Annotated in this window: 34 protein-coding genes (1 of these 34 only partly in view); 10 read left to right on the top strand and 24 right to left on the bottom strand. The window is 71.5% G+C overall.

Annotated features, from left to right (window positions below):
* A partial coding sequence (locus ACFYYF_RS36225) for a carboxyl transferase domain-containing protein (RefSeq protein ID WP_388782521.1) occupies positions 1 to 578 on the bottom strand: 578 nt, incomplete at its 3' end.
* Between the two features lie 251 nt (positions 579 to 829).
* Positions 830 to 1,327, bottom strand: a complete 498-nt coding sequence (locus ACFYYF_RS36220) for a hypothetical protein (protein WP_361692592.1) — start codon at positions 1,325 to 1,327, stop codon at positions 830 to 832.
* Positions 1,328 to 1,619: 292 nt separating this feature from the next.
* On the opposite strand from ACFYYF_RS36220, the gene ACFYYF_RS36215 reads away from it, so the two are divergent.
* A complete protein-coding gene (locus ACFYYF_RS36215) occupies positions 1,620 to 2,240 on the top strand; it encodes a YceI family protein (protein ID WP_388782538.1) in 621 nt (206 codons plus the stop codon).
* 154 nt (positions 2,241 to 2,394) lie between these two features.
* On the opposite strand, the gene ACFYYF_RS36210 is transcribed toward ACFYYF_RS36215, so the two are convergent.
* Positions 2,395 to 3,750, bottom strand: a complete 1,356-nt coding sequence (locus ACFYYF_RS36210) for a hypothetical protein (RefSeq protein WP_388782518.1) — start codon at positions 3,748 to 3,750, stop codon at positions 2,395 to 2,397.
* A 142-nt stretch (positions 3,751 to 3,892) separates the two neighbouring features.
* Positions 3,893 to 6,934, bottom strand: coding sequence for a glycoside hydrolase family 3 N-terminal domain-containing protein (locus tag ACFYYF_RS36205; protein ID WP_388782516.1), 3,042 nt, complete (start codon positions 6,932 to 6,934; stop codon positions 3,893 to 3,895).
* Between the two features lie 287 nt (positions 6,935 to 7,221).
* On the opposite strand from ACFYYF_RS36205, the gene ACFYYF_RS36200 reads away from it, so the two are divergent.
* Positions 7,222 to 9,108 carry a ricin-type beta-trefoil lectin domain protein gene (locus tag ACFYYF_RS36200; RefSeq protein WP_388782514.1) on the top strand — a complete coding sequence of 629 codons (1,887 nt, stop codon included), beginning with the start codon at positions 7,222 to 7,224 and terminating at the stop codon, positions 9,106 to 9,108.
* Positions 9,109 to 9,165: 57 nt separating this feature from the next.
* On the opposite strand, the gene cimA is transcribed toward ACFYYF_RS36200, so the two are convergent.
* The 5 genes from cimA to ureA all read right to left on the bottom strand — a co-directional run bounded on the left by cimA (position 9,166) and on the right by ureA (position 15,178).
* Positions 9,166 to 10,770, bottom strand: a complete 1,605-nt coding sequence (cimA, locus tag ACFYYF_RS36195; protein ID WP_388782512.1) for a citramalate synthase — start codon at positions 10,768 to 10,770, stop codon at positions 9,166 to 9,168.
* Positions 10,771 to 11,097: 327 nt separating this feature from the next.
* Positions 11,098 to 11,688 carry a TetR/AcrR family transcriptional regulator gene (locus ACFYYF_RS36190; RefSeq protein ID WP_365491605.1) on the bottom strand — a complete coding sequence of 197 codons (591 nt, stop codon included), beginning with the start codon at positions 11,686 to 11,688 and terminating at the stop codon, positions 11,098 to 11,100.
* A gap of 15 nt (positions 11,689 to 11,703) precedes the next feature.
* Positions 11,704 to 12,741, bottom strand: a complete 1,038-nt coding sequence (locus ACFYYF_RS36185) for an agmatine deiminase family protein (protein WP_361692610.1) — start codon at positions 12,739 to 12,741, stop codon at positions 11,704 to 11,706.
* A 26-nt stretch (positions 12,742 to 12,767) separates the two neighbouring features.
* Positions 12,768 to 14,477, bottom strand: a complete 1,710-nt coding sequence (locus ACFYYF_RS36180; RefSeq protein ID WP_388782507.1) for an urease subunit alpha — start codon at positions 14,475 to 14,477, stop codon at positions 12,768 to 12,770.
* Positions 14,474 to 15,178 (bottom strand): urease subunit gamma, encoded by a 705-nt coding sequence (gene ureA / locus ACFYYF_RS36175; RefSeq protein WP_361692616.1) that lies wholly within the window; start codon positions 15,176 to 15,178, stop codon positions 14,474 to 14,476. The genes ACFYYF_RS36180 and ureA overlap by 4 nt, the downstream gene beginning before the upstream one ends.
* Before the next feature lie 165 nt (positions 15,179 to 15,343).
* Here ureA and ACFYYF_RS36170 point away from each other — a divergent pair, with 165 nt between their 5' ends.
* A complete protein-coding gene (locus ACFYYF_RS36170; protein ID WP_388782504.1) occupies positions 15,344 to 16,777 on the top strand; it encodes a cytosine permease in 1,434 nt (477 codons plus the stop codon).
* Here ACFYYF_RS36170 and ACFYYF_RS36165 read toward each other — a convergent pair.
* From ACFYYF_RS36165 to ACFYYF_RS36150, 4 genes are all read right to left on the bottom strand, one after another.
* Positions 16,724 to 17,956: a KamA family radical SAM protein gene (locus ACFYYF_RS36165; RefSeq protein WP_388782501.1), complete on the bottom strand. Its 1,233-nt coding sequence runs from the start codon at positions 17,954 to 17,956 to the stop codon at positions 16,724 to 16,726. The genes ACFYYF_RS36170 and ACFYYF_RS36165 overlap by 54 nt on opposite strands.
* A 146-nt stretch (positions 17,957 to 18,102) precedes the next feature.
* Entirely contained in the window at positions 18,103 to 19,185 is a 1,083-nt protein-coding gene (locus ACFYYF_RS36160) for a hypothetical protein (RefSeq protein ID WP_388782498.1), read from the bottom strand.
* 156 nt (positions 19,186 to 19,341) lie between these two features.
* A complete protein-coding gene (locus ACFYYF_RS36155) occupies positions 19,342 to 20,430 on the bottom strand; it encodes a branched-chain amino acid aminotransferase (RefSeq protein WP_361692628.1) in 1,089 nt (362 codons plus the stop codon).
* A 286-nt stretch (positions 20,431 to 20,716) separates the two neighbouring features.
* Positions 20,717 to 21,760 carry a 3-isopropylmalate dehydrogenase gene (locus ACFYYF_RS36150; RefSeq protein ID WP_388782496.1) on the bottom strand — a complete coding sequence of 348 codons (1,044 nt, stop codon included), beginning with the start codon at positions 21,758 to 21,760 and terminating at the stop codon, positions 20,717 to 20,719.
* 242 nt (positions 21,761 to 22,002) lie between these two features.
* Here ACFYYF_RS36150 and ACFYYF_RS36145 point away from each other — a divergent pair, with 242 nt between their 5' ends.
* Entirely contained in the window at positions 22,003 to 23,604 is a 1,602-nt protein-coding gene (locus ACFYYF_RS36145; RefSeq protein ID WP_388782494.1) for a purple acid phosphatase family protein, read from the top strand.
* A 100-nt stretch (positions 23,605 to 23,704) separates the two neighbouring features.
* Here ACFYYF_RS36145 and ACFYYF_RS36140 read toward each other — a convergent pair whose 3' ends face one another.
* Positions 23,705 to 23,836, bottom strand: a complete 132-nt coding sequence (locus ACFYYF_RS36140; RefSeq protein WP_103550476.1) for a hypothetical protein — start codon at positions 23,834 to 23,836, stop codon at positions 23,705 to 23,707.
* Between the two features lie 405 nt (positions 23,837 to 24,241).
* Between ACFYYF_RS36140 and ACFYYF_RS36135 the strand changes: the two genes are divergently transcribed.
* Positions 24,242 to 25,147: an alpha/beta fold hydrolase gene (locus ACFYYF_RS36135; protein WP_388782491.1), complete on the top strand. Its 906-nt coding sequence runs from the start codon at positions 24,242 to 24,244 to the stop codon at positions 25,145 to 25,147.
* 51 nt (positions 25,148 to 25,198) lie between these two features.
* On the top strand, positions 25,199 to 25,405 hold the full coding sequence (locus tag ACFYYF_RS36130) for a DUF5988 family protein (protein WP_388782488.1): 207 nt from the start codon (positions 25,199 to 25,201) through the stop codon (positions 25,403 to 25,405).
* A gap of 108 nt (positions 25,406 to 25,513) precedes the next feature.
* Here ACFYYF_RS36130 and pruA read toward each other — a convergent pair whose 3' ends face one another.
* Genes pruA through ACFYYF_RS36115 form a run of 3 tightly spaced genes read right to left on the bottom strand, consistent with a single transcriptional unit; the run spans position 25,514 to position 28,243 of the window.
* The gene (pruA, locus tag ACFYYF_RS36125) at positions 25,514 to 27,145 is read right to left on the bottom strand and encodes an L-glutamate gamma-semialdehyde dehydrogenase (RefSeq protein WP_361692644.1); all 1,632 of its coding nucleotides are present in this window, start codon (positions 27,143 to 27,145) and stop codon (positions 25,514 to 25,516) included.
* Positions 27,146 to 27,184: 39 nt separating this feature from the next.
* Complete coding sequence (locus tag ACFYYF_RS36120) at positions 27,185 to 27,313, bottom strand: hypothetical protein (protein WP_361692647.1); 129 nt, start codon at positions 27,311 to 27,313, stop codon at positions 27,185 to 27,187.
* A gap of 3 nt (positions 27,314 to 27,316) precedes the next feature.
* Positions 27,317 to 28,243: a proline dehydrogenase family protein gene (locus ACFYYF_RS36115; protein WP_355761564.1), complete on the bottom strand. Its 927-nt coding sequence runs from the start codon at positions 28,241 to 28,243 to the stop codon at positions 27,317 to 27,319.
* 164 nt (positions 28,244 to 28,407) lie between these two features.
* Between ACFYYF_RS36115 and ACFYYF_RS36110 the strand changes: the two genes are divergently transcribed.
* A complete protein-coding gene (locus ACFYYF_RS36110; RefSeq protein ID WP_388782484.1) occupies positions 28,408 to 29,706 on the top strand; it encodes a PucR family transcriptional regulator in 1,299 nt (432 codons plus the stop codon).
* Here the strand turns inward: ACFYYF_RS36110 and ACFYYF_RS36105 are convergent.
* A complete protein-coding gene (locus ACFYYF_RS36105; protein WP_388782481.1) occupies positions 29,703 to 31,151 on the bottom strand; it encodes a PLP-dependent aminotransferase family protein in 1,449 nt (482 codons plus the stop codon). The genes ACFYYF_RS36110 and ACFYYF_RS36105 overlap by 4 nt on opposite strands.
* Before the next feature lie 506 nt (positions 31,152 to 31,657).
* On the opposite strand from ACFYYF_RS36105, the gene ACFYYF_RS36100 reads away from it, so the two are divergent.
* Complete coding sequence (locus ACFYYF_RS36100) at positions 31,658 to 32,743, top strand: MFS transporter (RefSeq protein ID WP_388782536.1); 1,086 nt, start codon at positions 31,658 to 31,660, stop codon at positions 32,741 to 32,743.
* Positions 32,744 to 32,753: 10 nt separating this feature from the next.
* Here the strand turns inward: ACFYYF_RS36100 and ACFYYF_RS36095 are convergent, their stop codons facing one another.
* Positions 32,754 to 33,341, bottom strand: a complete 588-nt coding sequence (locus tag ACFYYF_RS36095; protein WP_361692656.1) for a TetR/AcrR family transcriptional regulator — start codon at positions 33,339 to 33,341, stop codon at positions 32,754 to 32,756.
* Between the two features lie 122 nt (positions 33,342 to 33,463).
* Here ACFYYF_RS36095 and ACFYYF_RS36090 point away from each other — a divergent pair, with 122 nt between their 5' ends.
* Entirely contained in the window at positions 33,464 to 35,053 is a 1,590-nt protein-coding gene (locus ACFYYF_RS36090; RefSeq protein ID WP_388782478.1) for an MFS transporter, read from the top strand.
* Between the two features lie 161 nt (positions 35,054 to 35,214).
* On the top strand, positions 35,215 to 38,190 hold the full coding sequence (locus ACFYYF_RS36085; protein ID WP_388782475.1) for an AAA family ATPase: 2,976 nt from the start codon (positions 35,215 to 35,217) through the stop codon (positions 38,188 to 38,190).
* An 81-nt stretch (positions 38,191 to 38,271) separates the two neighbouring features.
* Here ACFYYF_RS36085 and serA read toward each other — a convergent pair whose 3' ends face one another.
* From serA to ACFYYF_RS36060, 5 genes are all read right to left on the bottom strand, one after another.
* Complete coding sequence (gene serA / locus ACFYYF_RS36080) at positions 38,272 to 39,861, bottom strand: phosphoglycerate dehydrogenase (protein WP_388782472.1); 1,590 nt, start codon at positions 39,859 to 39,861, stop codon at positions 38,272 to 38,274.
* Positions 39,862 to 40,165: 304 nt separating this feature from the next.
* Positions 40,166 to 41,167 (bottom strand): ketol-acid reductoisomerase, encoded by a 1,002-nt coding sequence (gene ilvC / locus ACFYYF_RS36075; RefSeq protein ID WP_361692669.1) that lies wholly within the window; start codon positions 41,165 to 41,167, stop codon positions 40,166 to 40,168.
* Between the two features lie 135 nt (positions 41,168 to 41,302).
* Entirely contained in the window at positions 41,303 to 41,830 is a 528-nt protein-coding gene (ilvN, locus tag ACFYYF_RS36070) for an acetolactate synthase small subunit (RefSeq protein WP_037622651.1), read from the bottom strand.
* A 20-nt stretch (positions 41,831 to 41,850) separates the two neighbouring features.
* Positions 41,851 to 43,707 carry an acetolactate synthase large subunit gene (locus ACFYYF_RS36065; protein ID WP_361692672.1) on the bottom strand — a complete coding sequence of 619 codons (1,857 nt, stop codon included), beginning with the start codon at positions 43,705 to 43,707 and terminating at the stop codon, positions 41,851 to 41,853.
* 227 nt (positions 43,708 to 43,934) lie between these two features.
* Positions 43,935 to 46,202: the 3' portion of an EAL domain-containing protein gene (locus ACFYYF_RS36060; RefSeq protein WP_388782468.1), read on the bottom strand. Its footprint extends 1,113 nt past the window's final position; only the last 2,268 of its 3,381 coding nucleotides appear in the window; its start codon lies beyond the right edge, outside the window; its stop codon occupies positions 43,935 to 43,937.

Here is a 46,202-nt window from a genome sequence, read left to right as displayed (position 1 = left end):
GCCGCACCGCCCGCACACGGACCCAGCATCACCGAGATCTGCGGGATGACACCCGAAGCCTTCGTGTTGCGCTGGAAGATGCCGCCGTAACCGGCCAGCGCCGAGACGCCCTCCTGGATACGGGCGCCCGCGCCGTCGTTCAGCGACACCAGCGGCGCACCGGCCGCGATGGCCATGTCCATGACCTTGTGGATCTTCGTGGCGTGGGCCTCACCCAGCGCACCGCCGAAGATCCGGAAATCGTGCGCGTACACGAACACCGTACGGCCCTCGACCGTGCCCCAACCGGTGATCACACCATCCGTGTACGGCTTCTTGGCCTCCAGGCCGAACCCGGTCGCCCGGTGCCGGCGCAACTGCTCGACCTCCTGGAACGAACCCGCGTCCAGCAGCAGCCCGATCCGCTCCCGCGCGGTCAGCTTGCCCTTCGCGTGCTGCGCCTCGGTCGCCTTCTCACTGGGCCCGCGCAGCGCCTCCGCACGGATCGCGTGCAGCTCGGCCACCCGGCCACGCGCGTCCGTCGGTTCGTCTGCGGGGATCGTGGAGCTCGCGGTGTCGGCCTCGTCCAAAACGGTCATGTAGCGACCATACGAAGTCCACCAAGGAAAGAGGCCCGTCGACTCTGCACAGTCTCCGGACCGTTTTCCTGGTGCCCCTGAACAGAACCACCATCACATGCAGGCGATCCGACTGCCCGGAGGGGCCTGGGGTTGTGGGGGTCTCACAAACTGTTCCGCCGACCGCCATCTCACATTCATGAGCCGCATATGCCATCACCGGAGTGACGCGGACCCCCGTTCGGGGGTCCGCGCACCCCGCGGGCGCCGGCTCAGCAGCCGCCGCAGTTGTAGTAGAGGACGTCCCAGTGGTTGCCCTCGTCGGCGTAGATGTTGCCGGCACCCGACTGGTACTGCGGAGCGCCGTCGCCGCGCAGGCCTATGTAGCTGAAGGTGTTCTTGATGTAGGCGGTGACACAGGTGTTCTTGCCGTAGTCGAGCTTGTAGCCGTTCCAGTGCGAGTAGGTGCCGCTCGCGTGGCCGGTCTCGGTGCCGCCGGTGATGTTCAGCGCGCAGCCGCTGGACCCCTTGAGGGTCTGGGCGCCCTGCGCGGTGGCGAGGTTGAGCTGCTCGAAGGAGGTGCAGGTGGAGTTGTTGCGGTCGGAGCAGTTGCCGGAGGAGGACCAGGTGATGCCGGACTGCCGGAACATCGAGGTCGCGGTGGCGTGACTGATCTTGCTGACGGCGAAGGCGTCGGTGGCGGTGCCGACGACGGCGACACCGGGGGCCACGAGAAGGGCGAGGGCCGTCAGCGCGGACCTGAACTTCATCTGGGGGGACCTTTCCTGCGGGAGGACCGTCGGGCGGCCGCACGGGCGTGCGGCCGTGTTTCCTTTGGGGCGGCTGTGCAGGGGGTGCACGCAGATGGTGCCCGAGTTCTACGCGCGTCCGCCAGAGGCGGGACGGACGCGACCCACCGTGACGGCGCGGACACACTCCGGATGCTGTTGAAACTTGAACGGAATAGGTCTACGGTTGCCCGCGTTGGCCTCGTTGAACATTCAACAGATTCACGCCGTGGCTCTCCCCGGAACCACGGCCCGTCCCCCCAAGGAGCACCTCATGGGCATCTTCGGCCGCAAGACCACCGACAGCGCCGCCACCACCGCCACCGCGACGGCCGCCGCCGTCAGCCCGGACCTGGCCGCGCTGACCGGCGACTACACCATCGACCCGTCCCACTCGACGATCGGCTTCGTCGCCCGGCACGCGATGGTGACCAACGTCAAGGGCTCGTTCAAGGACTTCGAGGGCACGCTGCACCTGGACGGCTCCGACCCCTCCGCGTCCGCCGCCTCCCTCGACATCACGATGGACAGCATCGACACCGGGTCCGCCGACCGCGACGGTCACCTCAAGAGCGCCGACTTCTTCAAGACCGACGAGTTCCCGGCGATGACCTTCCGTTCCACCAAGGCGGAGGCCCTCGGCGGTGACGACTACCGGATCACCGGCGATCTGGAGATCCTCGGCACCACCAAGCAGATCAGCATCGACCTGGAGTTCAACGGCGCCGCCAAGGACCCGTTCGGCAACGAGCGCGTGGGCTTCGAGGGCAAGGCCGAGATCCTGCGCTCCGAGTGGGGCCTCACCTGGAACGCGGCCCTGGAGACCGGTGGCGTCCTCGTCTCGGACAAGATCAAGCTGAACTTCGACATCTCGGCGATCCGGAACGCCGGCTGAGGCACCGGCCCGTCCGGCCCACGCCGGCATCGCGAGCGCGCCCGCCCGCTTTCTCCGTACGGAGGAGGCGGGCGCTCTCGTGTCCGTCTCCGGTCGGCCTGCGGTCCGGCCCGCGCGGGGAGTACGAGCCGCCGAGTACGGCAACGGCAGGGCCTCAGAATCCGCCCCCGAAGTCGCCGCCCCCGCCGAAGTCGCCTCCCCCGCCGCCGTCACCGAAGCCGCCGCCGAAGTCGCCGGAGTCGAAGTCGGCACCGGAGACATCGCCTCCGTCGTAACCACCGCCGAAGTCGCCGTACCCGGTGCCGTACGCGGCCCCGTATCCGGGGCTCGCCATCACGCTGCCGAGCACGGTCCCGACGAGCAGGCCGGGCAGCAGGCCGCCGCCGAAGTAGCCGCCCGCCCAGGGCCCGTACGCCGGACCCGCGTCCCAATAGGGGCGGCGGCCGCCGTCCGTCTCGACCTCGCGGACCGCCGGCTCCTCGCCGTCTCCGAGCCGGATCCAGTCCGCCTTGCAGACCGGGACCTCGCGCGGCGCCCCTCCGGCCGGCGTCCAGGTCGCGTCGGCGACGGACGGGCCGTGCCGGGGGTCGAAGAAGCAGGGCGCGCGGCGCTCGGGAACCGGGCGGCCCTCGCGGCGCGCGGCGAGCACGGCCAGAGAGAAGCGGCCCTCCTCCAGTGCCTGGGTCACCGGGCGCACGTCCTCGGGACGCCGGGCCTCGCCCATGTACGACTTCGCCTGTTCGTAGGCGTCCAGCGCGCGTTCGTAGTCCGCGCGCATCGTGTCGTCGGCGCCGGCCTCGGCGGGATGGAAGTCGAGGCGGTCGAGTTCCTCGCCGAAGGCGGTGATGTCCTCGTCCACGACCACGCGGAGGCGTTCGAGCGCGGCCTGCTGTTCCGCCTCCTGCCGGCGCCGGTTGCGCCGTACGACGGTGTACGCGCCCGCGCCGCCGAGGACGGCCACCGCGCCGATCGCGATCAGCGCTCCCGCCGAGACACCTCCGTCGTTCGAGGTGCCGCCCCAGCTCGCGGGAGCCGCGCCGCGGATGTTGGCGAGCGCGCGGTCGGTGAACGCGTTGAGCTGGGTGTTCGCGTCCGACACGCCCTGGACGCTGGTGACGAGGTTCTGCACGGCCGAGCGGGACATCACCGCGGAGTCGGCGCGGGCGTCGAAGCGATCGCCGAGTCTGACCGCGTACAGGCCCGTGATGCCGGTGTCGGTGCGCAGGTTCTGGAAGAGGTTCTGCGTGGGGAAGTCCGCGGGAAGCACGGCGACGAAGACCGGCTTGTCCGCCTTCTTGATCTTGGCGGCGAGGGCGTCCGCCTCCGAGGCGGAGAGCTGGCCGGAGGCGGCCGGGTCCACATAGACGGGGCCCTTGCGCAGGGCCGCCGCGACGGTGGAGACGTCGGTGGCCGCGTGGGCCCCGGGCGCCGGGAGCCACACCACCGCCAGGGCCGCGAGCATCAGCGCGACCAGCAGGCCTGGAAGTCCTCGGGTGTGTGCGGCCCTCATGCCTTGAAGCTACCCGAACCAGAGCAAAACCGGACATCGGGAGGAGGTCTTCCGCGGACATCGGGAGCAAGGTCCTCCGCAGCCGGAACGCGGGCCGGCCGGGGCTGACGGTTCAGCCCCGGCCGGCCCTCCCGTTTCTCCCTCACGCCATGCGGTACGCCTGGGCCAGCTTCGCCACCGCCTCTCCGTAGCGCCCGGTCAGCAGGAGATGGTCGGCGTCCGCGAAGGGCCCCGCGTTCGCCGCGGTGACCGAGGAGCCGATCTTCTGCTGGACGAGCAGGCGGGCCTTCGTCACGGCCGCGCGGGCCGTCCCGTCGGCGCCGCGCCGCTCGGCCGCCGAGGCCACCCGGGCGAGCTCCCGCAGTGCGGCGGAGCCGCCCGCCGGTGCCTTGGTCAGTGTGGTGAGCCCCCAGCCGTAGGGGAACTGCGGGTCGTAGGAGGCGTCACCGACGTTGATCGGGAGCTGGGACTCCGACTTCGGCCAGGTGACCGGGAGCTGCCCGGTGAAGGCACGCCGTCCGTAGAGGACGTCCGCGACCCCGTCCCCCTCGGTGCCCGGCAGCCAGGACGCCACGAGGGCGTCGATGCCGCCGAGCCGGTCGCCGATGAGCTGCGGGCGGCCCGAGACGACCAGCACCGCGCACTTCATGGCCGCGCACACCTTGTCAACGGCCGCCTTGTCGGCCACGGTCAGCTCCAGGTCGTTGCCGTTGCCGACGTCGCCGACGCCCTCCGCGTACGGGGTCTCGCCGACGACGACCACACCGACGTCGTACCCGCCGGTCGGAGCCGAGGCGTCCTTGGAGTAGGTGACGTCACCGCCGGCGTTCCGCATGCCCTGGAGGATCGTCGTGCCCTTGGTGATCGGGCCGGACGAGCCCTGCCAGGTGAGGGTCCAGCCGCCGGTCTGGTTGCCGAGGTCGTCGGCGTTCGAACCGGCGACGTAGACCTTCTGGGACTTCCGCAGCGGCAGGACGCCGCCCGCGTTCTTCAGCAGGACCTGGGACTCGGCCGCCGCCTGCCGTGCCACGGAGCGGTGCGCCGCCGAGCCGATCCGCGAGGCGCCGCTGGCATCCGCGTACGGCTTCTCGAAGAGACCCAGCTCGAACTTCTGGGTGAGGATGCGCGACACGGCGTCGTCGATCCGCCGCTCGGTGACGCGGCCCGCCTTCACCTCGTCCGTGAGCGTCGCCCGGAAGTCCTTGTAGGAGTACGGCACCATCATCATGTCCACGCCCGCGTTGACCGAGGTGCGGACGTGCGAGGCGTAGTCGCCGGGGAGCTGGTCGATGGCGTTCCAGTCGCTGATGACGAAGCCGTCGAAGCCCATCCGGCCCTTGAGCACCCCGTTGATCATGTCGGCGCGGGCGTGCATCTTCACCGGACCCTGGCCGTCACCGACGATGTCCAGCGAGGAGTACGACGGCATGACCGAGCCGACGCCCCGGTCGACCGCGGTCCTGAACGGCGACAGGTGGACCGCCTCCAGCTCCTGCCGGGTGACCTTCGTGACGCCCTGGTCCACGGTGTACGAGCCCGTCGTGGACGTGCCGTACCCCGTGCCGCCGTCGCCGACGAAGTGCTTGGCGGTCGCGAGGACTCTGTCGTCGTCCTTCAGGTCGCTGCCGTCGCGGGCGCCCTGGAGGCCCTGGACGACCGTCTCCATGGACTTCACGAGCGCCGGGTCCTCGCCGAAGGACTCGTAGGAACGGCCCCAGCGTTCGTCGCGGGTCACGCACAGGCAGGGGGCGAAGTCCCAGGGGATGCCGGTGGCGCGGACCTCGGAGGCGGTCACCGCGCCCGTCCGCTCCGCCAGGGCGGGGTCACGAGTGGCGCCGATGCCGATGTTGTGCGGCATGACCGTCGCGCCGGCGAGGTTGTTGTGGCCGTGCACCGCGTCCACGCCGTAGATCAGCGGGATCTGGAACCGGGTCGCCTGCGCCCGGAGCTGGTAGCCGTCGATCATCGACGCCCAGGCCGCGGCGGTGTTGGGGGTCGGGGTGGAGCCGCCGCCGGAGAGCAGGGACCCGAGGTCGTAGGAGGCGATGTCGCCGCCGGTGCCGATCGCGCCGCGCTCGGCCTGGGTCATCTGCCCGGTCTTCTCCTCCAGGGACATCCGGGAGACCAGGTCGGCGACCCGCTTCCGCACGGACAGCTTCGGGTTCAGATACGGCAGCCCGTGGGCGTCGATGACGACCTGCGGGGTCTCGGCGGGGGCCTTGGCTCCGGTCACCGTGAGGGTGAGGGGGACGGTCTCGGCCGCTTCGGCGGACTTGTCGCGCAGGGTCCGTACGGTGACGGTGCGGCTCGTGCCGGACGTCGTGCCCGCCGGGAAGGTGATCTCGCCCTTGACGGGGGCGTAGTCCCGGCCCGGTACGGCGCCGCCGCCCGTGCTCTCGTACGCGACGGTGACGGGCTCGTCGATCGGGGCGGAGCCGGTGGTGACGACGGAGATCCTCACCCGTGCCGTGCCGCCCTCCTTGACCGGGTAGACCGCCGAGTCGGTGGTGACGGAGGCACGCAGGGACTGGTCGGCCCTGCCGTACAGCTCGACGTCGTCCAGGGCGAACTGCCCCGGGGCGCCGACCGGGAGGGTGAGGGCGTAGCCCCACATCTGCGTCAGGCCGAGGACGTGGTCGATACCGCCGACGGGCTGGTAGTCCGTGCGATAGACGAAGTCGGCGAAGGGGATCTCGACCTGTTTCCAGCCGCTGAAGTCATCGGTGAAGGAGGTCGTCCACAGCTCCGAGGCCTCGCCGTTGGTGCCGCCGTCCTTGATCTCGAAGGCGATCTTCTTGGCGGTGTTCCGGCCGTCCCACCAGAAGCGGATGCCCTTGTGCGCGGACCAGTCGTGGGCCGGCTGGTCCGCCGCGAAGTCGTGGGTGAAGCCGCCGTAGCCGCTGATGTCGTAGTCGCCGGTGAGGACCTTGGCGCCCTCGGGCGCGTCGGACCGTTCGGTCAGGGCGAGCTTCGGCGGGTCGTCGCTGTCGCCGCCCCAGGTGAAGATGCCCTCGGCGGGCTGGTTCGCGAAGGGCACCTCGCCCTCGAAGCGGTCGACCGGGACGGGCGCGGGATCATCGGCCGCCGCCGTTCCCGCCGAGGCGAGCGGAAGCAGCCCGGTGATCAGCGCGGCACCGGCCAGCAGAGCGGTTCTACGTACGGAATTCCGATCGAGCCCGGTCAATGGGGTTCCCCTCGACTCTCACGTGGTTCGGACGACGTACTTCCTGACGATGACGTGCCGCTCTGTTCCCTCGCTCTTCTCACGACTTAGATCACGGCGTGAGTTAACTGGTGACCCGGCAACCCGTCAAGACTTCACGTCAGAACCGGTACACACCCAAGTCCCGTCTGGATCAGGGCAGTTGTTCCTTCAAAATCTGAACGCACAACCCCTTGACGCGGCTTCGCAGCCGTCATTTACTCACGCCTCGCACGCCTCCTCCCCCACCTCCAGAAGGGCGGCGCTCCATGAGGAGTTCCACCAGGAGTTCCAGCAGGAGATCCACCCGGGCGGCCCGGCTGATCGTCGCCGGGCTGCTCGCCACCGCCGGATTCACCGCGGCCGCGCCCGCGCACGCCGCGGGCGAACAGGTCACCGCCTATCTCACGACGACGGACGACGACGGCGGACGCCATGTCGTCCGCGGCCTCCAGGCACAGGCGCCCTTCGCCTTCCAGTCCGGCAGCGGCGGCGGCGGCGAGAACATCACCATCGACGAGAACACGCGCTACCAGACCTTCACCGGCGGCGGCGCGTCCTTCACGGACACCGCGGCGTGGCTGATGAACAGCAGCGGCGCGCTCTCGCAGAGCACCCGTGACGCGACGATGCGCAAGCTCTTCTCCCCGACGGACGGGATCGGGCTGTCCTTCCTGCGCAACCCCATGGGCGCCTCCGACCTGGCCCGGTTCGGCTACAGCTACGACGACGTGCCGGCCGGGCAGAGCGATCCGAACCTGACGCAGTTCTCCATCGCGCACGACCTCGCCGACGTGGTCCCGCTGACGAAACAGGCACTCCAGCTCAACCCCTCCCTGACCGTCATGGCCTCGCCGTGGACGGCACCGGCCTGGATGAAGGACAGCGGGTCGCTGAACGGCGGCTGGCTGAAGGCGGAGGACTACGGCGCGTACGCCTCGTACTTCGTGAAGTACCTCCAGGCCTACCGCGACCAGGGCGTCCCGGTCTCTTACGTCACCGCCCAGAACGAGCCGACCTGCTGCTCCGGCTATCCCTCGATGAGCTGGAACGCCTCGGGCCTCGCCTACTTCACCAAGAGCGAGCTGCTGCCCAAGCTCCAGCAGGCCGGGCTGTCCACCAAGGTGCTCGCCCACGACTGGAACTGGGACGTGTACGACTCCTACGCCGCCCAGACCGTCGACGACGCGGCGGTCCGCTCGCACCCGAACTTCGGCGGGATCGCCTGGCACGGGTACGGCGGTGACGTCGCCAAGCAGACGGGCGTGCACAACCAGTACCCGGGTCTCGACGCCTTCGGGACCGAGCACTCCGGCGGCACCTGGATCGCCGACCAGCAGCGCGAGGACATGCTCAACATCGTCGACTACACCCGCAACTGGGCGAAGTCGGTGACCAAGTGGTCCCTCGCCGTGGACCAGAACAAGGGGCCGCACAACGGGGGCTGCGGCACCTGCACCGGGCTGATCACCGTGCACAACGGGGACGGCGCGAGCGGGACCGTCGACTACACGGTCGAGTACTACACGATGGGGCACCTGACGAAGTTCGTCCGGACCGGGGCGCAGCGGATCGCCTCCACGGCGTCGTCGGCCGTCCCGAACGTCGCCTGGCGCAACCCGGACGGCGGCAAGGCGCTGATCGCCTACAACGACGGTTCGGCCGCCAGGACGGTCACGATCAACTGGGGCTCCCAGCACGCCACCTACTCGCTGCCGGGCAAGACCTCGGCGACCTTCACGTGGTCCGGCACCCCCTCGGGCGGCGGCGGCCGCTCGGGCGCGTTCGTCGGTCTGGCCGGCAAGTGCCTCGACGTGGCGGGCGCGTCGAGCGCCAACGGCACGGCGGTGCAGCTCTACGACTGCAACGGCACCGCCGCGCAGACCTGGACCGTGGGGACCGACGGTTCGGTGCGCGCGCTCGGCAAGTGCCTCGACGTCACCTCGGGGTCGGTCTCCGACGGCGCCAAGGTCCAGCTCTACGACTGCAACGGCTCCGGCGCCCAGCAGTGGTCGTACAACGCGTCGACGGGTGACGTGGTCAACGCCGGGGCGAACAAGTGCCTCGACGTGACGGACAACTCGTCGGCGAACGGGGCACGGGCGCAGATCTGGTCGTGCACGGGGGCCGCCAACCAGAAGTGGCAGCTGCGGTAGCGCGGTCCGTGTCCCGTCCCCGCCGGGGACGGGACACGGGCTCCCGCCGGGTGCCCGCTACAGGGCGGGTTCCACCCCGGCCCGCAGCAGACCGTAGGTGTAGGCGTCCTCCAGGGCCTGCCAGGACGCGGCGATGACGTTGTCCGCGACGCCGACCGTGGACCACTCCCCCGTGCCGTCGGAGGTGGAGATGAGGACCCGGGTGGTGGAGGACGTGCCGTGCTTGCCCTCCAGGATGCGGACCTTGTAGTCGACCAGCTCCAGCTTGGCGAGCTGCGGGTAGAGCGTCTCCAGGGCCACGCGCAGGGCGCGGTCCAGGGCGTTGACCGGGCCGTTGCCCTCGGCGGTGGCGACGATGCGCTCGCCCTTGGCGAAGAGCTTGACCGTGGCCTCGTTGGCGTGGCTGCCGTCGGGGCGGTCCTCGACGATGGCCCGCCAGGACTCGACCTCGAAGTAGGAGCGCTTGCGGCCCTCGGCCTCCTCGCGGAGCAGGAGCTCGAAGGACGCGTCGGCGGCCTCGTACGTGTAGCCCTGGAGCTCGCGTTCCTTGACGCGCTCGACGACCCGGCCGATCAGTTCGCGGTCGCCGCCGAGGTCGACACCCAGCTCCTTGCCCTTGAGCTCGATGGAGGCGCGGCCGGCCATGTCGGAGACGAGCATCCGCATGGTGTTGCCGACCTGCTCGGGGTCGATGTGCTGGTACAGGTCCGGGTCGACCTTGATCGCGGAGGCGTGCAGGCCCGCCTTGTGCGCGAAGGCGGAGACACCGACGTAGGGCTGGTGGGTGGAGGGGGTGAGGTTGACGACCTCGGCGATCGCGTGGGAGATCCGCGTCATCTCCCGCAGCGCGCCCTCGGGGAGCACCTTCTTGCCGTACTTGAGCTCCAGGGCCGCCACCACGGGGAACAGGTTGGAGTTGCCGACCCGCTCGCCGTAGCCGTTCGCCGTGCACTGCACGTGCGTGGCGCCCGCGTCGACCGCCGCCAGCGTATTGGCGACCGCGCAGCCCGTGTCGTCCTGGGCGTGGATGCCGAGCCGCGCGCCGGTGTCCGCCAGCACGGTGGAGACCACGGCCTGCACCTGCGCCGGGAGCATCCCGCCGTTGGTGTCGCACAGCACCACCACGTCGGCTCCGGCCTCGTGCGCGGCCCGGACCACGGACTTCGCGTAGGCGGGGTTCGCCCGGTAGCCGTCGAAGAAGTGCTCGCAGTCCACGAACACCCGCCTGCCCTGCGCCACCAGGTGGGAGACGGTGTCGCGGACCATCTCCAGGTTCTCCTCCAGCGTGGTGCGCAGCGCCAGCTCCACGTGTCGGTCGTGGGACTTGGCGACCAGCGTGATCACCGGGGCACCCGAGTCCAGGAGTGCCTTGACCTGGGGGTCCTGCGAGGCCTTGCCGCCGGCCCTGCGGGTCGCTCCGAAGGCCACGAGCTTCGCGTGCCGGAAGTCGATCTCCTGGGCGGCGCGGGCGAAGAACTCGGTGTCGCGGGGGTTGGCGCCGGGCCAGCCGCCCTCGATGAAACCCACCCCGAAGTCGTCCAGGTGCCGCGCGATGGCCAGCTTGTCCGCCACGGTGAGGTTGATGCCCTCGCGCTGCGCGCCGTCGCGCAGCGTCGTGTCGAAGACGTGGAAGGAATCGTCGACTTCGCTGGTTTCCGTCATGGTCTCAAGGCTCCTGTATTGAAACTCGGTCTACCGGAATGACCGGCTCCACCGTCCCCCAATGATCCCTCGCGCTGCGCTCCCGGCTGAAGGTGGGCCAGAAATGCGAAAAACCCCTCGCGGGTGCGAGAGGTCTGCGCGCGGGTCGAGGACGACGGTGTCCGCCCGTACCTGGTCGTACGTGGCGGTCACTGCGGACCGGCGCGCCTGCTGCCAATAATCATGGCGAACGAGAGCACGGGGGCAGTCTGGCACATGCCGCCCCCGCGATCACACGGTGTCTCAGGATACGAACACTGGGCTACATGATCGGTGGACGGCGACCGCTCAGCCCAGCGCTTCGTCCAGGAACTCCCGCACGTGGGACAGGACCTGCTCACGGCTGGTGCCGCGCAGGCCGATCGCCACATGGATGGAGAAGCCGTCCAGCAGCGCGCGCAGCCGGGCGCCGAAGCGGTCCGCGTCGAGGGGGCGGAACTCGCCGCGCGAGACGCCCTCGGCGAGCAGCGCGACCAGATCCCGGTGCCAGGCGCCCTCGATGGCGGCCTGGCGGTCGCGGGCGTCGTCGTCCGCGTTCTGGGAGTGGTTCCAGACCTCCAGCCACAGGGTCCAGTGCGGGTCCCGGTGGCCGTCGGGGACGTACAGGTCGACGTAGGCGTCCAGCCGTTCGCGGGCGGTCCCGCGCGCGGCGAGCAGCCGGCCGCGCTCGGCGCCGAGGCGGCCCTCGCTCCACTCCAGGGTGCGCAGCAGCAGCTCGTCCTTGGAGCGGAAGTAGTAGAGGAGGTGGCCGCTGCTCATGCCGACCTCACGGCCGAGCGCCGCCATGGTGAGTTTCTCCAGACCGCGCTCGGCGATCATCTCCATGGCGGCGGCGAGGACCTCCTCGCGCGGTGGCGCGTTCTTCCGCGCACCGGCCATCCGTGACTCCCGTTGTCAGACCTTCGGCTGCTGCTGGGTGATGCAGTGGATGCCACCACCGCCCGCGAAGATCGTACGTGCGTCCACCAGGGTCACGGTCCGCTCGGGGAAGAGCCGGCGGAAGATGCCCGCGGCGGTCTCGTCGCGCGGGTCGTCGAAGCCGCACAGGACGACGCCGTCGTTGCAGAGGTAGTGGTTGATGTACGAGTAGTCCGCCCAGTGGCCGTCGGCCTCCAGGACGGTGGGGGCGGGGACCTCGACGACCTCTATGGCGCGGCCGCGCGCGTCGGTCTGGGCCCTCAGCAGCCCGATGACCTCCTTGCTGACCTCGTGGTCGGGGTGTGCGGGGTCCTGCTGGGAGTGGGCGACGATCACGCCGGGCCGGGCGAAGGCGGCGACGATGTCGACGTGGCCGAGGGTGCCGAAGCCGAACGGGGGGTAGTCGCCGGTCAGGCCGCGCGGCAGCCAGATGGCCTTCTCGGTGCCGAGCTGGGCGTGGATCTCCGCCTCGACCTGCTCGCGGCTCCAGCCGGGATTGCGCTCGGGGCCGAGCTGCACGGTCTCGGTGAGCAGCACGGTGCCCTCGCCGTCGACGTGGATCGCGCCGCCCTCGTTGACCAGCCGGGAGGCGTACGTCTTCGCGCCGGCCAGTTCGGCGACCTGGGCGCCGATCTTGGAGTCGTGCTCCCAGCGGGCCCAGTCCTGGGCGCCCCAGCCGTTGAACGTCCAGTCCACGGCGGCGAGTTCACCGTTTCCGTTGGTGAGGAAGGTGGGGCCGATGTCGCGCATCCAGGCGTCGTCGAGTTCCCGCTCGACGGTGTCGATGCCGGGACCGAGGAGTTCGGCGGCCGGTCCCGACTGGCCCGGACCGCACACGACGGTGACGGGTTCGAAGCGGCGGACCGTCCGGGCCACCTCCGCCCAGGCGGCACGGGAGGCGGCGAGGTCCTCGGGGTTGTCGAAGGTGGGGTTGGGGCCCGGCCACGCCATCCAGGTGCGCTCGTGCGGGGTCCACTCGGCGGGCATGCGGAAGCCGTCGGCGGCAGCAGACATGGGGTGTTCCTTACGGGCTGTGTGCATCAGAGGAAGTACAGGCGGTTGAGGGAGACCGAGTCGGCGGGCTCGGAGCGCAGCGGCTCGCCGTCGAGGGTGACGAGCCCGGTGCGCCCGTCCACGTCGACCGCTCCGGTACGGGAGTTGAGGCGCAGGTCGGCGGGGCCGATGCCGCGGGTGCCGCGGACCGCCACGCGGCGGCGGCGGGTGGGCATGGTGTCGTTGCCCTGGTCGAGCGCGGCCTGGGCGACGAAGGCCACGGAGATCTCGGCGGGCGTCGCACCGTGCGCCCCGAACTGCGGCCCGAGGACGAGGGGTTCGCAGGTGTCGGTGGCGGCGTTCGGGTCGCCGACGACGCCGTAGGCGGGGAAGCCCGACTTCAGGACGAGCTGCGGTTTGGCGCCGAAGTACTCGGGGCGCCACAGCACGATGTCGGCGAGCTTGCCGGTCTCGATGGAGCCGACCTCGTGGGCGAGGCCGTGCGCGATGGCGGGGTTGATGGTCAGTTTGGCCATGTAGCGCAGGACGCGTTCATTGTCGTGGTCCTCGGGGGCGCCGAACTGGGCCTTCATCTTGCCGGCCATGGCGAAGGTGCGGCGGACGGTCTCGCCGGCGCGGCCCATGCCCTGCGCGTCCGAGGAGGTGATGCCGATGGCGCCCAGGTCGTGCAGGACGTCCTCGGCGCCCATGGTCCCGGCGCGGATGCGGTCACGCGCCATGGCGGCGTCGCCGGGCAGGTCGGTCTTCAGGTCGTGGACGGAGACGATCATGCCGTAGTGCTCGGCGACGGCGTCCCGGCCGAAGGGCAGGGTCGGGTTGGTGGAGGACCCGATGACGTTCGGGACGCCGGCCATCTTCAGGACGTTCGGGACGTGGCCGCCGCCACAGCCCTCGATGTGGAAGGCGTGGATGGTGCGGCCTTCGAGCACCCTGAGGGTGTCCTCGACCGACAGGCACTCGTTCAGCCCGTCGCTGTGCAGGGCCACTTGGACGTCGTGGTCCTCGGCGACCCGCAGGGCCGTGTCCAGGGCGCGGGTGTGCGCGCCCATGTCCTCGTGCACCTTGAAGCCGCTGGCCCCGCCCTCGGCCAGCGCCTCGACGAGGGGGGCGTCGTGGGAGGACGAACCCCGGCCCAGGAAGCCGATGTTGACCGGCCAGGCGTCGAAGGCGCTGAACGCGTGGCGCAGCGCCCAGGGCGAGTTGACGCCTACGCCCCACACCGGGCCGAACTCCTGGCCGATGACCGTGGTGACGCCGGAGGCCAGCGAGGCCTCCATGATGCGCGGCGACAGCAGGTGGACATGGGTGTCGACGGCTCCTGCGGTGGCGATCAGGCCCTCGCCGGAGACGATGGACGTGCCGGTGCCGACCACGACGTCGACGCCGTCGAGGGTGTCGGGGTTGCCGGCCCGCCCGATCGAGCAGATCCGGCCCTCGCGGATGCCGATGGACACCTTGCGGATGCCCTGGACCGCGTCGATCACCACGACGTTGCTGATGACGACGTCGCAGGTCTCCCGGACGGCGGCGGCCTTGAGGTGCAGCCCGTCGCGGGCGGTCTTGCCGAATCCGGCGAGGAACTCGTCGCCCGGGAGCTGGGCGTCGGACTCGACGCGGATCGTCAGCCCCGAGTCGCCGAGCCGGACCCGGTCGCCGGCGCGGGGGCCGTGGGTGGCGGCGTACTCGTAGGGGGTGAGGCGGCGCGCCTCGGCGGGGTGTCCTCCGGGGCGGCTCATCGCCCGGCCTCCTTCTCGCGGGTGTCCGGTACGCCGAGGTAGCCGCAGGCGGCGGCGCGGCGCAGGGCCTCTTCCCTGGCCCCGGGCGCGTCCAGAGGTCCGTCGACCAGTCCGGCGAAGCCGATGGCGACGCGCGCTCCGCCGATGGGCAGGAGCCCCACCTCGGCGCTCTCCCCCGGCCCGAAGCGGACGGAGGATCCGGCGGGTACGGCCAGCCGCATGCCGTAGGCGGCGGGCCGGTCGAAGTCGAGCCGGGGGTTGGCCTCGAAGAAGTGGAAGTGGGAGGTGACGGAGACGGGGACCGTGGCCGTGTTCGTCACGGACAGGTGGACGACGGCCTCGGGTTCGGCGTGCTCGGGGCCCGGCAGCAGCGCGCCCGGGGCCTGGTTTCCGAGTCCGCCCCCGATGGGGTCGCTCACCACCGCGAGGCGCGAGCCGTCGTCGAAGACGGCCTCGACGTGCACCTCGGTCACGATGTCGGCGACGCCGGGCAGGACGTCCTCCGGGCCGAGGACGGACCGGGCGGCCTCGACGGCCTCGGCCAGCCGGCCGCCGTCGCGGGCGACCTCGCAGACGGTGTCCGCGATCAGCGCGGTGGCCTCGGGCACGTTCAGCCTGAGGCCGCGCGCCCGGCGGGCCCGGGCCAGCTCCGCGGCCGAGAACAGCAGCAGTCGGTCACGTTCCGTGGGGGTCAGTCTCACGCCGCGACACCTCCTCGCCTTCCTCCATTTAGAGCATCACTCTAAACGTCGGATTCATGGAAGGGAAACATTGACGGACAAGCATCGGAGACGCCACATTGAGCGTCGCTCTAACTCGTGGTGCCGCATCGCACCACGCCAGGCGGCCGTCAAAGGAGACCAGCCATGCCGATCGAACAGCGCGGAGTCGACACGATCCCGGAAGCGGAACGCACCAGCGGGCCGCGCGACCTCGTGTCGATCCTGCTCGGTTCCAACCTCTGCCTCGGGGTGATCATCTTCGGCTGGCTGCCGCCGTCGTTCGGGCTCGACTGGTGGTCCTCCGTGAGCTCGATCGTGGCAGGCACGGTCGTCGGGACCGCGCTCACCGCGCCGCTGGCCCTGGTCTCGCTGCGGACCGGCACCAACCTCTCCACCTCCTCCGGCGCGCAGTTCGGCGTCCGCGGACGGCTGGTCGGCTCGGTCGTCGGCCTGCTGCTCGCCCTCGGCTACACCGCGCTGACCGTGTGGATCGGCGGCGACGTGATGATCGGCGTCCTCGGCCGCCTCTTCGGCCTCCCCGCGAACGGGCTCTCGTACGCCGTCGTGTACACGGTGCTCGCCGCCGCCACCGTCGCGGGCGCCGTCTACGGCTACCGCGTGCTGCTCGCCATGTCCCGCGCCCTCGCGATCGGCATGTCGGCCCTGCTGGCGGTCGGCGTGATCGCGTACGCCCCGCACTTCACCACCGCGGCGCTCCCCGAGGCCGGCGGCTATCTGCTCGGCTCGTTCTGGCCCACCTGGCTGCTCGCCGCCGTCGCGGCCGGTCTGTCGGGCCCGATCGCGTTCATCACGCTGCTCGGCGACTACACCCGCTACATCTCGCCCGAGCGCCACTCCTCCCGCACGGTCCTGCACGGCACCTGGCTCGGCCTGATCGCCGGTCTCCTCGTGCCCCAGCTCTTCGGCACCTTCACCGCGTACGGGGCCCGCGCGGCCCTCGACTACGCGGGACCGCTCGTCTCCGCGTCCCCCACCTGGTACCTGATCCCGCTGCTGCTGGCCGCCTCCGCCGGCTCGGTGGGCAACGCCGGTCTGATGCTCTACTCCATGGGCCTCGACCTCGACGCGATCCTGCCCCGCGCCTCGCGCGCCCGCGCCACCTGCGCGGTCGCCGTCGTCGCCATGCTCTGCGTGCTGGTCGGCCACTACGCCTGGAACGCCCAGTCCGCGATGACGTCCTTCGTCCTGCTGCTGACCGCGATCGGCACCCCGTGGGCGGTCATCACCCTGATCGGCTTCGTCCGCTGCCGCGGGATCTACGACGCCGACGCCCTCCAGGTCTTCAACCGCCGCTCGCGCGGCGGCGTCTACTGGTACCGGGCCGGCTGGAACGTCCAGGCCACGGCGGCCTGGGCGCTGGGCGCCGTCGTCGGCCTCCTGGCCGTGTCCCTGCCGTCGTACGAGGGCCCGCTGCTGTCCCTGACGGGCGGGGTGGACTGCAGCTTCATCCTGTCGGGCCTGGTCGGCGGGCTCACCTACCTGGCCCTGACGGCGGCCTCCACCTCACCCGGCGTCGAGCCCGGGCAGGAACCGGTCCGCGCCGAAAGCAGGCTTTAGGTCGCTCCACCACGTCGCCTGCTCGTCGTACGCGGCGAAGAACGGCCGCCCCACCAGGTCCGGATCGCGGGCCTGGATGAGGTGCAGCACGAAGACCTCCTCACCCGCCACCTCCGCCGTCCCGTCCACGCAGACCTTGCCCGGCATCGCCGACATCACCGGGCCCCGCACGGTCCGCGCCAGGCCGGACACCCGGGCGTAGGCGTCGCGGAAGATCTCGTGGCAGCGGGCCAGCGGCACCCCGAAGTAGCCCTGCGGGCCGGTGTCCCGCTCGACGAACTGGTAGTAGGGCACCGCCCCCAGCGCGGTCGTCTCGTTCCACAGTTCGGCCCACGCCTCGGCGCTGTCGTTGATCCCCCTCACCAGGGGACCCTGGCAGCGGATCACGGCCCCCGTGTCGCGCACCCGGCGCATCGCCGCCCGCACGGCCGGGGGCCGCAGCTCCTGGGGATGCGTGAAGTGGGCCATCAGAGCGAGGTTGCGGCCGCTCGCCACCACCCTCTCCAGCAGCCTCAGCAGGTCGTCGGCGTCCCGGTCGGTGAGGAAACGGTACGGCCAGAAGGCGAGCGACTTGGTCCCGATGCGGATCGAGCGGACCGTGTCGATCTCCAGGAGCGGTTCGACGTACCGGCGCAGCACGTCGGTGCTCATCACCAGCGGATCGCCGCCCGTGATCAGGGCGCTGGTGACCTCCGGGTGGGCCCGCAGATAGGCGGACGTGGCGGCGACGTCGTCGGTGGCGATCCGCAGGTCCGACTCGCCGACGAACTGGGGCCAGCGGAAGCAGTACGTGCAGTAGGCGTGGCAGGTCTGGCCCTGGCGCGGGAAGATCAGCACCGTCTCCGGGTACTTGTGCTGGAGACCGGTGAGGCGACGCCCCTCGTGGACGGGGACGTTGGCATCGAGCTGGCCCGAGGGATGCGGGTTGAGCCTCATCCGGATCTCGTGGGCCGCGCGCAGCACGTCCGCCTTCGGAGCCTCCTGGGAGAGCAGGTCGGCCATCTGCTGGAGATCGGGCCCGGGCAGCATCCCGGCCTGGGGGAACGTCAGCCGGAAGATCGGGTCGTCGGGCACGGCCGACCAGTCGATCAGCTCGTCGACCACGTAACTGTTCGTGCGGAACGGCAGGACGGCCGCCACGGCCCGCAGGGCGAGCCGTTCGGCCGGTGCCAGGGACACGCGCCCGAGCAGGCCGTCCAGGTCACGCGGAGTGAAGGCACGAAAGCGGGGGCTCGTGTCCAGGGAGCCTGTGCCGGCGGACGGAGCCGGGTGGAGCGCTGAGCACATGGGTGACCGGGGCCTCTGTTCCGTTATGCCGCACGCCGCTATTCCGTGACGAGAGCCTGCGGCCGCAGTTCGACGAACGCTGTCACGGTCGCGCTCGCGCTCGCATCGTACTTCTCCGCGAAGTGCTGGATGAGTAAGGCGTGCAGCTCGCTTTCGTCGTCGACCACGACGAGTTCGTGTGCGCCGGGGGCGCTCAAGGCCTCGCTGTGCGCCGACAGTTGGTCCAGCCGGTGGCGCGCCATGTACGACACGAGGTCGTGACCCGCGACGTACAGGGTGTCGTCCGCGTAGACGAACCGGCAGCTGAACGCCCTGCGGCCGTCGGTCGCGTCGACCAGGGTCACCGGCAGGTGGGTGAACCGGTCCATGGGCATGCTCTGCTGCCACAGTTCGTCGAACCGCTGCTCGACGAACGTGCCGAGCGGGGAACGGACGGCCACTTCGAGCTGGACGCCTTCGCCGGAGAGGCGGCCGACGGTGAGGAAGGAGACGAGGGAGCGGTCGTCCCAGCGGTAGAGGGTCACACCGGGGGACGTGGAGCACAGGCGCACTTCGAGGAGGTGACGGCAGTCCTCGTCGAGCCGCTGCGCGAAGCGGTCCAGGGTTTGCAGGTTGCGCATGATGTCGCGGCGGATGTCGGCGCTCCGCTCGCCCAGTTCACGGCCGCGCAGGATGACCGCCAGGGAGTCCGGGTCCAGGAGCAGGATCTGGACGCGGGCGCCGTGCGCGGTGGCCGCCTTCACGCCGCGGAACAGCCGCTCGGAGAACTGCGGGCCGAAGACGCTGGAGAAGGTGTCGAGGACCTTGACGTTCGAGGTGGCGCCGTAGACCTGGGCGCTGAACCATTCGTAGTCCAGCCGGGTGTGCTCGCGGACCCGGCCCTCCTGGGCGCGGCTGATCAGCGGGCCGATCACGAAGACGGTGACGACGACACCGACGATGTCGGTGCCGAGGTTGAGGGTGAGGTTCTCCCCGTAGTTGTCCATCCGCCGGCTGCTCCAGAGCAGCAGGGCCGCGACGGCGGCGAGGAGGCCGAGGACGGTGAGGCTCTGCGGACGGCGCGGGGTGCGCAGGGTGCGCAGCAGCCAGCTCGGCCGTGACAGCGGCGACCTTGCCCTCACCTGTGCTCCCTCCGTGGCCGTGCGGGCGCACCGGAGGACACGCTCCCCCTGTGGACTGAGTGGATACCCGTGTCGCCGGGGCGCTACGCGTCGCGCCAACAGCCGGTCCCCGTAACCCTGTTGGGAAGACGGGGACCGGACGCAGGTGCGGGGGGATCAGGCCAGTGGGTGCATCCAGCCGTGGGTGTCCTCGGTGATGCCGCGCTGGATGTCGAGCAGGGCCTCGCGGAGGCGGAGGGTGACCTTGCCGGGCTCGCCGCCGGACTGACGCCACTCGGTGGTGGCGCGCTTGACCGTGCCGACGGGGGTGATGACGGCGGCGGTGCCGCAGGCGAAGACCTCGGTGAGGGTGCCGTTCTCGGCGTCGGTCTGCCACTGGTCGATGGAGACGCGGCCCTCCTCGGCGGTGTAGCCGAGGTCGCGGGCGACGGTCAGCAGGGAGTCGCGGGTCACGCCCTCCAGGATGGAGCCGGTCAGGGACGGGGTGACGATCCTGTCGCCGTACACGAAGTACAGGTTCATGCCGCCGAGTTCCTCGATCCACTTGTGCTCGACCGCGTCGAGGTAGCAGACCTGGTCGCAGCCCTTGGTGGCGGCCTCCTTCTGGGCGAGGAGCGAGGCGGCGTAGTTGCCGCCCGTCTTCGCGTCGCCCATGCCGCCGGGGACGGCGCGGACGCGGTCCTCGGAGAGCCAGATCGACACCGGCTTCACGCCGCCCGCGAAGTAGGCGCCGGCGGGCGAGGCGATGACGAGGAAGAGGTACTCGTTGGCGGGCTTCACACCGAGACCGACCTCGGTCGCGATCATGAACGGACGCAGGTAGAGGGACTCCTCGCCGCCGTGCGCGGGAACCCAGTCGCGGTCCTGGCGGACGAGGGCGTCACAGGCCTCGATGAAGGTCTCGACGGGAAGCTCGGGCATGCCGAGCCGGCGCGCGGAGGCCTGGAAGCGCTTGGCGTTCTTGTCGGGACGGAACGTCGCGACGGAGCCGTCGGGCCGGCGGTAGGCCTTGAGACCCTCGAAGATCTCCTGCGCGTAGTGCAGGGTCATGTTCGCCGGGTCGAGGGAGAGCGGTCCGTAGGGGACGAGCTGGCCGTCGTGCCAGCCGCGGCCCTCGGTCCACTTGATCGTCACCATGTGATCGGTGAAGTGGCGGCCGAACCCGGGGTTGGCCAGAATCGCCTCGCGCTCGGCGGCGGCGAGCGGACTGGCGGAGGGCTTGAGCTCGATCGTGGGCTGCGTCATGAGTGGTTTTGTCCTTCACCGGTTGTATGTGACGGGCCGCGCTCACACCCGAACCGTCCGTGGCCAGTGCTAGGACGTCCGAGCATTCCCTCGTTCCGCGGCTCCGCCTCGATTATCGCGCGCGGAGGTCCGTGGACGAAACGATGTGAAAACGGCCCGGGGAATGCCCCGGGATCGCCCCGGGGATGACCCAGGGGTCGATGGTGGCACCCGGCGAGGGCACGCGAAAGCCGCCGGGTGCGGATGCGACCCGGCGGCTGCTACGGAACGTAGGCGGTGCGGCGGGTCAGCCGGCTACTCGCAGGGCGAGCGCGTCGCCGATCTCCTCGGTGCTGCGGGCGGGCTTGCCGACGCGCTCGGCGAGGTCCGCGGAGACGGCCTCCTCGATCCGGGCGGCCTCGCCCTCGTAGCCGAGGTGGCGCAGGAGCAGGGCGACGGACAGCACGGTGGCGCTGGGGTCGGCCTTGCCCTGGCCCGCGATGTCGGGGGCCGAGCCGTGCACGGGCTCGAACATCGAGGGGAACTCGCCGGTGGGGTTGATGTTGCCGGAGGCGGCGACACCGATGCCGCCGGAGACGGCCGCGGCCAGGTCGGTGATGATGTCGCCGAAGAGGTTGTCGGTGACGATCACGTCGAAGCGCTCGGGCTGCGTGACGAGGAAGATCGTCGCCGCGTCCACGTGGAGGTAGTCGGTGGTGACCTCGGGGAACTCCGCGGCCACCTTGTTGAAGATGTTCGTCCACAGGTGGCCCGCGAAGGTCAGCACGTTGTTCTTGTGGACCAGCGTGAGCTTCTTGCGCGGACGGGCCTGGGCGCGGGCGAAGGCGTCACGGACGACGCGCTCGACACCGAAGGCCGTGTTGACGGAGACCTCGGTGGCGACCTCGTGCTCGGTGCCCTTGCGGATGGTGCCGCCGTTGCCGGTGTACGGGCCCTCGGTGCCCTCACGGACCACGACGAAGTCGATCTCGGGCTGACCGGCGAGCGGGGTCGCGACACCGGGCAGGAGCTTCGACGGACGCAGGTTGACGTGGTGGTCGAAGGCGAAGCGGAGCTTGAGCAGGAAGCCGCGCTCCAGGACACCGGACGGGACCGAGGGGTCGCCGATCGCGCCGAGCAGGATGGCGTCGTGCCCCTTCAGGGCGTCGAGGTCGGCGTCGGTGAGGGTCTCACCGGTGGCGTGGTAGCGCCGGGCGCCGAAGTCGAACTCCCTGGTCTCCAGCTTCACGTCCTGCGGGAGGACGGCGGAGAGGACTTTGAGCCCCTGGGCCACGACTTCCTGGCCGATGCCGTCACCGGGGATCACTGCGAGATCGATGCTGCGAGACATGACGGCACCGTACTCCTTGTCCCATGGAATGACACGCGACGTCCGGCATACGGACGGACGAGTGTCGCCGCACGTCCGCTTCCGGCACGGGCGGCGGCGTGGCGCGCTCGCCCTTCGGCACCGGCGGAGGCGCGGCACGCCCCGCACCGCGACCCGGGCCGGAGGCGCAGCACGTCTACGCTTCGACACACGTTCACCCGTATGTAGGAACGCCGTTGGCGCAGGCTGGGAACTTCTCCGACATGACCGCTCCCTCCACGGGGACCTCCCCCGAGTCCCCCGTCCCCGACGTCGGCATCCCGTACGAGCTCGCACGCGGCATGAGCATGGCGGAGCAGTACGAGTACCTGAGGACGAGGCTCACGCGGCGCCGGGCCCTGGTCGCGGCGAGCGCCTTCGCGGGCGGCGGGCTGCTGGCCGGCTGCGCCCAGGGCACCGGGGCGCCCGCCCGGGCGGCGTCCGGCTCGTCACCGAGCCCGGCGACCAGCAGGGTCCCCGGCTCCGCCGTCACGCCGTTCGGCCGCCATCTCGCCTTCGGCGCGGACCCGAAGACCCAGATGCGGATCTCCTGGCAGGTGCCGTTCGCGGTGCGCAAGCCCTACATCCGGGTGGGTTCGACGCCCTGGGGCCTGAGCCGCCGGATCGAGGCCGAGGTCCGCCATCTGCACACCCCGGGCCTCAGCGGGCAGCGCGCCGCCCTGGACCAGTACTACCTGCACGCGGCGCTCGACGGGCTGCGCCCGGGGAAGACGTACTACTACGGGGTCGGCCACGAGGGCTTCGACCCGGCGAGCAGGGAACGGCACGCCACGATCGGCCGGTTCCGCACGGCGCCGGCGCACCCCGAGACGTTCGTGTTCACCGCCTTCGGCGACCAGGGCGTCACCCCCGACGCGCTCGCCAACGACAAGGTGCTCCTGGGCCGCGGTCCCGCCTTCCATCTGCACGCGGGCGACATCTGCTACGCGGACGGGATCGGGCTGGGCCAGAAGTCGGACGTCTACGACCCGGCCGCCTGGGACCTGTTCCTCAAGCAGACCGAGACGGTCGCGAAGACCGTGCCGTGGATGGTGACGACCGGCAACCACGACATGGAGGCCTGGTACTCGCCGAACGGCTACGGCGGTCAGTCGGCGCGCTGGGCGCTCCCCTCCAACGGCTTCGACCCCCGCAACGCGCCGGGCGCCTACTCCTTCGTGTACGGCAACGTCGGCGTCGTCGCGCTGGACGCCAACGACGTGTCGTACGAGATCCCCGCCAACAAGGGCTACTCGGACGGCCGGCAGACCGCCTGGCTGGACAGGCGGCTCGGGGAGCTGCGGGGGCAGGTCGACTTCGTGGTCGTCTTCTTCCACCACTGCGCCTACTCGACGTCGACGCACGCCTCGGACGGCGGGGTGCGCGACGCCTGGGTGCCGCTGTTCGCCAAGCACCAGGTGGACCTGGTGATCAACGGACACAACCACGTGTACGAGCGCACCGACGCCATCAAGGGCGGCACGGTGGGCAGGCAGGTGCCGGTGGGCGCCTCGACCGATCCGACCCGGGACGGGATCGTGTACGTGACGGCGGGCGGCGCGGGCAAGAGCCTCTACGGCTTCCCCATCGGGGTGAAGGACAGTTACGAGGGCAAGGTCACGCGGCGCGAGTCCGTGAAGACCTTCCACTGGACGAAGTCGAAGCAGAAGAAGGCGGACACCGTGGAGTGGTCCAGGGTGCGGTACACCGGCTTCTCCTTCCTCTCGGTGGAGGCGCAGGCGGGCCCCTCGCCGCGGCTCACGGTGTCGGCGCTCGCGCAGAGCGGCGAGCGGATCGACCACTTCGTGGTGCGGCGCGGAAACTGACGGCGCGACGGCCCGGATCGGCACGTCGAGGTGCGGCACGGGGCGGGACCCCGTGCCGCACCTCTGCGGGTGCGGCTCCCGGTCGTGCGGGCGGCGGGCCTCAGTGGCCCGTCGCGCCGCCGTTGTCCCGGCGGTCGAGGGCGCGCTGGAGCGCGGCGGCAGCGTTCTTGCGGTCGGACTCGCTGCTCGTGCGGGAGAGGTGACGGACTCGGCGGACGGTCGTCTCGGCCATGATGAATCGACTCCTTGCCTCCGGCGGGCACCCACAGGGGCGGCCGGAAGTGCGATGAGGGATTTACGAGACGCCGGAAGGGGCGGGGAGCGGTGCCGCAGGGGTTGCCTGCCAAGGGCTCCGGCTCACGACCGCCATTCGCTTGGTCGAGCGAGACGTTCGGCTTCTTCCAAGCTAGGCGAGGACCGGGCATCTGTCTCCACAATTACTCGGACTTCCTACTATCTGAGACGGCGGGTTGCGTCACACCGCTCCGGCCTGCGGCGACGGCCCGCGCGGCACGACGGGAGACCGGCGCCGCAACCCTCCCTGTCTAACCCCCAAAAACATCTTGACCGGTTAGGTGCGATCGTGCTGAACTGATCTCACCACCAAAGATGCTTTCAGGGGTTAGGGGATTCGATCATGCGCAGCCACCCGGTCCACCACCGCACCGCCACCGTCGCCGGCCACCGCATCGCCTACCGCGAGGCGGGTCCCGCGGACGCTCCCGCCCTGCTCCTGCTGCACGGCTTCCCGTCCAGCTCGCACATGTTCCGGGACCTGCTGCCGCTGCTCGCCGACCGCTACCACCTGATCGCCCCCGACCACCTCGGCTTCGGCCGCTCGGACGCCCCGGCGGCCGGGGCCTTCCCGTACTCCTTCGACCGGCTGGCCGAGATCACCGGGGAGTTCACCGAGCAGCTCGGCCTCAAGGAGTACGCGCTCTACATCCAGGACTACGGCGCCCCGATCGGCCTGCGCCTCGCCCTCGCGCACCCCGAACGGGTGACCGCGATCATCACGCAGAACGGCAACGCCTACGAGGAGGGGCTGGGCGCGGACGCCTGGGCGCCGGTGCTGGCGCTGATCGCGGAGCGCACCCCCGGGACGGAGGCGCCGGTCCGGGCGATCAGCAGCCCGGACGGGATCCGGTGGCAGTACCTGACCGGCGTCCAGGACCCGACCCTGGTGAGCCCCGACGCGTACGAGCACGACGCGGCCCTGATGGCCCGTCCCGGCCAGTCGGAGATCCAGCTCGACCTGATCTCCGACTACGGCTCCAACTTCGCGCTCTATCCGGCGTTCCAGGAGTACTTCCGCACCAGCCGGGTCCCGCTGCTCGCGGTCTGGGGCGCGGGCGACGAGATCTTCGTCCCGGAGGGCGCCCTCGCCTTCCGCCGCGACCTGCCGGACGCCGAGATCCATCTGCTGCCGACGGGGCACTTCGCCCTGGAGACGCACGCGGCGCAGATCGCGGCCCTCGTGCGGGACTTCCTCGGCCGCAGGGCGACGGCCGACGGCCGGGACGCGCATCACCCGCACGACTGATCCTGGGCGCCGCATGCCGCATCGGGCTCCGGCAGCGGGAACGGTGACAGCATGAACGAGTCGACGAAAGCACTGCTCGAGGGCGGCCCGGACGACCTGCCCGAACGGATCGTCCCCGCCCCGGCCCCCGGATCGGACGTGAAGATCGAGCTGCGTGGCGGATACGAACACTTCAGGGCGACCCCACGGCACGCGGACTCCCCGGAGGGACGGCTGCCCGTGTACGAGTGGTGGGAGCGGACGGAGCTGCCCGGATAGCGCCGCGCCATGGAAACCGCCCCCGCTCCACGGACGGGGGAGACCGTGGGGCGGGGGCGGAGTGGGTGACGGGCGGCCGGCCCGTGGGCCGGCGGCCGCGTTCGGCTGTCAGCCCATGTGCGGGTAGCCGTAGTCGGTCGGCGGGACCAGCGTCTCCTTGATGGCGCGGGTCAGCGTCCAGCGCATCAGGTTCTGCGGGGCGCCCGCCTTGTCGTTGGTGCCGGAGGCACGGCCGCCGCCGAAGGGCTGCTGGCCGACGACGGCGCCGGTCGACTTGTCGTTGATGTAGAAGTTGCCCGCCGCGTAGCGGAGCTTGTCCATCGTGTACGCGGCCGCCGCGCGGTCGCCCGAGATGACCGCGCCGGTGAGCGCGTAGTCGGACGCCGACTCCATCTGGGTCAGCATCTCGTCGTACTTGTCGTCCTCGTAGACGTGCACGGCGAGGAAGGGGCCGAAGTACTCGGTCGTGAAGACCTCGTTCTCCGGGTCCGAGCACTCGACGACGGTCGGGCGCACGAAGTAGCCGACGGAGTCGTCGTACGTGCCGCCAGCGACGATCGTGCAGGTCGGGTCGGCCTTCGCGCGGTCGATGGCCGCCTTGTTCTTGGCGAAGGACCGCTCGTCGATGACCGCGCCGATGAAGTTCGACAGGTCGGTGACGTCACCCATGGTCAGGTAGTCGACCTCGGCCGCGAACTCCTCCTTGAAACCGGAGTTCCAGATGGAGGCCGGGATGTAGGCGCGGGAGCTCGCCGAGCACTTCTGGCCCTGGTACTCGAAGGAACCGCGGGTCAGGGCGGTCTTGAGGACCGCGCGGTCCGCCGACGGGTGGGCGACCACGAAGTCCTTGCCGCCGGTCTCGCCGACCAGACGCGGGTAGGAGCGGTACTTCTCGATGTTGTTGCCGACCGTCTTCCACAGGTACTGGAAGGTCTTGGTCGAGCCGGTGAAGTGGATGCCGGCGAGGTCGCGGTGCTCCAGGGCGACCTTGGAGACCTCGATGCCGTCACCGGTGACGAGGTTGATGACGCCCTTGGGCAGGCCCGCCTCCTCCAGGAGCTGCATCAGCAGCACGGCGGCGTGGGTCTGCGTCGGGGACGGCTTCCACACGACGACGTTGCCCATGAGCGCCGGAGCGGTGGGCAGGTTGCCCGCGATCGCCGTGAAGTTGAAGGGCGTGATCGCGTAGACGAAGCCCTCCAGCGGGCGGTGGTCCATGCGGTTCCACACACCCGGGGAGTTCGCCGGCGGCTGCTCGGCGAGGATCTGGCGGGCGTAGTGGACGTTGAAGCGCCAGAAGTCGACGAGCTCGCAGGGGGTGTCGATCTCGGCCTGCTGGGCGGTCTTCGACTGGCCGAGCATGGTGGAGGCGGCCAGCGTCTCGCGCCAGGGACCGGCCAGCAGCTCGGCGGCGCGCAGGATGATCGCCGCGCGGTCGTCGAAGGACATCGCGCGCCAGGCCGGGGCCGCGGCGAGGGCCGCGTCCACCGCGTCCTGCGCGTCCTGCTGCGTGGCGTTGGCGTAGGTGCCGATGCGCGCCTTGTGGTTGTGCGGCTGCACGACGTCGAAACGCTCGCCGCCGCCCATCCGCTTCTCGCCGCCGATGGTCATCGGCAGGTCGATCGGGTTCTCGGCCAGCTCCTTGAGCTTGACCTCCAGGCGGGCACGCTCGGGCGAGCCGGGGGCGTAGCCGTGCACCGGCTCGTTGACGGGGGTGGGGACCTGGGTCACAGCGTCCATTTTTTCCGTAACTCCTTGAGTCGAGCGGGTGGTTCGGTCTCAGCCCTTGGTCAGGATCGAGCGGGCGAAGAAGAGCAGGTTGGCCGGCTTCTCCGCGAGGCGCCGCATGCTGCGCCTTCCCGGGGGACAACCCCCGGACCCCCGGCCGATGGTCTGTGTGGGGGTCATCTGTCAGCCCTTGGTCAGGATCGAGCGGGCGAAGAAGAGCAGGTTGGCCGGCTTCTCCGCGAGGCGCCGCATGAAGTAGCCGTACCAGTCGGTGCCGTAGGCGGTGTAGACGCGCATGCGGTGGCCCTCGGCGGCGAGCCGCACGTGCTCGTCGCTGCGGATGCCGTACAGCATCTGGAACTCGTACTCGTCCAGTTTGCGCCCGGCGGTCCGCGCGAGCTCCTGCGCGATCGAGATGAGGCGGGGGTCGTGGGACCCGATCATCGGGTAGCCCTCGCCCTCCATCAGGATCTTCAGGATGCGGACGTACGCCTTGTCGGTCTCCGCCTTCTGCTGGTACGCGACCTCGGCGGGCTCCTTGTAGGCGCCCTTCACCAGACGGACGCGGCTGCCGCTCTCGGCGAGGCGGCGGGCGTCGGCCTCGGTGCGGAACAGGTAGGCCTGGATCACACAGCCGGTCTGCGGGAAGTCCTTCCGCAGCTCCTCGTGGATCGCGAACATCGAGTCGAGGGTGGTGTGGTCCTCGGCGTCCAGCGTGACGGTGGTGCCGATGGCGGCGGCGGCCTCGACGACCGGACGGACGTTGGCCAGGGCCAGCTCGTGACCGCCCTCCAGGGCCTGTCCGAACATCGAGAGCTTGACCGACATCTCGGCCTTGGTGCCGAGGCCGAGCTCCTTGAGGCGGCCGATCAGCTCCAGGTACGCGTCACGGGCGGCGTACGACTGCTCGGGGGTCGTGATGTCCTCGCCGACGACGTCCATCGTGACTTCCAGGCCCTTGCCCGTGAGGTCCTTGATGATCGGGACGACCTGGTCGACGGTCTCACCGGGGATGAAGCGGTCGACGACCGGCTTGGTCACCGGGGCGGCCGAGATCAGACGGCGCATCTTGTCGCTGCGCGAGGCGGCGAGAATCACGGGACCCAGCACGGGGCACCTCCACAACGAAGTCAGCAGGAGGCCGAATCCCGACGATTCGGGTACGGCACGGAGAACCACCGTGAAACCTAGGGATCTCTCCGATCCTGGGCCATCGACAGCTGTCACGCATCCCTGGCCCAGATCTCAGACATATGTATGAAGGGCTCGCGGAAATGCGCGAGAATACCGGGGTGAGCGGTGAACACAGAGGCGACTACCAGGAGCTGGTCGACGAGATCTCGGCGCTCCTCGGGGTCCCGGCGACGCTGGAGAACCGCGATTTCGAGCTGATCGCCTTCGGCGCGTACGACAGTGAGGGCGACCTCGACCCGTCCGCCCTCGACCCCGTGCGCACCCGCTCGATCCTCACCCGGCGGTCCACCACCGCGGTCCGCACCTGGTTCGAGGGCTTCGGCATCACCCGCGCGACCGGGCCCGTCCGCATCCCGCCGACCCCCGAGGCCGGGGTCTACCGGGGGCGGATCTGTCTGCCGGTACGGCACCGGGGTGTGGTCCTCGGCTATGTCTGGCTGCTCGACGACGACCCGGGTCCCACGGACGCCCAGCTCGCCGGGGCCATGCAGGTGGCCTCCCGCATCGGCGCGCTGCTCGCGGACGAGGCGCAGGCCGGCGCGGACCTCACCCGGGAGCTGCGGGCCGTGCTGACCGCCGAGCGCGGCTGGCAGCGGGACATGGCGGTGGCGGAGCTGCGCACGGCGCTCGGCCCGCGCGGCGAGGGTCTGCACACGGTGGTGTGCGTGGCGCCGTGGCCGTCGGCCGACCCGGACGACGCCCCGTCCGCCCGTACGGTGCCGGGCGCGACCGCGCTGTGCACGATCCCTTGGGGCGCCACCGGCCAGAGCCTGGCCCTGCTGATCCGGCTGCGGTCGCCGGACGTCCTGACCCCGGCGCTGACGGCGGCCGGCCGGTTCGTACGGGAGGCCGCGGACGCCCGGGGCAAGGCCGCCGCCCCCGGCACCGCACCGGGTACGGGCTCCGCGGGCGGTGGTACGGGCGCCCCCTCCCCCGGCGGCGGTCCCAAAGGGGCCTCCCCCGGCGGGACGGTGGCCGCCGGGGTCGCCGGGGCCCGGGAAGGGCTCGGGGAGCTGGGGGCCTCCTGGCGTGAGGCGGCGGCGGCCGCGCGTGCGGTGCTGGCCGAGCCGCGGCTCGGTCCCGTCGCCGAGTGGGCTGCGATCGGCCCCTTCAGACTCCTCACCGCCCTGCCGCCGGAGGTGGCCCACGACCCCGCCGTGAGCGCCCTGTTGGGCACCGCCCACCGCGAACTCGCCCGTACGGCCGAGGTGTTCCTGGACCGGGCGGGCCAGGCCGGTCGCACGGCGGCCGAGTTGGGCATCCACCGGCAGACGCTGTACTACCGCCTGTCCCGCGTGGAGCAGCTCACCGGCCTGGACCTGGACGACGGCGAGGACCGGCTGCTGCTGCACATGGCGCTGAAGGGCGCGCGGCTCTAGCGGAAGCCCCGGCGGGTGCCCGGCCCGGCCGGCGGGCGGGCCTGGCCGGTCAGCAGGTCTGCGACGGCCGCCACTCCCTCGGTGATCGCGCGCTCCCCCACGTCGCCGAAGCCGAGGACCAGACGGGCCGGGGCCGTCGCCCCGTCCGAGCGGCACGCGCTCATGCCGTACAGGCCGACGGAGCGTTCCCGGGCCGCGGCGACGACGGACCGCTCGTCGGCGTCCGGCGCCAGGTGCAGGACCGCGTGGAAGCCGGCGGCCAGCCCGGTGAGCCTGACCTCGGGAGCGTGCGCGGCCAGCGCGTCGACCAGTGCGGTGCGGCGGGCCGCGTAGAGCGTGCGCATCCGGCGCAGATGTCGGTCGTGACGCCCCGACTCGATCAGCCTGGCCAGGGCGAGCTGGTCGAGGGTCGGGGAACCCCGGTCGGCGAGACGCTTGGCCTCGGTCACCGGGGCGGCGAGCGCGGGCGGGCAGAGGATCCAGCCGATGCGCAGCGCCGGGGCGAGCGACTTGCTGACGGTGCCGATCGACACGACCCGGTCCGCCGCCAGCCCCTGGAGGGCGCCCACCGGTTCCCGGTCGTAGCGGAACTCTGCGTCGTAGTCGTCCTCGATGACGTACGCGTCCCGGCGCATGGCCCACTCGATCAGGGCGATCCGCCGTCGCGGGGCGAGGACGACGCCGGTGGGCCACTGGTGGGCCGGGGTGACGACGACGGCGCGGGCCCCGCTCGCGTCGAGCGCGCGGACGTCGACTCCGTCCTCGTCGACCGGGACGGGCACGGCCTTCAGCCCCGCGGCGCCGGCGGCGGCCGACGCGGTGGCGGGGCCGCCGGGATCCTCGTACGCCACCTCACGCACACCGGCGAGCGCGAGGGCGCGCAGCGTGAGTCCGAGCCCCTGCGCGTAGCCGGAGCAGACGACGATCCGTTCGGGATCGGCCGCGGCCGCGCGCACCCGGCGCAGATATCCGGCCACGACCTCGCGCAGCACCGAACTCCCGCGCGGATCGCCGTAGTCGAGATCCGAGGTCGGCATCGCGCGGGCCGCCTCGCGGGTGGCCCAGAGCCAGTCGGCGATCGGGAAGCTTCCCAAGTCCGGTACGCCGTGCCGGAAATCGGCGATCAGGCGCGGAGCGGTCCGGCCCGGGGAGGCGGGCGCGGGCGGCACGTGCGCTCCCGGGGCGACCCGGGTGGCGGAGCCGGTCCGGGTCATCAGGTAGCCCTCGGCCTGGAGTTGGGCGTAGCAGTCCTGGACGAGGCCGCGCGACAGGCCGAGTTCGCGGGCGAGTCCGCGGGAGGAGGGGAGCCGTTCTCCGGCGCCGAGCCGGCCCGTGCGGATCGCGTCGCGCAGCTGCCGTTCGAGCTGGGCACGCAGCTGTTCGCCGCTGTCCCGGTCGACGGACAGCAGCAGCTCGGGCGACAGACCGGCCCACTGCGGAGGCATGGAATTGGAGCTTACCGGCGGTCCGGCCGGAACCTAGCGTCGTTCCCATGACGCCTTCCCCGATACGACGGACCTCCCGGCCGGCCACACGGACGCCGATCCCGGCATCCCCGGCGGACCCGATCGCGTCCCCGGTCCCGGACCGCGCGCCCGGCACGCCGGCGACGGAGGCGGCGGACCCGACGTGCCCGGCGTGTCCGACGGACCTGGCGCGCCCGGCGGACCCGACGGACCCGACGGACCCGACGCACCTGGCGGACTCGGCCCCGCTCCCGGGCCGCACCCCTGGCGCGACACCGCCCGGCCCGGCACCACGGGCGGTTCCGCCCCCGGACCGGGCGCCCGCGGCGCCGGTGACGGACCCGGCGTCCCCTGCGGACCCGGCCACCGCTCAGGCGGCCGGTACGGCCTCGCCCGCCACCCCGGCGGCCGGGGCGGCGGCGGGCCCGGCCGCGCCCGGACGGCCACCCCTGCTCACCCGGCCCCTGATGCTCCGCTTCGTGAGCATGATCGGGGCGTCGGTGAGCTTCTTCCTGCTGCTGTCGGTCGTCCCCGCCTACGCCACGGCGTCGGGGGCGGGCCCGGCCACCGGTGCGCTGATGCTGGCCACCGTCCTCGGTGAACTGGCGGGCCCCCGCCTGGTGGCGCGCTACGGGCACCGGGCCGCGCTGGCCGCCGGCCTCGTGCTGCTCGGGGCTCCGGCGCTCGTCCTGACCCTCTCGCACTCCCTGGCCTGGATCGTGCTGGTCTGCCTGGTCCGCGGCCTCGGCTTCGCCCTGACGCTGGTGGCCGGCGGCGCGCTGACCGCCTCGCTGATCCCGGCCGGGCGGCGCGGCGAGGGGCTCGCGCTGGTGGGTGTGGTCTCGGGCGTGCCGTCACTGATCGCCCTGCCGCTCGGCGTGTGGCTGGCCGGGCACGTGGGGTTCACCCCGGTCGCCCTGGCCGCGGGCGTCGCCGCGCTCGCCGCCGTGGCGTCGGTGCCGGCGCTCCCCGGCCGGGAGCGGGAGCCGGAGAAGCCCGTGGGGATGGTGGCTGCGCTGCGCACCGGAGAGCTGGCCCGGCCCGCGGCCGTCTTCGCGACCACGGCCCTGGCGACCGGGATCGTCGTCACCTTCCTGCCGCTGGCGGTCCCCGCCGCGGTCTCCGGGGTCGTCGCTGCGGCCCTGTTCGTGCAGCCCGCCGCGTCGACCGCGGCCCGGTGGGCGGCGGGCCGGTACGGCGACCGGCACGGACCCGCGGTGCTGGTGGTGCCGGGCCTGCTGCTGTCGGCCGCCGGCATGCTGATCACCGCGTTCACCGGAAGCGCGGTCGCGGTCCTGGCCGGGGTGGCCGTCCTCGGAGCCGGTTTCGGCATCGCCCAGAACGCGACGCTGAGCCTGATGTACGCACGGGTCCCCGCCTCGGGCTACGGCACGGTCAGCGCGCTGTGGAACCTCGCCTACGACGGCGGCATGGGCGTCGGCGCGCTCGGCTTCGGCGTCCTGGCGGCACCGGCGGGATACGCGGCGGCCCTCGCCGTCACGGGCGCGCTGATGCCGGTGGCGCTGATCCCGGCCCTCCGGGACCTGCGCGCCCCGGCACCCCGAAGGTGAACGAGAGCGGTCACTCCGTCTCGCGGACCCCCGCGATCACCCGTCGCAGCCCCTCGGTCAGGTCCTTCGCGTCGGTGGCCGACTCCGGGTCGAAGAGCCACTGCACGCTGAGACCGTTGAGCAGGACCTGGTAGAAGCCGCCGAGCGACCGCATCGTGGCGTCGTCGACGTCGGCCTCCGATCCGCCGGCCAGCATCGGGACGAGCCCGCGGCGCCCCTCGTCCGATGCCTTCGCCAGGTGTTCGCGGACCGTGGGGAGCCGGTCGGAGTTGGTGATCACCTCGAAGGTGAGCATCCAGATGGGCCGGTCCTGGACGAAGGAGCGGGTGATGCTCTCCCATGCCTCCTGGAAACGCTCCAGGGAGCCGGGCGCGCTCGCCGTGTCCGTCATCGCGAACGCGCCGAACGTGTCACCCACGTTGGCGATGAGATCCACGTAGGCCGTGGCGAGCAGCGCGTCCTTCGATCCGTAGTGGTAGCCGATGGACGCCAGGTTCGTACCCGACTCCTTGACGATGTCGCGCGCCGTGGTGCGCACGAACCCCTTCTCCAGCAGGCAGCGCTTGGCGCCTTCGAGCAGATCCTCACGGTGTCCCATGCCGGCCACCCTACCCCGATTCAGACAACCGTCCCATACGCCCGTCAAGGACGGCTGTTTGATACGCACGTCTTAAACGCTCGTACTAGACAAGCGTTTAAGACGTGCGTACAGTCCCTGCCATGACGAACCCGACGAGCACGACTTCCGCCGCCGACGCCCCCGGGGCACCGGCCGGCCGCCGCGAATGGACCGCCCTCGGCGTCCTGATGCTTCCGCTGCTCCTGGTCTCGATGGACGTCTCCGTCCTCTACTTCGCGATCCCCTCGATCAGCGCGGACCTGGAGCCGAGCGGCACCCAGCAGCTCTGGATCTTCGACATCTACGCGTTCGTGCTCGCCGGACTGCTGATGACGATGGGCTCCCTCGGCGACCGCATCGGGCGCCGCAAGCTGCTCCTGTTCGGCGCCGCGGCGTTCGGCACCGCCTCGGTACTGGCGGCCTACGCGAACAGCGCCGAGATGCTGATCGCGGCCCGCGCGGTCCTCGGCGTGGGCGGCGCGACCCTGATGCCCTCCACGATGGCGATCATCCGGACGATGTTCACCGACCCCGGACAGCGCGCCAAGGCGATCGGGCTGTGGTCCGGCGTCATGACCGGCGGCATCGCCCTCGGCTCGGTGATGAGCGGTGTTCTCGTCGAATACTTCTGGTGGGGTTCCGTCTTCCTGGTCAACCTGCCCGCGATGGCCCTGCTGCTGGTGCTCGGCCCGTTCCTGCTGCCCGAGTCCAAGAATCCCGAGCCGGGCCGCTTCGACCTGCTGAGCGTTCCGCTGTCGATGGCCGCCGTGCTGCCGGTGATCTACGGCGTCAAGGAGATCCCGTCCGAGGGCTGGAAGACCGAGTACGTCGTCTCGGTCCTCGTCGGCCTCGTCTTCACCGCCCTGTTCGTGCACCGCCAGCGCACCGCGAAGTCCCCGCTGATCTCCCCCGCCGTCTTCCGCGGCCGCGGCTTCGCACCCGCCGTCGTCCTCAACCTGATCTCGTCCTTCGGCATGATGGGCTCGGCGTTCTTCACCACCCAGTACCTGCAGTCGGTGCTCGGCAAGAGCTCCATGGCCGCCGCCCTGTGGTCCCTGCTTCCCACCGTCCTGGTCGGCGTGGCCGCGCCCGTCTCGGCACAGCTCGTGCAGAAGGGCGTCCACCGGGCCCACGTCGTCTCCGGCGGCTTCGTCCTCGCCGCCTGCGGCTACGGCCTGCTGGCCTTCGCCGGCACCGACTCCCTGTGGCTCGTGCTGGCCGGCGCGGGCGTCCTCGCCTCCGGGATCGTCACCGTGATGTCGCAGATGATGGACCTGGCCCTCGGCACCGTGCCCCTCGGCAACACGGGCGCCGCCGCCTCCCTGCTGGAGACCGGGGCCGAGTTCGGCGGCGCCCTCGGCATGGCGGTCCTGGGCTCCATCGGCACGGCGGTCTACCGCCACGACATGCCGGCCGGCGTCCCGGCCGCGGCCCACGAGACGCTGGGCGGCGCGCTGGCCGTGGCCGGTCGGCTGCCGGGCGACGGCGGGCGGGCACTGGCCGACGCGGCGCGGGAGGCGTTCACCCACGGCATGCAGGCGGCGGCCGCCGCCGGAACGGTCCTGCTGCTTGGCGCCGCCGTCCTCGCCACGGCGAGCCTGCGCAAGGTGGCGGTGCGCGAGGACGGCGACGACCTCGACGCCGGGACCGGCGAGCCGCTCGCGGCGGCACCCGCCCGGGAAACGGCCTGACACCCGCCCGCCCCCGGCCCTGCGGGCGAACGACCACCACGAGCCCGTCGGCCGGGCGGACCGGGGAACCCCGGTCCGCCCGGCACCGGCATGAAGGGCCCCGTGCCCGATCAGGGCGGCGACGCCGGGGAGTTGTCGGCCCGGCGTGCCAGGATGGGCCTGTGACACAGACATTCGGTACGCCGTTCATCGGCCGGGGTGACGAACTCGCCCGGCTCACCGGCGTGCTGGAGCGTGCCGGGGGCGGCGAGCCGCGCGCGGTCCTGGTGGCCGGCGACGCCGGCGTCGGCAAGACCCGCACGCTCACGGAGGCCGCGGCGCACGCGACCGCCTCCGGCACGACGGTCCTGACCGGTCACTGCGTGGACCTCGGCGACGTGGGCCTGCCGTATCTCCCGTTCACGGAGATCCTCGGCGCGGCGGCCGCCGACGACCGTCTCGCCCCGGCGTTCGCGGCCCACCCGGCGGTGGACCGGCTCACCGGCTCCGGCCCGGGGTCCGGCGGCGCGTCCGACCCCGGCGGCCGGCTCCAGCTCTTCGAGGCCGTCGCCGGTCTCCTGGCCGACCTGGCCGACATCACCCCGCTCCTGCTGATCATCGAGGACCTGCACTGGGCCGACCAGTCCTCCCGGGACCTGCTCCGCTTCCTGCTCAGCCGGGGCGTGCTCCAGCGGCCCTCGGCCGGGAACCCCGCCCGGCGCCTCGCGGTCTTCGCCTCGTACCGCGCGGACGACCTGCACCGCCGCCACCCGCTGCGCCCCCTGCTCGCCGAGCTGATCCGGCTGCCGGCCGTCGACCGGCTGGAGCTGCGGCCCATGGCCGACGCCGACGTGGCCCGGCTCGTGCGCGCGCTGCGCACCGGCCCGGTCTCCGACACCACGGTCCACAGCATCGTCGAGCGCGCCGAGGGCAACGCCTTCTACGCCGAGGAACTGCTCGCCGCGCTGCCCGGCGACGACGCCCCCGTCTCCCCCGCCATGCCCAGCGGACTCGCCGACGTCCTCCTCATCCGCATCGAGCAACTCTCCGACACCGCCCAGCAGGTGCTGCGCACGGCGGCCGTCGCGGGGCGCCGCGTCGAGCACGAACTGCTGCGTGACGCCGTACAACTGCCGGAGGAGGAACTGGAGTCGGCGCTGCGCGAGGCCGTCGGCCACCAGCTCCTGGTGCCCGGGGGCGACGCGACGTACTCGTTCCGGCACGCGCTCACCCGCGAGGCCGTGTACGCCGACCTGCTGCCCGGTGAACGGGTGCGGCTGCACAGCCGGTTCGCCGGACTCCTCGCCGGACCCGCCCGTTCGGCGAAGAACGCGGCGGAGCGCGCGCACCACTCGCGCGAGAGCCACGACCTGGCCGACGCGCTCACCGCCTCCCTCGAAGCCGCCGATCACGCCCAGCGCGTCGGCGCGCCCGCCGAGGAGCTGCGCCACCTGGAGGCCGCACTCGAACTGTGGCCCGCGGTCGACGCCGGCGCCCGCCCCGAGAGCGCCGGTCCCGTCACCCTCACCCTGCGCGCCGCGGCCGCCGCCGCCAGCTCCGGGGAGATGCATCGCGCGGTCCACCTCACCCGGGACGCGCTCGCCCGGGCCGGCTCGGACGCCGACTCCGAGCTCGCCGCCCGCGTGCGGTACACCCTCGCGGGCAACCTGATGCGGATCGACAGCCTGAAGGACGCGTTCACGTACAGCAGCGAGGCACTCGCCCTGATCCCCGCCGAACCGCCCTCGTACACCTGGGTGTGGGCGGCGGCGACCCATGTCATGGCGGCCCGCCTGGTGGGGCGGGACGAGGACGCCGAGCGGGTCGCCCGGCAGGCGCTCGGCACCGCCGAACAGCTCCGGCTGGACGACGCCCAGGCCGACCTGACGATCTCCCTCGTCGGCATGGAGACGGACAACCGGCGCACCCCGAAGGGCCGCGAACGTCTGCGCCGGGCACGTGAACTGGCCCACGGCGCCGGGAACTTCCCGGTGGAGATGCGGGCGCTGTTCAACCTGGCCATCGGGGCCTACGAATCCGGTGACCTGGAGGAGTGCCTGACCTGGCTCGGCGACGGTGTGGACCGCGCCCGTCGCGCCGGTCTCCTCCCCTCGCCGTACGCCCTGGAGCTGCGCTACCTCCAGTCGCTGGTGCTCTACACGCTGGGCCGCTGGGACGCGTGCGCGCGAGCGGCCGCCGAGGACGCCGAACTGCTCCCGGCCGCCGCCGGGTTCGCGTCGGGTCCCGCCCTGTACGTGGCTCTGGCCCGCGGAGCCCGGGAAGCGGCCGTCGCCGGGGCGCGCGCCCTGCTCGACCGGCCCTTCGACTGGATGTCGACGCTCGTCGCGAGCATCGTCCTGACCGACGCGGCGGCCCACGGCGGCGACACCGAGGAGGCCGTACGGCGGCTGCGCACCGCGGCCGAGGACCTCACGGACGTCACCGGCACCGGACCGCCGCCCGTCGTGGTGCGGCTCGCCGCGCTCGCGCTGTCGGCGGTCGCGGACGCGGCGGAGGAGGCGCGCCGCACCGGCGACACGGCCGGCGGCGACCGCTGGGCGGACACCGCGACCGAGCTGGTGGAGCTGGCGAGGACCGCGGCGGCCCCCGGCGGCAGGGACGACGGGCAGGGGCCCGAGGGCCGGGCCTGGTCCGCCCGCGCCGAGGCGGAGTGGCTGCGGGCGCGCACCGGTCCGGACGTGGCGGCCTGGGAGCGGGCGGTCGCGGCCTTCGGCTACGGCGATCCGTACGAGCTGGCCAGGAGCCGGCGGCGGCTGGCGGAGGCCCTGCTGGCCGCGGGCCGCCGCGAGGAGGCCGGAGAACAGGCCCGCGCCGCCCGCGACACCGCCGTCGATCTCGGAGCGGAGCCGCTGCGCGAGGCCCTGGACGCGCTCGTGCGGCGCGGCGGTCTCGCCGAGTCACCGGCCGCCGGGGAGCGCATCGCCGCGCTCACCGCCCGGGAGAGCGATGTGCTGCGGCTGCTCGGCCGCGGACGCACCAACCGCCAGATCGGCGAGGAACTGTTCATCAGCGGCAAGACCGCGAGCGTCCACGTCTCCAACATCCTCGCCAAGCTGGGTGCCGCGAGCCGCACCGAGGCGGTGGCCATCGCCTACCGCGAGGGCCTGATCGAGCCGGAGACGACACCGTCCGCGTGAGCGTCCGAAACGGCCGGGGCCGGGACACCGACTCGGTGTCCCGGCCCCGGCCGTCGTGCGGGAAGCCGCCCCGGAGCGGCCTCAGACCAGGTTGACCGACCGGGCCGAGGTCGCGCCGATCTCCGCGGCGAGCTCGGTGAGGACGGTCGGCGGCACGGTGTCGTCGACCGTGAGGACCGCGAGGGCCTCGCCACCGACGTCCGCGCGGGCGACCTGCATGCCGGCGATGTTGATGCCGGACTCGCCGAGGATGCGGCCTACGGTGCCGACGACACCGGGACGGTCCTCGTAGCGCAGGACGAGCATGTGGTCGGCGAGCGCCAGGTCCACGTCGTAGTCACCGACGGCGACGATCTTCTGGAGGTGCTTCGGGCCGGCCAGCGTGCCGGAGACCGCGACCTCCTGGCCGTCGCCGAGCGTGCCGCGCACGGTGACCACGTTGCGGTGGTCGGGGGACTCGGAGCTCGTGGTCAGCCGGACCTCGACGCCGCGCTCCTGCGCGAACAGCGGGGCGTTGACGTAGCTCACGGTCTCGTCGACGACGTCCTCGAACACGCCCTTGAGCGCGGAGAGTTCGAGCACCTTGACGTCGTGCTGGGTGATCTCGCCGTACACCTCGACGTCGAGGCGGACCGCGACCTCGCCCGCGAGGGCGGTGAAGATGCGGCCGAGCTTCTCGGCGAGCGGCAGACCCGGCTTGACGTCCTCGGCGATGACGCCGCCCTGGACGTTGACCGCGTCCGGGACGAGCTCACCGGCGAGGGCGAGGCGCACCGAGCGGGCGACGGAGATGCCCGCCTTCTCCTGGGCCTCGTCCGTGGAGGCGCCGAGGTGCGGGGTGCAGACGACCTCGTCGAGCTCGAACAGCGGGGAGTCCGTGCAGGGCTCCTTGGCGTACACGTCGAGGCCGGCGCCGGCGACGCGGCCCTCCTTGAGCGCCGAGTACAGCGCCTCCTCGTCGACGATCCCGCCGCGCGCGGCGTTGACGATGCGCACCGTCGGCTTGACCTTGTGCAGGGCCTCGTCGCCGATGAGACCGAGGGTCTCGGGGGTCTTCGGCAGGTGCACGGTGATGAAGTCCGCGACCTCGAGCAGCTCGTCGAGGGTGAGGACCTTGACGCCCATCTGCGCGGCCCGCGCGGGCTGGACGTAGGGGTCGTAGGCGACGACCTTCATGCCGAACGCGGACATGCGCTGCGCGACGAGCGCGCCGATGCGGCCGAGGCCGACGACACCGAGGGTCTTCTCGGCCAGCTCGACGCCGGTGTACTTGCTGCGCTTCCACTCGCCGTTCTTCAGCGCCGTGTTGGCCTGCGGGATGTGGCGCGCGGTGGCGAGGAGGAGACCGCAGGCCAGCTCGGCCGCGGTCACGATGTTCGAGGTGGGGGCGTTGACGACCATCACGCCGGCCTTGGTGGAGGCGGAGACGTCGACGTTGTCCAGGCCGACGCCGGCTCGTGCGACGACCTTCAGCTTCTTGGCGGCGGCGACGGCCTCGGCGTCGACCTTGGTGGCCGAGCGGATCAGGATGGCGTCGACGTCGGCGATGGCGGGCAGCAGCTCGGCACGGTCCGCGCCGTTGCAGTGCCGGATCTCGAAGTCCGGGCCCAGGGCGTCGACGGTCGCGGGCGACAGCTCTTCAGCGATGAGTACGACAGGTTTCGAGCTCACGTGAGTCCTCACAAGTCCAATGCGGACGGCCGTCCCGACGGCCGCAGGCGGTGGAGGGTTTGCAGCGGCCCCGGGGTGTGCCTGCACTTCTTGGGGGTCGCTCGAGCCGCGTGGAAGACGCACGACGCTGTGGGCCTGACGCGTTGTTGCTGTGCAGTGTAGTGGCGCCGCGGAGGTCGTCCTGCGCCTCCGCGGAAGGATCACCCGTCCGTGGCTGGACGGGATGTCCAACACCGTGGCCACGGGCGTTACCCGGGGTTCGACGAAGGGGCCGGAGCATGCCGCTCCGGCCCCTTCCTGCGGCTTACGCCTCGTCGTCGTTGACCCACGACATGAGCTTGCGCAGCTCCTTGCCGGTGGTCTCCAGGAGGTGGTTCTCGTCCTGGGTCTTGTACTCGTTGTACTTCTTCAGGCCCGAGTGGTACTCGTCCATCCAGTTACGGGCGAACGTGCCGTCCTGGATCTCGGCGAGGACCTGCTTCATCTCGGCCTTGGTGGCGTCCGTGATGATGCGGGGGCCGGTGATGTAGTCGCCCCACTCGGCGGTCTCGGAGACGGACCAGCGCATCTTCTCCAGGCCGCCCTCGTACATGAGGTCGACGATGAGCTTCAGCTCGTGCAGGCACTCGAAGTACGCGATCTCCGGCTGGTAGCCCGCCTCGGTCAGCGTCTCGAAGCCGGCCTTGACCAGGGCGGCGGTGCCACCGCAGAGGACGGCCTGCTCACCGAACAGGTCGGTCTCGGTCTCCTCGGTGAAGGTGGTCTTGATGACGCCGGCGCGGGTGCCGCCGATGCCCTTGGCGTACGAGAGGGCGAGCGCGAAGGCGTCGCCGGTCGCGTCCTGCTCGACGGCCGCGATGCAGGGGACGCCGCGGCCCTCTTCGTACTGGCGGCGCACGAGGTGGCCGGGGCCCTTGGGGGCGACCATGCAGACGTCGATGCCGGCCGGGGGCTTGATGAAGCCGTAGCGGATGTTCAGGCCGTGACCGAAGAACAGCGCGTCGCCGTCCTTGAGGTTGTCCTTGATGGACTCCTCGTAGACCTGGGCCTGGATCGGGTCCGGCACCAGGATCATGATGACGTCGGCCTCGGCGGCGGCCTCCGACGGGGTCACCACGCGCAGGCCCTGCTCCTCGGCCTTCGCCTTGGACTTGGAGCCCTCGTGCAGACCGACGCGGACGTCGACACCCGAGTCACGCAGGGACAGCGCGTGGGCGTGGCCCTGGCTGCCGTAGCCGATGACCGCGACCTTGCGGCCCTGGATGATGGACAGGTCTGCGTCGTCGTCGTAGAACAGCTCGGCCACTGGGGTTCTCCTTGTTTTCCGGTATTTCCGGTGTTGCGTCCCACCGTACGGCGGGCGGGGGAAGTGAAGTTCTCGGGTCTCGGTATACGGGCGGGCCGGGTGGGCGGCCCGCCCGTATACCGGGGGACTGCCTGCCTAGGCCGACCGGTCCAGCGCGCGCAGCGAGCGGTCGGTGATCGAACGCGCCCCGCGTCCGATCGCGATCGTGCCGGACTGGACGAGCTCCTTGATGCCGAACGGCTCCAGCATCTTGAGCATGGCCTCCAGCTTGTCGGCGCCGCCGGTGGCCTCGATCGTGACGGCCTCCGGGGAGACGTCCACGGTCTTGGCGCGGAACAGCTGCACGATCTCGACGATCTGGGAGCGCGTCTCGTTGTCGGCGCGCACCTTCACCAGAACGAGTTCCCGCTGAACGGCCGAACCGGGTTCCAGTTCGACGATCTTCAGGACGTTGACGAGCTTGTTGAGCTGCTTGGTGACCTGTTCGAGGGGAAGTTCCTCGATCACGTTCACCACGATGGTGATGCGGGAGATCTCGGGGTGCTCGGTGACCCCCACGGCGAGGGAGTCGATGTTGAAGCCGCGCCGGGAGAACAGGGCGGTGATCCGGGCGAGGACACCGGGCTTGTTCTCGACGAGGACGGAGAGGGTGTGCTTGCTCATGGGTCTGACTCGGCTCTCTCTCAGTCGTCTTCGTTGTCGCCGAAGTCGGGGCGGACGTCCCGGGCGAACATGACCTCGTCGTTGGAGGTGCCGGCGGCGACCATCGGCCACACCATCGCGTCCTCGTGGACGATGAAGTCGACCACGACCGGGCGGTCGTTGATCGAGTTCGCCTCCTCGATCACCTTGTCGAGGTCGTCCGGGGACTCGCAGCGGATGGCGTGGCAGCCCATCGCCTCCGACAGCTTGACGAAGTCCGGGACGCGGGTGCCGGCGCTCGGCTGCTTGCCGTCCGCGTCCGGGCCGCTGTGCAGCACGGTGTTGGAGTAGCGCTGGTTGTAGAAGAGGGTCTGCCACTGGCGGACCATCCCGAGGGCGCCGTTGTTGATGATGGCGACCTTGATCGGGATGTTGTTCAGGGCGCAGGTGGTGAGTTCCTGGTTGGTCATCTGGAAACAGCCGTCGCCGTCGACCGCCCAGACCGTGCGGTCCGGCTGTCCCGCCTTGGCGCCCATGGCGGCCGGGACCGCGTAGCCCATCGTTCCGGCGCCGCCGGAGTTCAGCCAGGTGGAGGGCTGCTCGTACTGGATGTAGTGGGCGGCCCACATCTGGTGCTGGCCGACGCCGGCCGCGAAGATCGTGCCCTCCGGGGCGAGCTGTCCGATGCGCTCGATGACCTGCTGCGGCGAGAGCTGGCCGTTGTCGGGCTGCTCGTAGCCGAGCGGGTAGGTCTCGCGCCAGCGGTTGAGGTCGCTCCACCAGGCGGTGTAGTCGCCGGCGTTCCCCTCGCTGTGCTCCTTCTGGACCGCCTGGACCAGATCGGCGATGACCTCGCGGGCGTCTCCGACGATCGGCACGTCCGCGGCGCGGTTCTTGCCGATCTCGGCCGGGTCGATGTCGGCGTGGACGATCTTGGCGAACGGGGCGAAGCTGTCCAGCTTGCCGGTGACGCGGTCGTCGAAGCGGGCTCCGAGGGCGACGATCAGGTCGGCCTTCTGCAGCGCGGTGACGGCGGTGACCGAACCGTGCATGCCCGGCATTCCCACGTGCAGCGGGTGGCTGTCGGGGAACGCGCCGAGCGCCATCAGGGTGGTGGTGACGGGCGCTCCGGTGAGTTCGGCGAGGACCTTCAGCTCTGCGGTGGCGTGCGCCTTGAGGACGCCGCCGCCGACGTACAGCACGGGCCGCTTGGCCTGGCTGAGCAGCTTGGCGGCCTCGCGGATCTGCTTGGCGTGCGGCTTGGTCACCGGACGGTAGCCGGGCAGGTCCTGGGTGGGCGGCCACTGGAAGGTGGTCTTGGCCTGGAGGGCGTCCTTGGCGATGTCGACGAGGACGGGGCCGGGCCGGCCGGTGGAGGCGATGTGGAAGGCCTCCGCGATCGTCCGCGGGATGTCCTCGGCCCGGGTGACCAGGAAGTTGTGCTTGGTGACCGGCATCGTGATGCCGACGATGTCCGCCTCCTGGAAGGCGTCCGTGCCGATCGCCTTGGACGCGACCTGCCCGGTGATCGCCACGAGCGGCACCGAGTCCATGTGCGCGTCGGCGATCGGGGTGACCAGGTTGGTCGCGCCGGGGCCGCTGGTCGCCATGCAGACACCGACCTTGCCGGTGGCCTGCGCGTAGCCGGTGGCCGCGTGGCCTGCGCCCTGCTCGTGGCGCACGAGCACGTGCCGCACCCGCTTGGAGTCCATCAGCGGGTCGTACGCCGGAAGGATCGCACCGCCGGGAATGCCGAATACGGTCTCGGCCCCGACCTCCTCGAGCGAGCGGATGAGGGACTGCGCGCCCGTGACGTGCTCGGGGGCGGACTGCTGTCCTCCGGAACGGGGCCGCGGCTGCGGATGGTGGGCCCCGGTGGCCTGCTCGGTCATCGGCATTCTCTTCTCGATGCTGAGGGTTTTTGCGACTTTTGTGCGGTGTACGACTGCTGCCTGTGCAACAAAAAACCCCTCGTGCCGTGAGGCAAGCGAGGGGAGCGCGCCGGGTGCGGTCGCCGGGTGTTCCGGATCCTTCCGGAGGCCACCTGACTTCAGCCGACGCGCTTTCCAAGTACGAGAATTCGGGTGCGCATGGCATTGACCCTCCCCCCGGCACGCACCGACTGTCAAGTGGGTGGGACGGGAGTCTCATTATGTGAGCGGAGGGCGGTTCCGCCCCCCAGGACGACAGGCACTCCACTCGTATACACCCCCGCGCCCCCGCCGCCCGCGAACACCGGCTCGGCAGGGCCGTCGGGCACCGGATAGTGGCCGGAAGAGAGCGCTCTGCGCAGCCGGTACTCGTCCAGCGGCCCGGAGAACGCCATGCCCTGCCCATGGGTGCAGCCCATCGCGCGCAGGGCGACGACCTGCTCCGGGAGATCCACCCCGTCGGCCACGGACTGGAGTCCCAGATCGGCGGCGATCCGCAGCAGCCCACTGGTGATCTTGTGCAGCCGGGCGGACTCGACGACCCCTTCGACCAGACTCCTGTCGAGGCGCAGGACGTCGACCGGGAGCCGTCTCAGTGCCGTGATCGCCGCGTAGCCGCTGCCGAAGCCGTCCAGGGCGATCCGCACACCGAGACGCCTGAGCGCGTTCAGCCGGCGCTCCAGCTCGTCCAGCGGGACCCTCGGGTCGGTGTCGGACAGTTCGACGATCAGGCCGCCCGAGGCGAGGCCGTGCCGGGTCAGCAGGGACTCCACGGAGCCGAGCGGCATCGAGCGGTCCACCAGACGCCGGGCGGTCATACGGACGGTGACCGGCACGGCGACACCGGCGGCGGTGCGCTCGGCGGCCTGGCCGACGGCCTCGTCGAGCATCCAGCGGCCGAGCTCGGCGGTCCGCTCGCTGTCCTCGGCGACCCGCAGGAACTCGGCGGGCGTGAAGAGCACCCCTTGGGAGGAACGCCAGCGCGCCTGTGCGGTGACGGACGCGATCCGGCCGTTCTCCAGCGACACCACGGGCTGGTGCAGCAGGGCGAACTCGCCGTCCTGCAGTGCGGAGCGCAGCCGGGTCGCCAGTTCCGCCCTGCGGACCACGTCCTGCTGCATCTGGGGCACGTAGAGCTCCACGCGCCCCTTCCCGGCCGCCTTGGCGCGGTACATGGCGAGGTCGGCGTTGCGCAGCAGCTCACCGGCGCCCAGGCCCGGTTCGGCGAAGCCGACGCCGATGGACGCGGCGACCCGGACATCGTTGCCGTCGATACAGTACGGCTGGGAGAGCCTGATCCGCAGACGGTCGGCGAGTTCCCGTACCTGCTGCTCACGGGCCGAGCGGTCGCGGCCTCCGTCACCGACGATCAGGGCCGCGAACTCGTCCCCGCCGAGCCGGGCGGCGCAGTCGCCGTGCCGGACGGAGTCCTGGAGTCTGCGGGCGGCCTGGACGAGCAGTTCGTCGCCGGCCTGGTGCCCGATGGTGTCGTTGACCGCCTTGAAGCCGTCGAGGTCGATGAAGAGGACGGCGGTCCCCCGGTCTGTGGAGCGGCGCCCGGACAGGGCCTGCTGGACGCGCCGGGTGAACAGCGCGCGGTTGGGCAGGTCGGTGAGCGGGTCGTGCTCGGCGTTGTGCTGCAACTGCGCCTGGAGCCGCACGCGTTCGGTGACGTCACGGCTGTTGAAGATGAGGCCGCCGTGGTGCCGGTTGACGGTGGACTCCACGTTCAGCCAGCCGTCGTCGCCGGACCGGAACCTGCACTCGATCCGCGTCGTGGGTTCCTCGGTCTGGCTGGCGGCGAGGAAGCGCCGTACCTCGTGGACCACGCAGCCGAGGTCCTCGGGGTGGATGAGGGAGGCGAGTTCGGAGCCGACCAGGTCCTCGGCGGCCCGGCCGTAGACCCCGGCGGCGGCCGGGCTGACGTATCTCAGGATGCCGTTCGGCGCGGCGATCATGATGACGTCGCTCGAACCCTGCACCAGGGAGCGGAAGTGGTTCTCCTTCTGGGCCAGTTCCTGGGTGAGGGTGATGTTGTCGAGCAGCATGATGCCCTGGCGCACCACGAGGGCGAGGACGACGAGGCCGGCGGTGACGAGCACCACGCGGTCCACCCTGCGCCCGTTCAGGATGTTGTACAGGATCCCCAGCGTGCAGACGGCGGCGGCCAGATAGGGCGTCAGGGCGGCCAGCGAGCCGGTGATCGGACGCGCCGCCGCCGGAGAGCGGTCGGGGCCCCGGGAGCCCTCGGGCGCGGGTCCGCCCCGGCCTGCGTCGCCGGGGTCCGGCTGCTCCTGCCGCCCCTGGCCGTCGTGGGTGCCGGGCTGCTCCTGCGCGCCTCCCGGTCCGTACGGCGGACGGGTGTCCTGGGGTCCGGGCGAGGCGTGGCTCCCCGGGGGTCCGTACTGCCCTTCCCTGCGCTGCCCGGGAATGCCCTCCGACGCCACGCGGGCGTGCTCCCG

This window comes from Streptomyces sp. NPDC001914 (genome assembly GCF_042891215.1).
Classification (GTDB): domain Bacteria; phylum Actinomycetota; class Actinomycetes; order Streptomycetales; family Streptomycetaceae; genus Streptomyces.
This window is presented reverse-complemented; position numbering and strand designations above follow the sequence as displayed.

Excerpts from the sequence above, each read along its gene's own strand:
- ilvN (WP_037622651.1), bottom strand. The coding sequence starts at position 41,830 with ATGAGCAAGCACACCCTCTCCGTCCTCGTCGAGAACAAGCCCGGTGTC.
- ACFYYF_RS36210 (WP_388782518.1), bottom strand. The coding sequence starts at position 3,750 with ATGAGGGCCGCACACACCCGAGGACTTCCAGGCCTGCTGGTCGCGCTG.
- ACFYYF_RS36145 (WP_388782494.1), top strand. The coding sequence starts at position 22,003 with ATGACCGCTCCCTCCACGGGGACCTCCCCCGAGTCCCCCGTCCCCGAC.
- ACFYYF_RS36155 (WP_361692628.1), bottom strand. The coding sequence starts at position 20,430 with ATGACGCAGCCCACGATCGAGCTCAAGCCCTCCGCCAGTCCGCTCGCC.
- cimA (WP_388782512.1), bottom strand. The coding sequence starts at position 10,770 with ATGACGGAAACCAGCGAAGTCGACGATTCCTTCCACGTCTTCGACACG.
- ACFYYF_RS36130 (WP_388782488.1), top strand. The coding sequence starts at position 25,199 with ATGAACGAGTCGACGAAAGCACTGCTCGAGGGCGGCCCGGACGACCTG.
- ACFYYF_RS36100 (WP_388782536.1), top strand. The coding sequence starts at position 31,658 with ATGATCGGGGCGTCGGTGAGCTTCTTCCTGCTGCTGTCGGTCGTCCCC.
- ACFYYF_RS36215 (WP_388782538.1), top strand. The coding sequence starts at position 1,620 with ATGGGCATCTTCGGCCGCAAGACCACCGACAGCGCCGCCACCACCGCC.
- ACFYYF_RS36200 (WP_388782514.1), top strand. The coding sequence starts at position 7,222 with ATGAGGAGTTCCACCAGGAGTTCCAGCAGGAGATCCACCCGGGCGGCC.
- ACFYYF_RS36180 (WP_388782507.1), bottom strand. The coding sequence starts at position 14,477 with ATGAGCCGCCCCGGAGGACACCCCGCCGAGGCGCGCCGCCTCACCCCC.
- ACFYYF_RS36190 (WP_365491605.1), bottom strand. The coding sequence starts at position 11,688 with ATGGCCGGTGCGCGGAAGAACGCGCCACCGCGCGAGGAGGTCCTCGCC.
- ACFYYF_RS36220 (WP_361692592.1), bottom strand. The coding sequence starts at position 1,327 with ATGAAGTTCAGGTCCGCGCTGACGGCCCTCGCCCTTCTCGTGGCCCCC.
- ACFYYF_RS36135 (WP_388782491.1), top strand. The coding sequence starts at position 24,242 with ATGCGCAGCCACCCGGTCCACCACCGCACCGCCACCGTCGCCGGCCAC.
- ACFYYF_RS36095 (WP_361692656.1), bottom strand. The coding sequence starts at position 33,341 with ATGGGACACCGTGAGGATCTGCTCGAAGGCGCCAAGCGCTGCCTGCTG.
- ACFYYF_RS36090 (WP_388782478.1), top strand. The coding sequence starts at position 33,464 with ATGACGAACCCGACGAGCACGACTTCCGCCGCCGACGCCCCCGGGGCA.
- ACFYYF_RS36065 (WP_361692672.1), bottom strand. The coding sequence starts at position 43,707 with ATGCCGATGACCGAGCAGGCCACCGGGGCCCACCATCCGCAGCCGCGG.
- ACFYYF_RS36150 (WP_388782496.1), bottom strand. The coding sequence starts at position 21,760 with ATGTCTCGCAGCATCGATCTCGCAGTGATCCCCGGTGACGGCATCGGC.
- ACFYYF_RS36140 (WP_103550476.1), bottom strand. The coding sequence starts at position 23,836 with ATGGCCGAGACGACCGTCCGCCGAGTCCGTCACCTCTCCCGCACGAGC.
- ACFYYF_RS36185 (WP_361692610.1), bottom strand. The coding sequence starts at position 12,741 with ATGTCTGCTGCCGCCGACGGCTTCCGCATGCCCGCCGAGTGGACCCCG.
- ACFYYF_RS36110 (WP_388782484.1), top strand. The coding sequence starts at position 28,408 with ATGCGCGAGAATACCGGGGTGAGCGGTGAACACAGAGGCGACTACCAG.
- ACFYYF_RS36170 (WP_388782504.1), top strand. The coding sequence starts at position 15,344 with ATGCCGATCGAACAGCGCGGAGTCGACACGATCCCGGAAGCGGAACGC.
- ACFYYF_RS36105 (WP_388782481.1), bottom strand. The coding sequence starts at position 31,151 with ATGCCTCCGCAGTGGGCCGGTCTGTCGCCCGAGCTGCTGCTGTCCGTC.
- ACFYYF_RS36120 (WP_361692647.1), bottom strand. The coding sequence starts at position 27,313 with ATGACCCCCACACAGACCATCGGCCGGGGGTCCGGGGGTTGTCCCCCG.
- pruA (WP_361692644.1), bottom strand. The coding sequence starts at position 27,145 with ATGGACGCTGTGACCCAGGTCCCCACCCCCGTCAACGAGCCGGTGCAC.